Origin of the sequence: Shinella sp. S4-D37, from assembly GCF_040812195.1 — a bacterium.
GTDB lineage: Bacteria > Pseudomonadota > Alphaproteobacteria > Rhizobiales > Rhizobiaceae > Shinella.
Genome location: NZ_JBFNXL010000008.1, coordinates 1 through 40,592, shown reverse-complemented (window position 1 = coordinate 40,592; position 40,592 = coordinate 1). Strand labels below are relative to the sequence as shown.

The following is a 40,592-nucleotide window of genomic DNA, read 5'->3' as shown; positions in this document are numbered from 1 at the left end:
CGCGCGTGACGCCGGCCGGGCGCTCGGCGAGCAGGCGGTCGGTGAGGAGGGTGGCGAGCTCGCTTGCGGAAACGGTCGCCTGTTCCTTGATGCCGGGTTCGCCGTGGATGCCGAGGCCGAGTGCCATCATGCCTTCCGGTACGGTGAAGAGCGGGCCGGCGGAGCCGGGCAGCGTGCAGCCGCCGAAGGCGACGCCGAAGGAGACGGTCCGGGCATTGGCGTGCCGCGCGATGCGCTCCACCGCGTCGAGCGGGAGGCCGGCCTCGGCCGCCGCGCCGACGACCTTGAAGACGACGAGATCGCCCGCGATGCCGCGGCGTTTCGCCGGCGTGTCGGCCGGCGCGCTCGCCACGTCGTCGGTGACGGGCAGGATGCGCACGTCGATGCCCTCGGCGATGAGCCGTTCGGCCGCCACGCCGAAGTTCAGGACGTCGCCGGCATAGTTGCCGAAGCCCAGCAGGATGCCGCCGCCGCGGTTCGCCTGGCGGCAGACGCGGGCGACGGAGGCGGTCGAAGGCGAGGCGAAGACGTCGCCGGCGACTGCCGCGTCGGCCATGCCGGGACCGACATAGCCGGCAAAGGCCGGATAATGGCCGGAACCGCCGCCGACGACGACGGAGACCTTGCCCTCCGGCACCTTGGTCGCCCGCACGACGCCGCCTCGCACGAGGCGCACATGGCGGCTGTAGATATCCGCGAAACCGGCAAGCGCGGTCACGGCAAAATCCTCCGGGGCATCGAAGATCGTCGTCATCGTATTCGTCCTTGGCCTGTGTCAGTTGCGCGGCAGGATCCGCCGCAGGTAGTCGCGATTGGCGGCAGAAACGGACAGGCCGTCGCCGCCGTAGTGTTCGCAGAGGAAGGCGCTGCGGAAGCCGTGCGCGAGCGCCATGCGGATCGCCGCCCGATAGTTGACGATGCCGGATTCGAGCGGCGCCGGATGGGTGACGATGGCGCCGCTGACGGGGTCTTCGGTGCGCGTGTAGTTCTTGACGTGCCAGTATTTCGCGAAGGGCGCGACCTTCTCCATCATCGCCGGCCAGTGCTCGACGGGCCGGTGGAGGCGTAGGAGGTTGCCGATATCGGCATTGATCCCGACATTCGGCAGGCCGACCGCCTCGACGAAGCGCACGCTGTCGTCCGCCGTGCCGAGATAGGTGTCCTCGTACATTTCCAGCGAGACCTCGATGCCGAGCTCTTCCGCATGGCGGCCGAGTTCGCGAATGCGCTCGACGGCCTTGCGCCAAATCGCGGGATCATCCGGGTTCTTCGCGCCGTCGACGGTCCAGAACCACAGCGCCTTCTTCTGGCCCGCCGTCAGCGGCTCGAAGAGGCCGAAGGAGACGGCGCCGGCACCGATCGCCTTGGCGGTGTCGATGACCCGGTGACCGTAGGCGAGATAGGCGTCGCCGTGCTCGGCATCGATGACGCTGCGGCGCGAGGTCGAGATCGCCGGAATGGTGAGGCCGAGCGAGCGCACCAGCGCCATGAAGGCGTCGAGGCGGGCCGGGGAAAGGTCGGCGAGGCGCAGCCAGCTGTCGGTCGGGTCGAGTTCGGTGAAGCCGGCATCGACGACGTCATCGAGCGTTGCGGCCCATTCCTCCACCGACTGGTCCTGGACGGACCGGCCATTCGGCAGAAGGTTGGGATACTGGATCATGGCGGCAGCGATCGGCCAGGTTTCGCGGGTCCAGGTCTGTGCGGGCGCGGTCATTGCGGTTTTCCTGTTTGCGGGGTGTGGGCCGGCGGATCAGGCCGCCGGCGTGCCGTCCTGGTTCGGGGCCGGGACGCCGAGCTTGCGACGGCGCGAGATACCGAGGAGCCAGAAGACGAGCGGCGAGAAGAGCAGGGCGAGACCGACCAGCATCAGCGTCGTGACGAGGCCGTTCGACCAGAAGACCGAGAGCTTGCCGTCGGAGAGCAGCATCGACTGGCGGAAGGCGTCCTCGGCCTTGTCGCCAAGCACCATGGCGAGCACGAGCGGCGCCAGGGGATAGTCGAGCTTCTTGAACACATAGCCGAGGAGGCCGAAAAGCAGGACGAGCCACATATCGCTCACCGCATTGCCGACCTGGTAGGCGCCGGAAAAGATGACGGCGACGATGATCGGGCCGATGATGGCGAAGGGTACGCGCAGGATCGAGGCGTAGAGCGGCACGGTCGCGATCACCAGGATGACGGCGACGATATTGCCGAGATACATGGAGGCGATCAGGCCCCAGACGAAATCCGGACGATCGGTGAAGAGCGTCGGGCCGGGCGTCAGGCCCCAGATCATCAGGCCGCCCATCATCACCGCCGCCGTCGCCGAGCCCGGCACGCCGAGCGCCAGCATGGGCAGCAGGGCCGAGGTGCCGGCGGAATGGTCGGCCGTTTCCGGCGCCACGATGCCGCGCGGATCGCCCTTGCCGAACTGCGACTTGTCGCGGGCCGAGCGCCGGGCGACTCCGTAGCTCATGAAGGAGGCCGCCGTCGGGCCGGCCGGCGTGATGCCCATCCAGATGCCGATGAGGGTCGAGCGGACGATCGTGAACCAGTAGCGCGGCATCTCGATCAGCGTGCGGCCGATCTCGCCGAGCCTGACCCGGGCCTTGATGCCCTCGAAGCGCAGGCCTTCCTCTGTCGTCAGCAGCAGTTCGCCGATGCCGAAAAGCCCCATGACCGCGATGAGGAAGGAGACGCCCTTGATGAGTTCGGGAATGTCGAAGGTAAGGCGCAGGTTGCCGGAGATCGTGTCCATACCGACGGAGGCGAGCGCGAAGCCGATCATCATGGAGACGAGCGTCTTGAACGGCGACTGCGCGCCCATCGAGATGAAGCTCGCGAAGGCGAGGAAATAGACGGCGAAATATTCCGGCGAGGAGAAGCGCAGCGCGAAATTCGCCACCCAGCCGGACAGGAGCGTGATCATGACGACGCCGGCAAGCGCGCCGAGGCCGGCGGAGACGAAGGCGAGCGTCAGCGCCCGGCTCGCCTCGCCCTTCCGGGCCATCGGATAGCCGTCGAAGGTGGTGGCGACCGACGAGGGCTCGCCGGGGATGTTGAAGAGGATCGAGGTGGTCGAGCCACCGAAGAGAGCGCCCCAATACATGCAGGACAAGAGGATGATGGCCGAGATCGGATCCATCGAGAAAGTGAGCGGCAGGAGCAGCGACACGCCGTTCGGCGCGCCGAGGCCCGGCAGCACGCCGACGAGGATGCCGAGCGTCACGCCGAGCATCATGAGCAGGATATGGTTGAAGCTCAGCACATGGCCGAAGCCGTCCATCAGAAGACCGATATTTTCCACGTCTTTCCTCCGAAGACAGGAGACCCTTGGCGATCAGTAGATCCCGAAGAAAGCCTCGACGGGACCCTTAAGGAGCGGAACCTTGAAGCCGATCTCGAAAATGACAAAGAAGAAGAGGGCGACGCCGACGCCGGCCAGCACCCCGATCCACCATTTGTAACCGCCCTGGAGGCTCATCGTGGCGGCGATATAGAGCGCCGTGCCGACATAGAGGCCGAGGAAGGTGGAAACCGCCGCGAAGGCGACGAGGGGGAGCAGGAAGCCGAGCACGACCTTGAAGCGCGCCGCTTCGACAAAGATCTCGCCGGTACCGCGATGCTTAACGAAGGCAAGGACGAGGTTGCCGAGGCTGCCGAGGATGATCAGAAGCCCGATATAGAAGGGGAAATAGCCAGCATCCGGCCCCATATCGGTCCAGCCCGCGCCGGCCTCGATCGAGCCGTAGGCGACCGCCGCACCGAAGGCGCCCGTCAAAAGGGCGACGATCATTTCCGTGGCAAAGCGGGAAAGCCCGTTCGCGCTGTTCTCACTCATGGGTCATGACCTTTCCGGAAGGGATGCGGGCGCCATCACGGCGCCCGCAAGGAACCTTGGGAGGTTCAGTTCGCAAGCCAGCCTTCGCGCTTCAGCACCTCGCTGACCGCAGCTTCGTCCTTCTCGATGAAGGCAGCAAGGTCGGCGCCGTTCATATAGGTGCCGGACTGCGAGGTGTCGGCGAGATATTTCTGCCACTCGGGGGTCTCGGAGACCTTCTTCAGGACGCCGGAATAGAAATCGACCACGTCCTGCTCGACGCCGGCCGCAAGCCATACGGTGCGCGGCATGGCGTAGTTGTCGATCGGGATGCCGGACTCCTTGCAGGTCGGGACATCGGCCCAGCCTTCGCTCTTCAGCTTCTCGGACTTGAAGACGCAGACCGGCTTGACCATGCCCGCCTGCCACTGGCCGAGATTCTCGCTCGGATTGTTGACGTTTGCGGCGACGTGATCGCCGGCAAGCTGCACGGCCGCTTCGCCGCCGCTCTTGAACGGCACGTAGCCGATTTTCGTCCCCGTCACCTCGCCAATCATGGAGGTGAGGATCTGGTCGACGTCCTTCGACTGGCTGCCGGCGACCTTCAGATCACCCGGCGCCGCCTTCGCCTTGGCGATGAAGTCGGCGGCCGTCTTGACGTCGGACTTGCCGTTGACCCACAGCACGAACTCGTCGGAAGCAAGGGCTGCGACCGGCGTCAGGTCGGCGGCGGTGTAGGGCACCTTGGCGCGAACCGGCAGGAGATAGGCATTGTTCGTGCCGAAGGTCAGCTTGTAGGCGTCGCCCTTGGCGGTCGCGGCGTAGACGAAGCCTTCGGCGCCGCCGGCGCTGCCCTTGTTCACGACGACGACCGGCGCCTTCATGAGTTCGTACTTGGCGATGATCGACTGGATGGTGCGCGCGAAGATATCCGTGCCGCCGCCCGGACCCGCCGTCACGACGAATTCCACCGGGCGCTCCGGCTCGAAGGCGAGCGCGGGCAGGGCGACGCTGCCGGCAGCCGCCGCCATGCAGGCAATAATGAGAGATTTCTTCATCTTCGTTCCTCCGGTTGATGAACCGGCATGAGACCTCCTCCATGCCGGCTTGGATGTATGGCGCGAGAAATCAGGCCGCGACGGAATTCGCTGCGGCTTTCTTCGCCATGCGGGCGGCAAGAAGCAGCGCTTCGCGGCTTGCGCCGACATCCGCGATGCCCTTGCCGGCAATGTCGTAGGCCGTGCCGTGGGCCGGCGTGCAGAGCGGGAAAGGCAGCCCACCCATCATGGTGACGCCCTTGTCGAAGCCCATGAGCTTCATGGCGATCTGGCCCTGGTCGTGATACATGGTCATCACCGCCTGGAAATCTTCCTTCAGCGCCCGCAGGAAGACCGTGTCGGCGGGGAAAGGCCCTTCCACCGCGAAGCCGCGGGCCCGGGCCGCCTCGACGGCGGGCTCGATGATGTCGATCTCCTCCATGCCGAAGGAGCCGCCGTCGCCGGCATGCGGATTGAGGCCGGCAACCGCGATGCGCGGATTGTCATAGCCGGCATTCTTCAGGCAATTGCTGGTAAGCTCGATCTCGGCGAGGATCGCCTCGACGGAGAGCGCCGCCGCGACATCCTTCAGCGGGATATGCGACGTGACGCGCGCATTCCAGACCTTTTCGAGGACGTTGAATTCGCGGACCTTGCCCGTGAAGCCGATGACGTCGGCAACGAAGCGGATCTCGTCGTCATAGCCCGGATAGGCATAGCGCATCGCCTTCTTGTTGAAGGGCGTGAAGCAGACGGCCTCCACCCTCCCCTTGTCGGCAAGCTGAAGGGCAGCGCGGAAATTGGTGGTGGCGAAGGTGCCGCCGGCAAGCGTCGCCTCGCCGCGCTGCACATCGGCCGGGTCGAGGTGGCCGAGGTCGATGAAGACATGGCGCTCGCCGCCCGCCGTCTCGAAATCCTCCAGCGTCGCCGTTTCAAGGTCGAGCGTGAGGCCGGCCGCCCTTGCGCCCTCGTCGAGGATGCGCCGGTCGCCGATGACGACGAGATGCGCCGCCGCCCTGACGTCGTCAAGCGCGATGAGCCGTGCGGTGAGTTCCGGGCTGACGCCGGCAGGGTCGCCCATTGCGAGCGCGATGACGGGCCGTGTTTCGGTCATGATGGAACTCCTCCGCTGCATTCTGTATGCAGGATTGATAAAGCATTCCAATTCCTGCATCAAGTCTTTTGTATTCTGTATGCAGCATTTTTCATTGACGGAGAACCACAGCCCCGTATGCTTTCATCCAACGACAATTCCGGATGCCGCCACGGCTCTGAAGGTGAAGAAAACATGGATGATATCAGCAGCCTAGGCCAACCGGGCGACAGCGGGCCGGGACCGATCCGACGTACCGCGCTGCACGACACGCTCGTCACGCGCCTGCGCGACATGATCATCGAGGGCCGCCTGGAACCGGGAATGCGGTTGCACGAAGGACAGCTCGGCGAACAGCTCGGGGTTTCCCGCACACCGCTGCGCGAGGCGATCAAGTACCTGGCGAGCGAAGGGCTGGTGGAGCTCGTCCCCTCGCGGGGTGCCGTCGTGAAGCGGTTCAGCCCGAAGGACGTGCAGGATATGCTGACCGTGCTGCGGAGCCTGGAGGAACTGGCGGGACGGCTTGCCTGCCAGTTCGCCACCGATACGGACGTCGCGCGCATACGTGCCATGCATGACCGCATGGTCGAATGCTACCAGACCGGCGACCGGCTGGAATATTACAAGCTCAACCAGGCCATCCACACGGCGATCGTCGCCCTTTCGGGCAACACGCCGCTCGTCGAGATCCAGGCGATGCTGCAGACACGGTTGAAGCGCATCCGGTTCATCGGCCACGAAGGACCGGAGAAATGGGCAGCAGCCGTCTCCGAGCACGAAGAGATGATCGCCGCGCTGGAAGCGCGCGACCAGGACAGGCTCGCGGAAGTGCTGGGGCGCCACCTGTCGAACGCATGGGAACGCGTCCGCGGCGCCCTTTAGTCCCCGCACATACACGTCTCGCAAGCTCGCATCAGGCCAGAAGGCGCATCAGGTCGGCGAGCGCCGGGGGGTGCATCCTGTCGCGCAGGGTGATGGCGCCGTAGGGATCGAGCTGCCGGTTGACGTCGAGCGGCAGGATGGCGAGCAGGCCGTTGGCGACATAATGCAGGGCGACGGAATGCGGCACGACGGCGATCATGTCGCTGTGCTGCAGCAGCGTGGTGGCCGTCAGCACGGATGCCGTCTCGACGACATTGACCGGCGTCTCCATGCCGGCATCGCGGAAGGTGCCCTCCACCACCTGGCGCAGCGGGCTGGTGCGGGGCTGCAGGATCCAGCTCGCGTCGGACAGCTCCGGCAAGCGCATTTCGCTTCGCTCGGCCAGGGGGTTGTGCGCGCCGACGACGATCGACAGCCGCTCCTCGGCGATTTCCGTGAAGGCGATGTCGAAGGTTTGCTCGGCCTGCACCGCACGACCGATCACCACGTCGAGCCGGCCCTGCTCGAGCATCGGCAGCAGGACGTCGCTCGTCTCCACGGTGATGCTGATATCGAGCCGGGGACGCCGTTCCTTGAGCCGGGCGATGGCGATCGCGAGCGGTCCTGCCGCCGCCGCGGTGATCGTGCCGATCGCAAGCCGGCCGGACGCGCCGCTGGCAAGGCCGGCCAGATCCTCCCGCAGCCGGTCGATATCCGACAGGATCAGATGCGCATGGCGCACCAGCGTCTCGCCATAGACCGTCAGCGTCATGCCGCGACGCCCGCGCTCGAACAGCACCAGCCCGAGCGCAAGCTCCAGCTCCACCAGCATTTTCGTCGCGGCAGGCTGGCTGACGCCGATCCGGTCTGCCGCCTTGCGCAGACTGCCGAGTTCCTCGATGGCGACGACGAGCGCCAGTTGGCGCAATCGCAAGCGCCCCAGAATGGCGCGCAGTGACGGAGCGGTACCGGAATTTTCTATAGCCATAGGTTATCATAACATAGCAGAAATCGAATTGACAGCTATCACTTGTTGACGTCTTTCTGCTGCCCTCATCATGGGAGGATGGAATGGAACGAACAGGCATGTTCGCCTTGAAGGCGATGCGTCATTTCATCGTCATGGCGCTATCGGCCATGGTCGTTCTGGTTTTCGCCAATGTCGTGCTGCGCTACGGCTTCAATTCCGGCATCAGCATCTCCGAGGAACTGTCGCGAACGCTGTTCGTCTGGCTGACCTTCACGGGCGCCGTCGTGGCGATGTACGATCACGGGCATCTCGGGGTCGATACGCTGGTCCGGCGCCTGCCGCACCGCGGACAGGTCGGCTGCGCCATCGCATGCGACGTGCTGATGCTCGTCTGCTCGGCGCTCCTGATGGTCGGAAGCTGGCAACAGGTGCTGATCAACTGGAACAATGCGGCGCCGGTTTCCGGCATGCCGATCGGCATCACCCATCTCGCCGCCTTCGTCTCCAGCATCGGCCTGATCGCCGTCGTCGCCAGCCATCTCTGGCGGGTGCTGGCCGGCAGGGCCCGCGCCGACGACCTCGTCCAGGTGGTGGAAAGCGAGGACCGGGTCCCCGAACTTCCCAATGCCGAATTGCCGCGGGAGAACGCACGATGACCGCCGTCATTTTCCTCGGTTCCCTGCTCGGCTCCATGGCCATCGGCGTGCCGATCGCCTTCGCCCTCATCGTCTGCGGCGTCGCGCTGATGCTCTATCTCGGCATGTTCGATGCCCAGATCGTGTCGCAGAACCTCGTCAGCGGCGCCGACAGCTTCCAGTTGCTCGCCGTGCCCTTCTTCCTGCTCGCCGGAGAGTTCATGACGGCGGGCGGCCTTTCGCGCCGGATCGTCGATCTTGCGACGGCGCTGGTCGGGCATTTCCGCGGCGGCCTCGGCTATGTCGCCGTGCTGGCGGCGATCGTCATGGCCTCCATGTCGGGCTCGGCCGTCGCCGATACCGCCGCCGTCGGCGCCATGCTGATCCCCATGATGCGCAAGGCCGGGTACGACGTGAACCGGTCATCCGGACTGATCGCCGCCGGCGGCATTATCGCCCCGGTCATCCCGCCTTCCATTCCCTTCATCATCTTCGGCGTCGCCGCCGGCATCTCGGTGAAGAAGCTGTTCCTGGCCGGTATCGTGCCCGGCCTGATGATGGCGCTGTTCCTGATCGTCACCTGGTGGCTCGTCTCGCGCCGCGACAACGTGCCGGTCGCCCCGCGCCAGCCGCTGAAGCTCGTCGGCAAGCGCTTCGTCGACGGCATCTGGGCGCTGTTCATTCCGGTGCTGATCATCGGCGGCATCAAGGAAGGCGTGTTCACCCCCACGGAGGCCGGCGTCGTCGCCGCCGTCTATTCGCTGCTCGTCGGGATGTTCGTCTACCGCGAACTGAAAGTGCCGCAGTTGTACGGGCTCATCCTCGCCGCCGGCCGGACCACCGCCGTCGTGATGTTCCTGGTCGCCGCCGCCGCGGTCTCCGCATGGCTGATCACCATCGCCGACCTGCCGCAGACCATCATCGGCCTCCTCGAACCCCTGATCAACCATCCGACGCTGCTGATGATCGTCATCATGCTGATAGTCGTCGTCGTCGGCACGGCGCTCGACCTCGTGCCGACCATCCTGATCCTGACGCCCGTGCTGATGCCGCTCGTCAAGCAGGCCGGCATCGACCCGGTCTATTTCGGCGTGCTGTTCATCATGAACAACGCCATCGGTCTCATCACCCCGCCCGTCGGCACCGTGCTCAACGTCATCTGCGGCGTGAGCCGCATCACCATGGACGACGTGATGAAGGGCGTCTGGCCCTTCCTGCTCGCCCATCTGCTGCTGCTGATACTCCTGACGCTCTTCCCTTCGCTGGTGCTCGTGCCCATGCGCTGGTTCATGTGAGGGAAAGACGATGAGCGAAACCCGCATCCCGCCGGATTTCGAGGTGTTCGACGCGCACCAGCATTTCTGGGATCCGCAGACGAACTACCATCCCTGGCTTTCCGACGAGCCGATGATCCCGTTCCGCTATGGCGACTACGGGCCCATCCGCCGGCGCTTCCTGCCCCCGGACTATTTCGCCGAAGCAAAAGACGTGAACATCGTCGGCACGGTCTATGTCGAGACCGAATGGAACCCCGCCGATCCGCTGGGCGAGACGCGTTATATCCAGGGCATCGCGGCCCGCTACGGCTATCCCAACGCCCTGGTGGCGCAGGCCTGGCTCGACCGCGAGGACGCGGCCGAACTCATCGCCGCGCAAGCCGCCTTTCCCCTGGTGCGCAGCGTCCGGCACAAGCCGGCCGCCGCCGCATCGCCGGCAGAGGCGCGGCGCGGGCGGCCGGGCGGCATGGACGATCCGCGCTGGCGCGAGGGCTTTGCGGCGCTCGGGGGCCATGACCTGTTGTTCGACCTGCAGGCGCCCTGGTGGGAACTGGAGGCGGCAGCAGCGCTCGCGGCCGATTTTCCGGCGACGACCATCGTGCTCAACCATGCCGGCCTGCCTGCCGACCGCAGCCCGGAAGGGCTTGCCGAATGGCGCGCGGCCCTGGGGCGCCTTGCCCGCCAACCGAACGTCGTCTTGAAGATCTCCGGCATCGGGCTGCCCGGCAGGCCGTGGACGGTGGCAGACAATGGCCCGATCATCCGCGATGCGATCGCCATCTTCGGCTGGCAGCGCTGCATGTTCGCCAGCAATTTCCCGGTCGACAGCCTGGTCGGCCGCTTCTCGACGATCTTCGACGGTTTCTACGCAGCGACGGAAGGGCACTCCGATGCGGCCCGCCGCGCGCTGTTTCGCGACACGGCGGTAAGGATATACCGCCCGCAATCGCACATCGCCAACGCATGGGAACAATCTGCAACGGGAGGAACCGTATCATGAGAAAAACGACAGTCGCCGCCACACTTCTCGCCGCCGTCGGCGCCATGGCCATAACCGCGCCCGCCTGGGCGGAGATGCGCGAGCAGGTGCTGCGCATCGGCACGCCGCTGCCGGACGCCCATCCGATCTCGCAGGCCGCCAAGAAATTCGCCGAACTGGTGGGCGAGAAGTCCGGCGGCAAGATGGAGGTCAAGGTCTATACCGGCTCCGTTCTCGGCAACGAGTTGCAGATGCAGTCGGCGCTGCAGGGAGGCACGCAGGATTTCTCGATCGGGACGACCACGACGCTGGCCGGCATGGTCAGGGAGTTCTCGGCCATCGACATGCCCTACCAGTTCCACACGGCCGCCGAGGCGGATGCGATCCTCGACGGCCCCATCGGCAGCGAACTGTTCAAGAAACTGGAGCCGCAGGGCCTGATCGGCCTGGCCTATATGGAACAGGGCTTCCGCCACACGACCAACAGCGTGCACCCCATCACGAAGTGGGAGGATTTCGAGGGACTGAAGATCCGCGTGCAGCCGTCCGCCCTCTATATCGACATGTTCAACGGGCTCGGCGCCAATGCCGTGCCGATGACGATCAACGAGGTCTACACCGCGATGGAGACCCATGCCATCGACGGCCACGAGAACAGCCTGACGGCGATCGACGCCAACAAGTTCCAGGAGGTGCAGACATATCTGAGCCTCACCGGCCATTCCTACAACGCCGTCGTGTTGCTGATGGGCAAGCCCACCTTCGACAAGCTCAACGAAGACGAGCGCAAGGTGGTGGCGGAGGCGGCCGTGGAAGCACGCGACTATCAACGCAAGCTGACCCGCGAACAGACCGCGGGCCTGCTCGTGAAGCTTGCCGATGAGGGCATGGAAGTCAACGACGTGACACCCGAGGAAAAGCTTCGCCTGGCCGAACACCTGAAGCCTGTGGTCGAGAAGAACAGCCAGGCCATCGGCGCCGAATGGATGGCGACGTTCTCGGACGCGCTCGCCAAGCTGCGCTGAAGCCTATCCGGGCGATGAAACGCCATGCCGGGCACCCGAAAAGGCCCGGCATGGCCGCATGGCGTTCTTGCCCAAATCCATCGTCGCGCCGCATGTCACGGTGAGCATCGGCATCGCCCTGAAACGACAATGATCCGGTCAGAGCGTGCACGGATGAAGGATTTCGCGCTCCCTGCCGGTTTGGCGTTGGTGAATTCGGCCGGAATGAATATGTTCGCCGGGTTTTCGCCTTATGCGCAGACGCGCATGACGTATCGGGAGTTCAGCGTGAGGAATACGTCGATGGCGGGCAATGTGTCGGCCGCCCGCGCTGCCGGGCTTGAGGCCATGACGGCTGCGATCGAAACGCCAGGGGCGGAGGAAGGGCTGGTCAGGCGCGCGCTCGACGCGCAGGCCGCCTATATGCCGGATGTCCGCGCGGATATTGGCCCGGCCGGCGAAGGATGGACGACGAGCGAAGTGTTCTTTTCGGACGAGGCGGCCCTCGGCGAGTTTCTCGCCTTCGAACAATCCTTGAACGAAGGCACCGATCTCAGGGCCGCCGGCGCGCTGCTGATGACCGACTACGGCTATATACTGGCGGCCGCCGCCGTGCCGCTCTTCACCGGCTTCGGCCTCGTTCCCGACCTTGCGCCGGCCTCCGTCGCGCTTTCCTTCCATACCATCGAGGAGTTTCGTGACGGGAAGACATGCCGGACGCGGCGCGCCCATGTCCGCTTCCTTAACGCAGCATTCCGGCAGGGCCGGTTGGAGGACGCCGGGGACGGGGAACGGTTCCGGGCCGGCATCGAGCAGCATTTCCGCCCCGTCATCGAGGCGATCCATGCACGAACGCGCCTTTCCCGTGCGGCTCTATGGCGCCTCGCATCCGATTCGATCGCCGGCCGCTTTCTCGAATCGGGCTACCGGTTCGATAGGGTCGAGGCGGCCAAGGCAACGGCGATGCGCATCCTCAAAGTGCCGGGCTCGCCCCTTGCCAACCGGCAGCTTCACTTTTTCGACCTGACGGTATTCGATAGGAACCGGCAGGACTTTTCCTACACCTTCCGCCAGCGCGGCGGCTGCTGCCGGTTCTATCTGGTCGAGGGGGGTGAATATTGCCCGACATGCGTCCTGAAGGCGCCTGCCGAACGGGACGAGGAACTGCGCCTCGCCATGCGCCGGCATCTCGGCGTCGCCTGACCGGGAAACGCAAGAAATTTTGGCAAGACCGAGTCCCAAATCCCGAAAACCGATCGTCTACCCCAAGAGTGGAACGTGTAGCCGTTCCCGTTGGTGGACTGCGGCGCCTTGAACGCCGCACGATTGGGGGTTTCGATGACGAAGACTAAATCCGCCTCGCGCGGGGCACGGGCGGGCCTCAAGGCGGCATTTCTGGCCGGGACGGCACTCGCAATGCTGACGTCCCCTCTGCCGGCGACGGTGCGAGAGGCACGGGCACAGGCAGCCACACAGTCGATCTCCGTACCGGCCGGCCCGCTGACGCCGGCGCTGAACAGCCTTGCCGCCCAGACCGGTCTCCAGATCCTGTTCGACGCATCGCTTGCCGCGGGGAAGACAACCCGGGGCGTGAGCGGAGCCCTGTCGCCCGAGCAGGCGCTGGCTACGCTGCTCGCGGGCACTGGCGTCTCCGCCCGCTTTGCCGGCAGCAACCAGGTGACGCTGCAGGACGGCGCGTCCGCTTCCGGCATGGCGACGGAGGGAGCAACGGAACTCGAGGCGATCACCATCTACGGCGCGCGCAACGCGACGACCCTGGGCGGCACGACGAGCAGCGTCGCCATCGTGAATGCGAAGACCCTGGCGGACAGCCAGATCCGCACCACGCAGGACACCTTCCGCCGCATGGCAAACGTGCTGGACAGCGCCACGGTCAATGCCGGCTTCGTCATCCGCGGCATGAGCTCGGAAGGGCTCGTGCCCTCCGGCGGACCGGCCGGCTCGGTCTATGTCGACGGCATTCTCCAGACGCGCTACAACGCCCGCTTCGGCGCGCGCAACCTCTGGGACGTCGAACAGGTCGAGGTCTATCGCGGACCGCAATCGACGCTTTCCGGGCGTGCGGCCATGACCGGCGCCATCTACATCAAGTCGAAGGACCCGACCTTCGACAAGGAGGCCGAATTCTCCGCGACCGTCGGCAGCAACGACCTGGCGGGCACCGCCTTCATGGTCAACACGCCGCTCGTCGAGGACCAAATCGCGCTACGCATCTCGGGCGCCTTCGAGCGTTCGCATGCTGAGCCCAGCTATTCCGACTTCAAGATCTTCGACAATTTCGACGAGCTGACGACGGATATCAGCGGCATATTGCGCGCCAAGCTGCTGATCACGCCGTCGGAAATGCCCGATACCCGGGCGTTGCTCACTTATTCCTATTCGAAGGACCGGCCGAACGACGCCCTCGTCGGCCTTCATACGGGACGCGGCGACTTCAACAATTCGCCGGTCAGCTACACGGAATATCGCTGGACCGAAACGCACAATCTCGGTCTCGAAATCACGCATGACTTCTCGGACACGCTTCGGTTCACCTCGCAGACCGGCTACCAGTACGGCGTCAACAACCGGCGCTCGATCGACTACGGTACCGAGGGTGTGATCAACGGCATCACGGGCGAGGACGACAACTCCATCTTCACCCAGGAATTTCGCCTGAACTATGAAGGCGACCGCTGGAAATGGGTTGCCGGCGTCTACGGCAGCCGCGAGGTCTGGGATGGTGCAACGGATATCGTCGCCTTCGATCTCTACCAGCAGAGCGACACGCAGCGCCGCAGGACGTCGAACCTCGCGGTCTTCGGCGAAGCGACCTACGAATTTGCGCCGACCTGGTTTGCGACGGTCGGTGGGCGCCTCGACTATCTGAAGGACAAGGACCACCAGAAGAACTACTTCGGAACCATCGACCCGTTGCCGGTGCTGACGGGCGATCCGTCGTCGCTTTCCGAAACGAACTTCGTGCCGAAGATCGGCCTTGCCAAGGAATTCGGCGACAACCAGATGGTCGGCCTCACCTACACGCAGGGCTTCCGCTCGGGCGGCTCCTATTTCAACCGGGTGACGGGCGAACTCGGGACGTATGATCCGGAATACTCCCAGAATATCGAACTGTCCTATAAGGGCACGCTCCTCGACGACCGGCTGACGTTGAACGCCAATCTCTTCTATACGAAATACGATGACCAGCAGGTCGAAATCCGCCCGGATCCGTCGATCCCCGGCTACCGCATCACGTCGAATGCCGCGACGTCGCGGGCATGGGGCTTCGAGATCGAACCCACCTTCGAGGTCACCGACCAGTTCACCGCTTTCGCGTCGATCGGCTACCTGAACACCAGGTTCCTCGATTTCAATCACGCGGCCCTCACCGAACCCCAGGACGGCAAGTCCTTCCCGGAAGCGCCGGAATGGAGCTGGGGCTTTGGCGGCCGGTACGAGTTCGAGAACGGCGCCTTCGTCGGAGCCGATGCCAAGTACACGACCAGCTACAATTCGCGTTTCGGCACGAAGGGCATGTACAAGATCGACCCGCGCTTCCTCGTGAACGCGCAGGCAGGTTTCCGGAAGGACAACTGGGAGGTTACCGCCTTCGCGGAAAACCTGACGGACGAGAAGTACTTCACGATCGTCGATCCCGACTATTCGCTGCCCTTCGGCCAGGCCGGCAAGCGCCGCTCCTTCGGCCTGAACATCCGCACGAAGTTCTGATCGCCACGACTGCGGGGTTTCGGCTCCGCAGTCTTTTCTTCCCAAGCATCGAAATGGTGCCCGCCTTGCGTTTCTGTCTCGCCCTTCTCGCCTTCCTCCTTCCCGCCGTGTCTTCACATGCCGCCTGCGAGGGGAAGGCCATCACCGAGGGGGTCTACAATCCGCCCTTCTGCATTCCGGCGGAGGCGAAGCGGATCGTGACGCTCGACCCGCTGATCACGCTCGGGCTCCTGATCGAGCTCGACGCGCCCGTTGTCGCCACCCCCTATATGGCGATCACCGAGGCCGAGGTCCTCGACGTGGTGAAAGCCAGGAAAATGGTCGATCTCGGCAATCCCAGGGAACCGAGCCTCGAGCGCGTCGCGGCGCTGGAGCCGGATCTCATCATCGGTTCGGCGGAAGCCCATTCGGCGATCTACGAACAGGCGGCGAAGATCGCACCGACGGTTTTCTTCAAGCATATGGACTGGAAGAAATATCTCGCGCGCCTCGCCGAGGTGACCGGCAGGCAAGACGCCGCGAGCGCCGCGCTCCAGGCCTACAATACCCGCGTGGCCGCGATCCGCGAACGGATGGAGGACGAGGACCTGACCGTCTCGGCCGTCCGTTTCGCGCCGGATCGTTTCGTCGTCTTCGTCGACGGGCCCGACGCCTACGCTCCCTTCGCGGTGCTGCATGAGGCGGGCGTAAAGCGCACCGCCTACGAGACCGTCGCCGACGGCACGATCGTCAAGCGGCCGGACTGGGAAGAACTCGCCAATCTTGACGGCGACGTGCTTCTCTACGTTTCGGCCAGCGGCTTCGAGAGCGGCCCCGACGACGCGCTGGAGAAACAGGTGACCGAAAACCCGCTCTGGCAATTGCTGCCCGCCGTGCAGGCCGGCCGCGCGCACCGCGTCGATCGCGGCCCCTGGCAGAGTTTTCACGGCATCGGATCGGCGAACCGGATTCTCGACGATGTCGAGCGCTATATCCTGGGGGATCGATGACAGGCCGAAAGGCCCGCCTTGCTGCGACCGGCAGCGGCCGGGCGCTCGCCCTCGCCGTCCTTCTCGGCCTGCTCGTGCTTGTGGCGATGAGCGCCGTCGCGCTCGGCACGGTGGCGATGCCGTTTTCCACCATCACGGCTGCGATCTTCCGGTTCGACGGTTCGCGTGACCATCTCCTCGTAACCGCCATCCGCCTGCCCCGCGTCCTCGCCGCGCTCCTCGCCGGCAGCGCGCTTGCCGTCTCGGGCGCCATCATGCAGGCCGTGACGAACAATCCGCTCGCCTCCCCCGGCCTGCTCGGCATCAATGCCGGCGCGGCCTTCACGGTCGTCTGCGTGATGACCCTTTTCGGCGCCGGCATCGGCGACGTCTATGTCTGGTTCGCCTTCCTCGGGGCCGGCCTTGCGGCGATCGTCGTCTATGCCCTGGGCTCGCTCGGGGCGGTCGGACATTCCCCGCTCGGGCTGGTGCTGGCGGGCGCCATCGTCGCGACCTTCCTCACCTCCCTGACGACCGCCATCCTGGTCTTCGACCAGAGCACGCTCGATGCAGTCCGCTTCTGGACCGCCGGCTCGGTGACGGGGCGAACCATGGCGCAGGTGGCAACCGTCGCGCCCTATATCCTCACGGGCCTCGTCGCGGCCCTCCTCCTCGGCCGGCAGCTCACGACGCTCAGCCTCGGGACGGATCGTGCGCGTGCACTCGGACAGAACCCGGCCATGTGGCGCGGCGCGGCGGTCGCCATCGTCATCCTGCTTGCGGGCGGCGCCGTGGCGCTCGCCGGGCCGATCGGCTTCGTCGGCCTCGTCGTGCCGCACATCGTGCGACTATGCATCGGCGTCGATTATCGTTGGATCATTCCCTTCTCGGCGCTCGGCGGCGCGCTGCTGGTGGTCGTCGCCGACACGGCCGGGCGGCTCGTCTTCGCAAGCCAGAGCTTTCCGGTGGGCGTGACGATCGCGCTCGTCGGTGCCCCGTTCTTTCTCTATCTCGCCCGAACGCGGCTGAGGGGCGAGGCATGATCCGGCTTCTCGTCGCACTCACCCTTCTGCTCACTCTCCTGATGGCGGCAAGCCTCGCCTTCGGCGACGTTCCGCTGACCTTTCGACAACTCTATTCCGCCACCACCGGGACGGGTGACCCCGATCCGCAAAGCGTCATGATCGTCCTCGATCTGCGTCTGCCGCGCGTGCTTCTCGCACTCCTCGTCGGGGCGGCCCTTGCGACCGCCGGCGCGATCACGCTCGCGATCATGCGCAATCCGTTGGCCGAGCCGGGTGTGCTCGGCATCAACAGCGGCGCGGCCGCCGCGGCCATGGCCGTCATCGTCCTCGTGCAGGATCCGCCCGTCGCGCTCCTGCAGGCGGCCGGGTTTTTCGGCGCGGCGGCCATGGCGCTTGCGGTCTATGCATTTGCCTGGCGCAGCGGCACCTCGTCCCTGCGCATCATTCTCGTCGGTATCGGCCTCTCCTCGCTCGCAACCGCCGGCACGACCTTTCTCTCCGCCTTCGGCGATATCGGCGATGTACAGCGCGCGATGGTCTGGCTTGCCGGAAGCGTCTACGATGCCAGCATGGTCAGGGTCCGGTTGCTCGCCCTCTGGCTCATCGTGCCGTTGACGCTGGCCTTTCTTGCCGCGCGCGAGCTCGATCTCATCCGCTTCGGCGACAGTTCCGCAAAGAGCCTCGGCCAGCCGGTCGATCGCGTGCGCGGGCTCATGATCGTGCTCGTCACGGTGCTGTCCGGCGCCGCCGTCGCCGTCTCCGGCCTCATCGGCTTCGTCGGCCTCGTGGCGCCGCATATCGCGCGCCGGCTGGTCGGGGCCTCCCATGTCCGGATCCTCCCGGTCGCCGCCCTCGTCGGGGCCTGCCTCGTCGTCTCCGCCGACCTCGTCGGCCGCGTCATCCTCCCGCCGGCGCAGCTTCCGGCCGGCATCGTCACCGGCCTCGTCGGAGCGCCCTTCTTCGCCTACCTCCTCTGGGGACGCAGCCGTGGCCATGGATAAGCAACCCTCTGCAAAGATCGCCGGAAAGGGCGTCGATATCGCCTATGGCCAGCGCCGCATCGTCGCGGATCTCGACCTTGCGATCCCGGAACGCCGCTTCACGGCGCTGATCGGCCCCAACGGCAGCGGCAAGTCCACGATCCTGCGCACCTTCGCAGCCCTGATGAAGCCCTGCGGCGGCTGCATCCTTCTCGACGGCCGTGACATCACGGCTCTCTCGACGCGAGACGTCGCCCGGAAGGTGGGCGTCCTCCTGCAGGGCCCGGTCGCGCCGGAGGGACTGACGGTCGGGGACCTGGTCCGGCAGGGGCGCTATCCGCACCGCTCACTTTTCAGCCGCTGGTCGCCGGACGATCAGACGGCCTGCGAAGAGGCGCTCATGCTGACCGGCACGACGGATTTCGCGGACCGGGCGATCGACAGCCTCTCCGGCGGCCAGCGCCAGCGCGCCTGGATCGCCATGACGCTGGCGCAACAGGGCGAGGTGCTCCTGCTCGACGAGCCCACGACCTATCTCGATCTCGAACATCAGATCGAGCTGATGAACCTCATCACGCTGCTCGTCGCCAGGCACGGAAAGACCGTCGTCGCCGTGCTGCACGACATCAACCAGGCGGCGCGCTATGCCGAACATGTCGTTGTGTTGAAGGACGGGAAGGTCATCGCGGCCGGAAATCCCGATGCCGTGATCTCGGCCGAAACGATCGCCGATGTGTTCAAGGTGAAGACGGTGGTGATCCGCGACCCGGTTGCCGGAACTCCGCTCTGCATCCCGCTGTGACCAGGCGAAGGGGCCGGCCAGCCGTTACCCAAATATCACACCGCCACCCCATTCGAACATCCCGCCGAAGCCCGTGCCACCCGCGGCCAAAACGTCGAAAGCCAAATCGGGTAACGAAATCAGACATAAAGATGAGTATTACAGTCCTGATTTATCCCGACCGCGTTCCACGCGCTCAGAATTGTTCTATCCTATTGCACTTGCAAGGATTTTCCAGATTGGTTAGCCATTTGCCCAGCAAGGTTCGGTCTTCCCCGTCCTGAACCTGACCGGTGGTTTGGAAACTGTGCCGATGTCGAACTCCTCCTCGCCCCTCGTCTGGGACAGTGTTGACAGCAACGACCTGCTGAACCGGGCCATGGAAGCCCACTATGTCGACATCACCAACGCCGTTCGCCGCCGCGGCCATCCCCGCTCCACGGCCCGCGACGTGGTGCACGATCTCTATGTGAAGCTCGCCGCCAAGCCCGACGTGCTGCAGAACAAGCGCTCGATAAAGGCCTTCCTCTGCCGCGCCGCGATCAATCTCGGCCTCGACCGGCAGCGCCGGGAGGCGAAGGAAGCGCGCCTCTTTTCCGGCTCGGAACGCGAAGCGCTTTCGGTGGCGAGTGCCGGCCCCGCTCCGGACTTCGCGCTGGACGTCGAGGCGCGGGTCGCGATTCTGCGCGCGGCGATCGCCGAACTGCCGGAGCGCCGCCGCGTCGTCTTCATCCTGCATCGGCTGCATCACCTGACGCCCGACCAGATCTGCGTGAAGCTCAACATTTCCAGAAACATGGTGGACCGGCACCTGCGCCGCGCCTTCGCCCATTGCCTCGACTGCCTCCTGCAAGTCCAGTAAGGGTCCCAAATCGACGACCTCAAACGTCTAGAGGGAGAGGACACGCTTGGAGACGCCGATGCCGACCAACGCTCAGAAAAGGCGCAACCGCGAAGCCGCCGACTGGCTGTTGCGCAACGGCGACCCGAACCAGTCGCCGGCGGACAAGGCTCGCTTCAAGCGCTGGCTCGATGACGACCCGGAAAACTGTCGCACCTACAGTGCCGCCGAACGCCTGATGGGGGACGCCCGCCAGGCGATCCAGTCCGACCCGGCCCTCGCCAACATCAAGGTGAAGCCGCAGCGGACGGTGAAGCCGATCGCCACGTCACTGGCCGTCGCCGCTCTCGTGACCGGCGCCTTTTTCGCCTTCGACGGACCGATGCGGCTGGAGGCGGACATGATCGCCGGGACGGGCGAGATGCCCGTTCTCACGCTGGACGACGGCTCCAAGGTGCAGCTCAATGCCTCCTCCGCCGTCGCGGTGGACTTTACCGACACGCGCCGCACCATCCGCCTTCTCCGCGGCCAGGCCTTCTTCCAGGTCGCTCATGCGCCGGAGCGCCCCTTCACGGTCGTGGCGGGGACAGCGAACGTGACGGCGCTCGGCACCGCCTTCGATGTCCGCTATGGCGAGGACGACACCGAGGTGACCGTCACGGAAAATGCCGTCCAGGTCGAACTCGACGGGGACAGGACCGGCTCGATCCGGGTGAACCAGGGCGAACAGGCGACCTATGATCATGTCCGGAAGGAGACGGTCATCGCGCCGATCGATGGGCTCGTGGCCCTCGCCTGGAAGCGGGGGCAGATCGCCGTGGACAATGCGCCGCTTTCCTACGTCGTCGAGGAGATGAACCGGCATTTCCGCGGCCGGATCGTCGTCGCCGGTTCGGCGCTGGCCGACCGCCGCGTCAGCGGCACGATCAAGGTCGCCGACACCGACGAGGCGCTTGCCTTCGTCACGAAGGCCCTCGGCCTGCAAGCGACCCGCCTCGGCCCCCTGATCGTCATTCGCAACTAGGCGCTATCGCGGGCGTCCGCCGAATGTCCAATCGCCGTGAAGATCGTCGGTTTGTCCATCGCGCCCGGGCAAGCCTGTGCTATCAGCGGGCTCAACGATTCTAGATCTGTAGACGCCATGAGCCCCAAGACCCGCGGTTATCTCTTCGCCTTCCTGGCCGTCTGCATTTTTGCCGGCCAGGATGCGATCACCAAATACCTTGGCGATCGCTATCCGGCGCTGTTCATAACCATGATCCGGTTCTGGGCGTTTGCGCTTTTCGTCTGCGCCTTCGCCGCCTCGTCGCAGGGCGGCATCCGCCAGGCGGTCCGCACACGCCGCCCCGGGCTGCAGATCGCCAGGGGGCTTCTGCTCGTCGCGGAAATCGTCCTCATCGTCTTTTCCTACGTGCATGCCGGCCTTGCCATGAGCCAGTCGATTTTTCAGGCGACGCCGCTGATCATCACGGTCCTGTCCATCCCCCTGCTCGGAGAGGCCGTCGGCTGGCGGCGCGGGACCGCGGTACTGGTCGGCCTCCTCGGCGTGCTGGTGATCATCAACCCCGTCGACGTCCATTTCGACCTGTCGCTGCTTCTGCCCCTCGGCGCGTCGCTGCTCTTCGCGCTCTACAGCATAGCGACGCGCGCGGTCAGCCGTGAGGATTCGGCCGTGACCAGCCTTTTCTATGCCGGCATCGCCGGCGCCGTGGCGATCTCGCTGATCGGCCCGTTCCACTGGACCGAAGTCAAGCCCTCCGACTGGTATGCACTCGCGGCCCTCTGCGTCTGCGGCACCCTCAGCCATTATTTCCTGATCCGCGCCTATGGACTGCTGCCGGCCGCGGAGGTTCAGCCGGTCACCTATTTCCAGCTCGTGCTCAACGTCATCCTCGCCGTCTGGCTTTTCGGCGAGATCGTCACGCTCAACATGATCGCCGGCGCGCTCATCGTGGTGGGCGCCGGCCTCTTCACGATCTGGCGGGAACACCAGCTGGCAAGGCGCGCCCCGCGACAAGATCCCATCCCGTGAAGCCGGTCCCCGGGGCGGAAACCGGGAACACGCCGGAGGCGCAACCCTCCTGGGACAGCTGCAAATCGCCTATCATCTCCTGGGAGGATAGCGAGCAGGGGCGGAAAGCGACACAAAGGGCCGACAACAGCCTTCAGCAAAGGGTGCCGCCCATGACTGCCTATCCGATCGACCTGATCCGCGCCTCCTTCCCTGCCTTGGAGAATTCCCGCACCGCCTATCTCGACAATCCGGCAGGAACGCTGGTTCCAGGGACGGTCGTCGCGGCGGTGGCAGATGCCATGGCGACGGCTTCGTCCAATCTCGGCGGGCGCTTTGCGGCTTCGCAGCGGGCGGATGCCACCTGGCGCTTGGCGCATGAGGCCGCGGCCGAATTCGTCAACGCCGCCTCCTGGCAGGAAATGATCATCGGCCCGAACATGACGACGCTGGCCTTCCAGATGGGGCGGGTTATCGGCAAGACCTTTTCGGCGGGCGACGAGATCATCGTCACGCGCATGGATCATGAAGGCAATGTCTCGCCCTGGCTTGCCATGGCCGAAGAGCACGGCCTCGTGGTGAAATGGCTGCCCTTCGACACGGAAACCTGGCGCATCGAACCGGAAAGCCTCGCGGCCCTCCTGACGCCGCGCACGAAATTCCTGGCGCTCAACTACGCCTCGAACATGACCGGCAGCATCAATGACGTCGCCGCACTGACGGCGCTTGCCAAGGCGGCCGGCGCGCTCGTCTGGATCGATGCCGTGCAGCTTGCCCCGCACCGCTTGCCGGATGTGCGGGCGATCGGCTGCGATTTCCTCGTCTGCTCGTCCTACAAATTCTTCGGGCCGCATCTCGGCGTGCTCTGGGGGCGTCAGGACCTGCTGCGGGCGCTGCCGCCGCACCGCGTGCGCTGCCAAAGCGACGACATCCCGGACCGCTTCTGCACCGGCACGCCGCAGACGGAGCTTCTGGCCGGCCTCACCGCGACCATCGACTACCTTGCCGCAACGGGTGAGGCGACGGGGAGCGCCGGGACGCGGCGGGAAAGGATGGCCGGCGCCTACCAGGCCTTCGACGCCTATGAAGCCGGCCTGACCCGGCGGCTGATCGGCGGCCTGACCGCGCTGCCCGGCGTCCGGCTGGTCGGCATCGCCAATCCCAACCTCTTCGCCCACCGCGTACCGACGATCTCGTTCACGCATGAGACCATCTCGACCCACCGCTTCGCCGACGCGCTGGCGGCCGAGGACATCAATGTCTGGTCCGGCCACAATTATGCGCTGGAGCCGGCCCGCCATCTCGGCCTTTCCGAAGAGGAAGGGGTGGTCCGGATCGGGATAGCCCATTACAATTCCGCCGACGAAATCGAGCGCACGCTGGCGGCGATCGACAAGCTCATTGCGTGAGGCGGGCTATCGAGGAGGGGTTGCACGCCGCCGTTTTCCTTCAGGAATCTTGCAGATGAACCCATGACAGACACCGCCCGCTGGATAGACCCCTTCGCACACGCACTCGATCGTTTCGACCAGCCGGACAGCGTTTCGGCGCTGCTGGCGGCCATCGGTTCGGTGGCGCGCTTCCATCTGGCGCTGTCGGTGGTGCATCGCAAGAATGGCGGGCCGACCTACGTTTTCGACACGTTCTCCGGCCCCAAGGCCAAGCGGGCGGTACAGCTCTTCATCGCCGGCACCTATCTGCTCAATCCCTTCTACAATGCCTATCTCGCCGGCCTGCCGGCGGGCATCTACCTCATGCGCGACCTGGCGCCCGACGAATATCTCGGCTCCGATCTCCACCGCGGCCTCGACATCCGCCGCCATGAAGACGAGGAACTGGGCTATCGCACCCATGGCTGGCCCGAGGGTATGGAGGAGTTGCTGATCGCCATCGAGCTGCCGAACGGGGAAATGGCCGAGATCAGCCTGTCGCGCATCCGCAGCGAAGGCGGGTTCGACGCGGCGTCCATCGCGCGGCTGCGCGAGGCGCATCCGATGATCGCGGCGATCTTCCGGCGGCTCTGGACGCATCTCCTGCGCAGCGACAACACTCCGCAGGCCCGCCCGATCGATCACCTCTTCAGCGATTTCGGCCGGGGCCTCCTCAGCCCGCGGGAGCGGGAGGTGGCCCTGCTGATCCTCAAGGGGCATTCCAGCGAATCGATCGGCTATCACCTCGGTATTTCGATCGCGACGGTGAAGACGCACAGGCAGAAGCTCTATGCCAAGCTCAATCTCTCCACGCAGCAGGAATTGTTTTCCACCTTCCTGCGCAGCCTCAATCCGTGAGGCGAAGGGGGCGAACAGGTCGCCCCGATATCGTTCAGCCCTTGAGATTCTCGCGGATGGCGGCGGAGACGGCGGCGAGGCCCTTGCTCAGTTCGTCCTCGGTCGGCCAGGCATAGCCGATGCGGAAATGCCGGTCGTCCTGTTCGAACCAGCGGCCGCGGCCGACATAGGCCTGGTGGCGGCTGTAGAGGCTTTCATGGAAACCGGCGAGATCGACATTCGCCGAAGGCACGATGCGCGGGAAACAGACGCAGCCGCCCGACGGCTCGATCCATTCGACGAGCGGTTCGGAGGCGATCCAGTCCTTGACGATGGCGAAACCGCTGGCGATACGGGCATTGTTGAAGGCGAGCCACTGGTCACGCTGGCTGAGCGCGACATAGGCGATGTATTCGTCCACCGTGCTGCCGGAAATGCCGATCTGCTCGCGGGCGGCCAGGAACGTTTCCATCAGCTCGGCATCGCGGGTGATCAGCCAGCCGATACGGATACCGGGGATCCCGTAGGTCTTGGAGAGCGAGGAGACGCTGATCACCCGATCCGACAGGCCGGCGGCGACCGGCAGCATCGCGCCCGCGGTCATTTCGCGATAGGTCTCGTCGAAGAGCAGGCGCGTGCCCTTGCGCTCGACCAGCGCCACCAGCGCCTTCATCTCGTCCTCGGAGATCATCACGCCCGTCGGATTGTGCGGATAGGTAACGGAGACATACTTCGTCTCCGGCCGGATCGTCGCCTCGATCGCCTCGAGATCGAGGCGGTAGCCGATTTCAAAGGTCAGGTCGACGATGCTCATCTGCGCGCCGATGGTGCGCGGCGTTTCGAGGTTCGTCGCATAGTTCGGCCGCACCACGACGATGTGGTCGTCGACCTGCAGCATCGAGGTCGCGACGATGAAGAGCGCACCCGCCGCACCCGCGGTGACGAGCACGTCGTCGGCCGCAAGGCCTTCCCCGGTGCCGGCGATCAGGCTGCGCAGGTCCGGTGCGCCGCGATGGTCGCCGTAGCACAGCAGGATATCGTCCAGCCTGAGGTTCAGTTCGCCGAGGCGACGGTCGGCAACCGAGCTTTCCGAGAGATTGTAGCGGATCGTGGCGTAGCCGAGCTGCTCGGGCGATTCCAGCTCGATGGGCATCCGGATATATTTCATGGGGCTCTCCTCTGGCCTGCATGACAAAGGGCTAGATCAACCGCCCGTCACATTCCATCCACCCCGAGGGTGATGGCGACCATCATCTCCTGGGTGGATTTCCTCCCCCTTCCTTGCGGCGCATCGTTCCCCCCTCGGCGGAGTGAGGACCGTCGCAAGCCGCCTATATGACGGAGACCTTCCGCGGCGCCTGTCTCGGCGTCGACCGCGGACAGGTCGAGGCGGCGCGAGCCCTCAGCCTCAAGCGCCACCAGATCTTCCGCTATGTGCGCCTGCCGCAGATGTGGCGGCTCGCGCTGCCGAACTTCGGCAACCACATGCTGTCCATCATGAAGGATACCGCGCTCGTCTCGATCATCGGCCTTGAGGAAATCCTCTTCGTCGCCAAGATGGCCAATTCGCTCATCCACCGTCCCCTCCTGCTCTACATGACCATCGCCCTGATCTACCTGGCGATGACCACGGTGATCACCCTGGCCGTCGGCTGGCTGGAGCAGCGCGCGAACCGCCATCTCAGAGGTGCCCGATGAGCTTCGATTTCTCGCTGATCGCCTCCAGCCTGCCGAAGATCCTGCAGAGCCTCGGCCTGACCCTCAACCTGCTCGCGGTCTCCACCCTGTTCAGCCTGGCTCTCTTGGCCCGCCAAGGCCTATATCTACTTCTTCCGCGGCACGCCGCTGCTCGTGCAGCTCTTCGTCATCTATCACGGCCTGCCGCAATTCGGCTTCATCCGCCAGAGCGTCCTCTGGCCGATCCTGCGCGAGCCCTACTGGTGCTCGACGTCATGACCGACCTTGCCCGTGAGGGCATGACGATGGTCTGTGTGACACACGAGATGGGCTTCGCCCGCTCCGTCGCCGACCGCATCGTCTTCATGGACCGCGGCGAGATCGTCGAGGTCTCCACCCCCGCCGAATTCTTCGCAGCCCCCAAATCCGAGCGTGCTCGAACCTTCCTCGGACAGATCCTCGCGCATTGAGAAGAGCCATGACCGACAGGACCGAAACCTTCCTCGCCTTCGCCCGCTCGATCGCGACTGGAAAGGCTGCGTCGTCGCGGCCGGCGATGCGGCGCTTCACGCAAGCGCCCTTCGTCTGCTCGAAGGAGGCTGATCAAGGGCGGTAGCGGACGATCGGACCGCGACACGCCTCAGGGCAGGAGCAGGCCGCCGTCGACATGCAGGGTCTGGCCCGTCATGTGGCCGGCGGCAGGGGAAAGCAGGAAGGCGACGACGGCTGCCACGTCCACCGGTTCGCCGAGGCGGCCGTTCGGCGTCACGGCGCGGGCGCTTTCCATCGCGGACGAGGATGTCGCGGCGTGGCCGCCGCCGTCCTTGCGCGTGAAGCCGGGCGCGACGCAATTGACGGTCACGCCATCGGGCGCCAGTTGCACCGCCAGCGATTTCGCCAGCGCCTCCAGCGCCGCCTTGGCCGCGCCGGAGGCGGGAAAATGCATGCCATTCGTGCCGAAGCCATGGGCGACGAAGGAGCTCATGGCGACGACCCGACCCACCGGCGAGGCCTTGAGGTCGGCAAGCGCCGCGTCGACCAGCCGGAAGAAGGCGAGCGGCATCGCCGCAAAGGCGCTCTCGATATCCGCCTCCGTCAGGTCGCCGAAGGCGACGCGCTGGGCGCGGCCCGCATTGGAGACGATCTGGTCGAGCCGGCCGAATTCCGCCCGCGCCCTGGCGACGAGCCGGCGCGCCGTCTCCTTCTCGGCAAGGTCGCCAAGCTCGGTCGCGACGACGGCGCCCTTGCCCCGCGCCTCGGCGGCGATCGCCTCCAGGCCCTGCGCGTTGCGGCCCGTATGCAGCAGCATCCGTGCTCCCGGTGTCGCGACGGCCCGGGCGATGGCCGCGCCGATGCCGCTGCCGGCACCGGTGATGAGGATGGAGGGCGAAAGCGTCATGAGAACAATCCCTGTGGCAAGGCGCGGGCGAGCAGGACGAGGGCCGAGGCCGTGGAGACGACGAGCACCACCGTCTTGACCTGTCCGCGGTCGACCAGCCGCCGCCCCCAGCCCGACAGCAGGAAGCCGGCAAAGGCGAAGGGCAGCATGGTGGCGGCAAGCGCGAGGTCGGCAAGGCCATAGGACCCCGTGGCGACCAGCGCCACGATGGAGATGATGCTGCCGGCGACGAAGAATGCGTTGAGCGTCGCACGCATGCGCGCCCCGCCGGCATTCTGGTAGACCATGGCCATGGGCGGCGCGCCGATCGAGGTCAGCGTGCCCATGAAGCCGGAAATCGCGCCGGCGATGAAGAGCGTGGCGCGCGTCGTCTCGATGCGCATGCCGACGAGGCTGAGGCCGACGGCGAAGAGCACGGCAAAGCCGAACACCGCCGAGAAGGCGGCGGGCGTGAGCAGGCCGAGGCAGAAGGCCGCCGCCCCAGCGGCAAGGAGCCGCCCGGTGAGCGCGAAGGTGAGGTCGCTGCGATTGACCTCGTTCCACTCGCGCAGCATGCCGCCCGCGCTCACCACCATCGCCATGGTCAGCATGGCGCCGGGCACGAAGGCGGGCTCGATGACGGCGAGCAGCGGCGCGGCGAGCATGTTGAAGCCGAAGCCGGTGGAGCCCTGTACGGCGCCGGCGACGATGAGGACGATGACCGCGGCAAGGCCGGGCAGGCTGAAGAGAAGATCGGTCATGGGGCACTGTTCCAGCACGCGGCAAGATGGTCCCCGGCCTTGAGGGCCAGCGGCGGCTCCTCCTGCCGGCAGCGGTCGGTCGCCAGCGGGCAGCGCGGATGGAAACGGCAGCCGGACGGCGGGTGGACCATGTCGACCGATTCCCCCGGATGGACAATGCGCCGCCGCTCGCGCTGGAGTTTTGGGTTGGCGACCGGGACGGCGGAGAGCAGGGCCTGCGTATAGGGGTGGATCGGCCGCTCGTAGATCGCCTCGCGCTTCGCCATCTCGACGATGCGGCCGGCATACATGATCGCCACCCGGTGCGAGATGTGCCGGACGACGGCAAGATCATGGGCGATGAAGAGATAGGAAAGGCCGAGGTCGCGCTGCAGGTCCTGCATCAGGTTGACGACCTGCGCGCGCACCGACACGTCGAGGGCGGAGACCGGCTCGTCGGCGACGATCAGCGCAGGTTTCAGCGCCAGGGCCCGGGCGATGCCGATACGCTGGCGCTGCCCGCCGGAAAAGGAGTGCGGATAGCGCTCCGCCGCATCGCGCGGCAGGCCGACGCGCTCCAGGAGATCGGCGACGACGGCGCGCGCCTGCCCGGCCGAGGCGGCGAGCCCGTGCACGATGAGCGGTTCGGCGACGATGTCGGCCACCTTCATGCGCGGATTGAGCGAGGTATAGGGATCCTGCAACACGATCTGCATGCGCGCACGCAACCGCCGCAGCGCCTCGCCCGCAAGGTGGGTAATATCCGTGCCGTCGAAGACGATGCTGCCGCCGGCGGCCGGAATGCGGCGCAGGACCGCCCGGCCGACGGTCGTCTTGCCCGAACCGGATTCGCCGACGAGGCCCAGCGTCTCGCCCGGCGCGATGTCGAAGCTGACCTTGTCGACGGCGTTGACGACGAGGCGGTTGCGCAAGAGGCTCCCGGCCGAGAGTTCGTAGTCGATGGAAAGGCCGGATACGGAAAGGATGGGGCGAGCCGTCATCACGCGTCCCCCCAGGCCTGTTCGCCGGCCTTGCGGCAGGCGACCGTTCCCGCCCCGAAGGGCCGCAGACCCTGCGGCGCGCGGCACCCCTCGTCGCCGATCGGACAGCGCGGCAGGAAGGCGCAGCCGGACGGCGGATGCAAAAGGCCGGGCGGCATGCCCTCGATGGAGACGAGCCTTTCCTCGACCGCCTCCAGGCCCGGCGTCGAGCGGATAAGGCCCTGCGTATAGGGATGGGACGGGGTCTCGAAAATATCGTCCACCGGCCCCGTCTCGACGATTTGGCCGGCATACATAACCGCCACCCGGTGGCACAGGCCGGCCACGATGCCGAGATCGTGGGTGATCAGCACGATGGCGAGCCCCATCTTCTCCTGAAGCTCCGCGAGCAGTTCGAGGATCTGCGCCTGGATCGTCACGTCGAGCGCCGTCGTCGGCTCGTCGGCGATCAGCAGCCGGGGTTCGCAGGCGATCCCCATCGCGATCATCACGCGCTGGCGCATGCCGCCGGAAAATTCGTGCGGATACTGGCCGAGCCGGCGCGCGGCCCCGGCGATGCCGACGGCGGCGAGCAGCTCGGCCGCCCGCGCCAGTGCGGCCTTGCGGGAAAGGCCGAGATGGATCTCCACCATCTCGGCGATCTGGTCGCCGATCGTCATCAGCGGGTTGAGCGAGGTCATCGGGTTCTGGAACACCATGGTGATGTCCTTGCCCCAGATATCGCGCGCGCCCTTTGCCACGCGCTGGCCGACGAGGCTTTCGCCGCGCCAGCGCACCTCGCCGCCGGCAATGCGGCCCGGCACGTCGATAAGGCCCATCACGGCCTGCGCGGTCACGCTCTTGCCGGAGCCGGATTCCCCGACGATGCCGAGCGTCTCGCCGGGCGCGACGCAGAGCGAGACGCCGCGCAGCGCCTTGACCGTGCCGGCGCGCGTGTCGAAATCCACATGAAGGTCATCGATTTCGAGAAGAGGCCCGCTCATGCGCCGGCTCCCTTCCGTCCGCGTCGCCGGCGAGCGGCCTCGGCCCGCGCAAAACGCTTCTCGCGCTCCTCCGGATCGGTGGTCACGCGCAGCCAGTTGGCGAAGAGGTTGATCGACAGCACCGTCGCGACGATGGCAAGGCCCGGAAAGGTGACGAGCCACCAGGCGACGAAGAGATAGTCGCGCCCCGAGGCGACATCGAGGCCCCAGGAGGTGGCCGGCGGCTGCACGCCGAAGCCGAGGAAGGACACCGCCGCCTCCGCCAGCACGATATTGGTGAATTCGAGGATGGCGAGCGTCAGGAGCGGCGAGACGAGATTGGGCAGGATATGCCGGAAGATCACCCGACCCGGCCGACAGCCGATCACCTCGGCGGCCTCCACATAGGGGGTCTGGCGCGTCGAGGAGACGATGCCGCGCACCAGCCGCGCATAGACCATCCAGTTCGTGACCGACAGGACCGCGATCAGCGTCCAGACGCCCGGCCCCAGCACGGCCACGACGAGCAGGATGAGGAGGATGCCGGGAAAGCTCACCTGGATGTCGACGAGCCGCATCAGCACCGAGTCCGTGCGCCCGCCGAGGAAACCGGCAAAGAGACCGACGACCGTGCCGATGGTGCCTGCCAGGAGACAGGTGACGGCGCCGATGAGAAGCGTCGCGCGGGCGCCCCAGAGAATGCGCGAGAACACGTCACGGCCGAGATTGTCCGTGCCGAGGATGTGTTCCCAGCTGCCCTTGGCCATCCAGACCGGCGGCTTGAGGCGCGCGGTCAGCGATTGCGCGGCCGGCTCGTAGGGCGCGATCAGCGGCGCGAAGAGGGCCGCGAAGACGATGAGCACGATGAAGACGAGGCCGATCGCCGCCGCCTTGTCGTGCCACAGTTCCGAAAGCGTGCCGCGTGGGACGGCGAAGGACTGGGGGGCGCTGGACGCGGGAGCGGTCATCAGTTCAGTTCTATTCTCGGATCGACCGCCTTCGACAGGATGTCGAGCACGATGCCGATCAGCACGATCAGGAAGGCGATGACGAAGACGATCGCCTGCATCAGGAAGAGATCGCCGCGCTGGATGGCCTGCACGGCCGTGAGCCCCAGCCCCGGCCAGGCAAAGACCGCCTCCACCACCACCGTATAGCCCGACAGGGTCGAGATCAGCTCCCAGCCCGAAATGGACAGGAACGGCACGAGGATGTTGCGCAGCGTATGGACGCGCAGGATGCGGGCGAGGCCCAGCCCCTTGGCGCGCGCCGTCTTCACATAGGGCTTGTTCAGTTCGTCGATCATCGCAGCCCGCACCATCATGGTGAAGCGGGCGAGCGGGGTGAGCATCAGCGTGAAGGCCGGCAGCACCAGATGGGCGGCGCTGCCCATGCCCGAGGTCGGCAGCCAGCGCAGCGTGACGGCGAAGACCATGATGGCGACGAGGCCGAGCCAGAACTGCGGCATGGCGAGACCGAGCAGCCCGACCGACATGGTCAGCCGGTCGACGAGGCCGCCCGGCCGCAGCGCCGCGATCGCGCCGAGCGGAACGGACAGGAGCACCGCCCCGCCGAGGCCGGCGCCGATCAGCATCAGCGTGTTCGGCAGGCGCTCGAACACCACCGCGATCGCCGGGCGGCGCTGCCAGAGGCTGTCGCCGAAATCCAGCGTCGCGATGTCGCCGACGAAGCGGAGGAACTGCGTGAGGATCGGCTGGTCGAGGCCGATCTCGCGGGCGAAGGCCGCGCGCTGGGCATCCGTCGCGCTGAGCGGCAGCATGAGCGCGACCGGATCGCCCGCCAGCCGCGTGACGACGAAGACCGTCGCCGTCACGCCGAAGACGACGAGGAAGCCCTGGAACAGCCGGCGCAGGATGAATTCGAGCATTACCGTCCTTCTCTCTGGCTTGCCGCAAGCGCCGGAGCCGCCCCGGGCGGCCGGACCGGGGCCATGCGGCCCGGGCCCGGCCGAACCATCATTCCACCACCTTCATCTCGCTGACCATCAGCTTGGCATCGACGCGCGGCTTCCAGTCCATGCGTTCAGACATGCCGTAAATATCCTGAAGGTTGAAGAGGGGCACGGTGTAATTCAGGTCGTGGCCCTTCTGTTGCACCTCTTCGTAGAGTGCCTTGCGCTTGGCGACGTCGGTCTCCACGCGCGCCGCGTCGATCTTGCCGGCCATCTCCGCATCCGAGTTGGAGGCGGCGGCGCCGTCCTTGTGGTAGATGAAGGACATTTCACGGTCGGCGTCGAGAAGCTCGTTCGAATTGGCGATGAAGATCGCATCCGGCCGCGGCCCGGTGCCCATCAGGCTGTCGAGATAGCGGGAGAATTCCTGGATGTCGGTCGTCACGTTGAGGCCCGTCTGCGCCCAGTAGGCGGCCACCGCCTCGATCTGCTCGCGGTCCTTCAGCCAGCGGCCGGATTCGCCGATGACGACCAGCGGCTTGCCTTCCGCCCCCGCTTCCTTGATCAGCGCGCGGGCCTTCTCGATGTCATAGGCATAGTTGTCGAGCTTCTCGTTGAAGCCGAAGGCGGCCGGGTTGATATGCGCGCCCTTGGCGACCGTCGCATAGCCCATGAACAGGCTCTCGACCATCGCCTGGCGGTCGATGGCGAGATTGAGCGCCTCGCGCACCTTCGGGTCCTTCGTCACCTCGTTGTCGGTCCCCAGCACGAAGACCGAGGTCTCGAGCCCCGGCACGGCCGCGAATTTCGGCACCTGCTCTGTGAATTCCGGCAGGAGGTTGGTGATGACGTCGAACTCGCCGGCCATCAGGCCGGACAGGCGGGTGCCCGGCTCGGTCACGAAGCGATAGGTGACGTCGTCGATCTGCGGTTCGCCGCCCCAGTAGTCGGCATTGGCGACGAGCTTCAGATCCGTGCCGCGGTTCCAGCTGTCGAACTTGTAGGGGCCTGTGCCGACCGGCGCACCGGCGAGATCGCCGTCCTTGGCATAGCCCGGCGGGATCATCTTCATCCAGTACATGCGCGAGGGCAGGATCGGGTCCGGCCCCTTGGTGATGATGTTGACGGTCAGGTCGTCGACCTTCTCGGCCCGGTCGATCGTGCCGAAATAGGCCATCTGCTCGGACTTGTTGGCAGGGTCGATGACGCGCGCCACCGAGGCGACCACGGCATCCGCATTGAAGGGCTCGCCGTTGTGGAACGCCACGTTCCCGCGCAGCTTGAACTGCCAGGCCGTCGCATCCACCTGACTTGGCGCTTCGGCGGCAAGGCCGGGCGCAAGCTCCCCGGTCGGCGTGCGGGCCATCAGCGTCTCGTAGATATTGTCGTTGACCTGCCGCTCGCCGCCGTCGTCGCGCAGTTGCGGGTCGAGCGTCGAGGGTTCGGAGCCGATGGCGATGGCGATGGACTGCGCCCAGCCCGCAGCCGGCAGGACGGTGGAGGCGAAGAGGGCGAAAAGCCCCGCGGTCAGGCGCTTCGTGGTTCGGTTCATTGTTCTGTTCCCCTTTTTATGCAGCAGGTCGAATGGTTCGTATCAGGCTTAACCCGGCGGCGGCTGCGCGGCAAACCGGTCGGGATCGGCGCGCTCGAAGCTTTCCGCGATATCGAGCAGCCGGTGCTCCGTCCCGGGAGCCCCCAGGATCTGGACGCCGACCGGCATGCCGTTCGCGGCGATGCCGGCGGGAAAGGCAAGGGCCGGCAGGCCCGTGTAGTTCGCCACGATGTTCGGGATCGGGTCCTTCATGAAATAGAAGGGATCGACATCCGCCAGCGGGCCGGCCGGCGAAAGCGCGCCGGGCACGAGAAGCGCATCCACCTCTGCCAGCGCCGCGACGAGGCGGGCGGTCAGGACGGTGCGCAGGCGCTCCGCCATACGGTAGTCGTCGTGCGAAATGCCGTCGCCGACCAGGGCGCGGACCCGGAAGATCGCTCCGAACCGGTCCCACCCGGCACGTACCGCCGCGCCGTGTTCGCGCGCCACCTCCGCCATCATGATGATCGTTCCGGGCGCATGGAAGGCATCGAGCGGCGGCAGGTCGAGCGTGACGATCTCGGCACCCTCCAAGCGGGCCGTCGCAAGGGCGGCCTCCACGCCGGCCTGCACGTCGGCATGGATGAGCGCGCGCACGCCCCAGTCGTCGGGCGGAATGCCGATGCGCCGGCCCCTGAGGCTGCCGGCGAAGGCGGGGGACGGCGCGCGGCCGGCCATCACATCGAAGAGGATGCGCGCATCGTCGGCCGTGCGGGCGACGGGGCCGGCATGGTCCATGGAGGGGGCGAGCGCGGCGATGCCGTCGAGCGGCACCACGCCCCTGCCCGGCTTGAGGCCCACCACACCGCACAGCGTCGCCGGCAGGCGGATGGAGCCGGCCGTATCTGTGGCGAGCGAGCCGAGGCAGAGCCCCGCCGCGACCGTCACCCCCGCCCCGCTGGACGAGCCGCCGGGAAAGCACCGGGGGTTCCAGGGGTTGCGGGCAGGCGGAAAGGGAAGATCGAAGGACGGGCCGCCGAAGGCAAGCTCGTGGCAATTGGCCTTGCCGAGCAGGATGCCATCGGCCGCGCGCAGCCGCGCCACGGCCGGCGCATCCTGCTGCGCCCGGCGCCCGGCACGCGAGGCCGATGCACCGGCCGAGACGAGCCCCGCGACATCGGCGACATCCTTGACCGACAGCGGGACACCGGCGAGCGGGCCTGCGACTTCGCCCGCCGCAAGGCGCGCGTCGAGGGCGGCGGCCGCCGTCCGCGCCGCCTCTGGCGTCGGCAGGTTGAAGCCCGCCAGCGCCCCGTCGAGAGCGGCCATGCGGGCAAGGAAATGCTCGGTGACCGCGGCGGCGGAGAGCGCACGATCGGCGACCAGCGCGGCGAGCCGGCGGATGGGAAGCGTCTCCAGCCCGCTCATCGCTCCTCCTCCGCAACGCCCGTTTCGACGGCAAGACGCCGGGCGCGCAGCACCACGTCATCCAGGATGGCAAGGCCGCGAACGAAGTCCGCGACCTCCTTTCCGGATGCCCGGGCGGGCAGCTCGACCGGCGCGATCGCCTTCAGGGCAGGCTTGGCCCCCGTTTCATTCATTGACCTTCATTTCCTTGACGATCAGCTTGGCATCGACGCGCGGCTGCCAGTCCATGCGCGCCGACAGGCCGTATATGTCGCGGTGGTTGAGCAGCGGCACGTCATAGGCCTCCTCGTTGATCTTGCGGGTGATCTCCTTGTAGGCCGCCTTGCGCTTCTCGACATCGACCTGCGAGCGGGCCGCGACGATCGCCTCGCCCAGCGCCTTGTCGCTGTTGGCCGCGCCGCCCTGGCCGGGCTCGTAGGCGAAGGCCATTTCCCGGTCGGCATCGAACAGCTCGTTGGAATTGAGCACGAAATAGCTGTCGGGCCGCTTGCCCATGTCGAAGATGCGGTCGAGATAGACCGAGAATTCGAGGATCTCGACGTTCACCTTGATGCCGATCTCCGTCCAGTAGGCGGCGATCGCCTCGATCATCTCGCGGTCCTTCAGCCAGCGGCCGGATTCACCGACGAGGTTGATGACCGTGCCCGTGGCGCCCGCCTCCTCGATCAGCGCCTTGGCGCCGGCCGGATCATAGGGCCAGCCCGTGAGGTCCTCGTTGTAGCCGAAGGCGCCGGGCAGGATCAGCTGCCCCTTCGTCACGCCCGCATGGCCGGCAAAGAGGCTGTCGGCCAGCGTCTGGCGGTCGATAGCCATGTTGAGCGCCCGGCGCACCCGCACGTCCTTCACCGCCGGATTGTCGATGCCGAGGATAATGACGGACGTGTCGAGGCCGCTGACGGTCTTGGCCTGCGGAACGCTGTCGGCGAATTCCGGCAGGAGATTGACGATCACGTCGAATTCGCCGGCCATCAGGCCGGAGAGCCGCGTGCCGGATTCCGTGACGAAACGGAACATCACGTCGTCGATCTCGGGCGCGCCGCCCCAATAGTCGGCATTGGCGGAAAGGGCGATGCTGGTGCCGCGGTCCCAGCCGACGAATTTGTAGGGGCCGGTGCCGACCGGCTTCTCGCCGATCGCCGGATCCTTCGAATAGGCGGCCGGCACCATCTTCAGCCAGTACATGCGCGCTGGCAGGATCGGATCCGGCGCCGAGGTCACGATGCGCACTGTCAGGTCGTCCACCTTCTCGGCGCCGGCGAGCGGGCCGAGATAGGCCATCTGCTCGGACTTGTTGGCGGGATCGATGACGCGCAGCACGGAGGCGACGACGGCATCGGCATTGAAGGACTCGCCATTGTGGAACGTGATGCCGGGGCGCAGCTTGAATTCCCAGGTTTTCTCGTCGATCCGCGCGGGTGCGGCCTCCGCGAGGCCCGGCACCAGCTCGCCGGCCGTCGTGCGCGCCATCAGCGCCTCGTAGATATTGTCGTTGACCTGGCGCTCCCCGCCGTCGTCCCGCAGCTGGGCATCGAGGGTGGAGGGCTCCGAGCCGATGGCGATGGTGACGGACTGCGCCAGCGCCAGCGGCACGGCGACGACGGAGGCCAGCAGGAAGGCAAGGCCTGACGAAAGCGTTCGCATCGTTCTGTTCATGTGCATTCCCCTTTTATCGTGTGCATGCGTTGAACGAGATCTTTCAGGACGGCGGCGTCTGGGCATTGCCCGGAACGGCATCCGCAAGGGCGGAAAGGCAGACCGGGCGCAGCGGCCAGCGGCGCCCGCCCACCGCCGATGCATCCGGCGGCTGCGCGGCCGGGCGAAGCGCCTCCACGACGGCGAGCGCATGGTCCATGCAGAAACGCCCCTGGCAGGCGCCCATGCCGAAGCGGCCGTTGAGGCGCAATTCACGGGGCGAAAGGGCATCCGGGCCGGACAGGAGGCCCTTCAGGTCGCCGACCGTGCGGTTCTCGCAGCGACAGAGCACGGTCTCCGCCGGCAGGTCGGCAAGCGCGATGCCGCCGGCGGCGGGGGCAAAGAGGCGGGCAAGGGACGCCTGGAACCGTCGCGCCCGGGCCACGGCGGGCGGTTCACCCGGCACAGGGCGGCCGGTGAGCCGAGCGGCGATCCGACGGCCGACGCCGGTTCCATCCGCCTCAGCCGCATGCGCGCCGAGAATCTCGCGCACGTCGCCGGCGCGCTCGATGAGGAGACCGCCACCGTCACGGCCCATGGCGGGCAGGGCGAAATCGTTGGGCCGCAGGCCGTCATGCAGGGCGATGCGGTCGACCACCAGCCGCTCCTCGCGGCCGTCGGCGCAGCGCAGGCAGGCGACCAGCGCCGCGCCGGAGGGCAGGATCGCGGTCAGCTCCGTCCCTCGCCGCCAAGCAAAGCGGCGGCGCAGCACCGGCATTATCAGCGATGCGGTATCGGCGAGAAGGTGGGGCCGGGCGAGAAGGCCGAGGGCGGCGACAGGACGCGCGAGGGGATTACCGGCCTCCACGACGGCAACGGGCGGACAGCCTGCCTCGGTCATCTGCGCCGCCAGCGCCAGCAGCAGCGGCCCGCTGCCCGCCAGCAGCACGCGGCCCTCCGGCGCGCGGCCTTCCTTGAGCATGACCTGGAGCCCGCCGGCCGTGGCGACGCCCGGCAGATGCCAGCCGGGCCGCGGGCGGACGCGCTCGACGGCACCGCCGGCAAGCACGACGGCGCGCGGACGAAACACTTGCACCCTGCCCGCTGCCCGGTCGTCGACAAGGACGGCATCCGTGCTGTCGATGCCGAGAAAGGCATGCCGGGTCAGGACACGCACCCGGCTTGCGGCAAGCCTCGCCGCAAGGTCCGCCCAGCGGCCGGCCAGCGAGGGAGCGGCGGGAACGGGCGGCACGCCCTCCGCCGGCTGGCGATGAATGGCGCCGCCAAGCGCGCTGCGCTGCTCGCACAGGAGGACGGAAAGGCCTGCCGCGGCGGCAGCGAGGGCCGCCGAAATGCCGGCGGGACCGCCGCCGACGACGAGAAGGTCCGGCTCATGCATCGCCGTCCTCCAGGGCCGCGACACGGATATTCTCCTCGGCGGGCTCGAGACAGGCTTCCTTCGCCAGGCCGTCGACCCGCACGAGACAGCACTGGCAGGCGCCGATGCCGCAAAAATAGCGGGTGGCGGCGCCCGAGGGATCGCTGCCGAAGGCATGCACGCCGATGCCGGCCAGCGCCGCCGCGATGCTCTCGCCGCGCCGGAAGGGCACGGGCCTGCCGCGCCAGAAGAATGCCCCGCCCGCCGTCATGCTGCGATCCTCTCGCCGGAAAAGCGCGCCGGGTCGAAGGCGGAAAGGTCGATACCGGGCTCGCGGCCCTGCACCAGGTTCGCCACGACCCGGCCGGTGAGCGGGCCGAGACAGATGCCGTCACCCTCGAAGCCGGCCGCCACGAAGAGATTGTCGGCCGTGGGCATGCGGCCGATCATCGGCAGGCCGTCGCACATGGCAGTGCGGATGCCGGCAAAGCAGCGGATGACGCGCAGGCGCGCAAGCTCCGGCACCATCTCGCGCGCCGAGGCGGCCAGGCGGGCGACCGCCTCGATGTCGTTCTCCCGGCCCGTCGCGCCCTCTTCGCGGGTGGAGCCGATCAGGAACTGGCCGGTGCGCAGCGGATCGATCACCACGCCGTAGCCGCGCGGATCGCCCGCATGCTCAGCCTTCTTGCTGAGGAGATAGCTGCAAGAAAGGAGCGAACCCGGCAGCGCGCCGTTGAGGCCCGGGGCACGCTCGGTCACGAGCTGCTGGCCGCGCCGGGGACGCGAGACGTCGGGCAGGCCGACGAGCCGGCCAGCGCCGCCGCCTGCCGCGACCACCACCGCCGAGGCCGGGATCACCCGTTCGCCGGTGCGCACGCCGCTGACCCGGCCGTCCGCCCGGTCGAACTCCAGCCCGCTCACCGGCGTGTTGCGCTCGACCGTCAGCCCCGCCGCCGCGATCAGCCGGGCGACGATGTCGTAGCCGACGGCATGGCCTTCATCCTCGACCTCGAGCGCGGCGACGGCCGCGGTGGAGATGCGCGGCAACCTGCGGCCGATATCGGCGCGCGCGAGCCAGCGCACGGCGGCGCCCGCCTCCGTCAGCGAACCGGCATGGGCGGAGAGGACCTCGGCCTCCGTGTCGTTCATGGCGATGAGGAAGGTGGGGCGGGAATGGAAGAGGCCGGCGAACAGGCCCTCGTCGGCAAGCGTGCGGTAGAGCGCCGCACCGGCGCGCGCAATGGTCATCATCGGCCCCGGCCGCTTGCTGGCGACCGAGACCGCGCCGTCCGCCGCGCCCGTCGCCTCGGCGGCGGGAACCGCCGCTTCGAGCAGGCGCACCGGCACGCCCGACAGCGACAGGAAGGCAGCGGTGGCCGCGCCGACGATGCCGGCGCCCACAATCACGACCGGAGGAGACGAGAGTTCCTTGCGCACGCTTTTCCGTAAATCCCGCGATGACCGGATGGATCGTAGCGCGGGGCCGGAAAGGGCGTCGATAAAAGAACTGGCGGAGAAGTTCTAAAAAAATTTACAACTTGACGCGTCGCATGCCTTGTGGCGGCGTGGCGAAAGCCTATCCTTCCCGCACCGACCCCTCCCACCGACGGACATGTCTTCTTGCCCGCGATCAGTCTTCCCCTCGTCCAGACATTCTACCAGCTCGGCCGTACCGGCTCCTATTCCGCCGCCGCGCGCGAACTCAATCTCAGCCATCCCTCCGTGGCAAACCACATCCGCCGCCTCGAACACCTTCTGGGCGAGCGCCTGGTCGTGGCCGAGCGCGGCGCGCGGCGCGTCGTGCTGACGCCGCGGGGCCTTGCGCTGTACGAGCTGATCCGGCCCGAATTCGACATGATGCTGAGCCGGCTGACGCGGCTGGTGGAACGCCAGCGGCCCATACTGCGCATCGGCATGCCGCAGGGCATCTTCCACGACCTGTTCCCGCGCGTCTTGCGCACGTTTCACGAGACCAGGCCGGAGGTGGAGCTGGTCGTCTACGAGCGCGACACGGCGCTGGCCGATCTCGTGCGGCAGGGCAGCCTCGACATCTTCATCGCCGAGCGGCATTTCGGCGACCCTATCGTCATGCAGCAATTGCTCGGGCGCTACGGGTTGTCGCTGGTCTTTCCACGGGCCTGGGGGCCGCCGCCGACGTCGAGCGCCGTGCCCGAATGGGCGCGCGGCCGGCCCTTCGTCTCCCACGAACCCGGGCAGACGGTACGCGATATCGCGATCGATTTCCTCAGCCGCACCGGCGCGACCGTCGATCCGCTGATCTCGGTTTCCTCCAGCGTCAGCATCAAGCGCTGCATCGCCGAGGGGCTCGGCTTTTCGATCCTGCCGTCCTGGTCGGTCGAACCCGGCAATGACGCGATGGACGCAGTCGCCCTGCCGGAGCTGACGCCGGTATCGGTCTATTTCGGCTCGGCACGCTTCCTGAAAGACAGCGAACTCGTGCGCGACTTCCTCGATCACTGCCGCAGCGAGTTGTTCGGAACCTCGTTGGCATGAGGACCCGCGCAAGCCGTCAAGGAATGCCGGTCAATCCTGAAGCAATTGCAAGCTGCCCCATCGTTCACCCGGGCTTGAGAACACCTGCCCGGGACAGATCTAGACGACGCTATATCCCCCTGTCGCCTTGATCTCCAGAAAATCGGCAAGACCAAACTCGCCGTGTTCGCGGCCGA

41 protein-coding genes and 1 pseudogene are annotated in these 40,592 nt (G+C 66.7%); 21 read left to right on the top strand and 21 right to left on the bottom strand.

Annotated features, from left to right (window positions below; all coding sequences use genetic code 11):
- The 6 genes from AB3G45_RS28850 to AB3G45_RS28825 all read right to left on the bottom strand — a co-directional run.
- Window positions 1-754: dihydroxyacetone kinase subunit DhaK (locus AB3G45_RS28850; protein ID WP_367833961.1), on the bottom strand; the 754-nt coding region annotated here is incomplete at its 3' end.
- 21 nt (window positions 755-775) lie between these two features.
- Complete coding sequence (locus AB3G45_RS28845; RefSeq protein WP_367833960.1) at window positions 776-1,714, bottom strand: sugar phosphate isomerase/epimerase family protein; 939 nt, start codon at window positions 1,712-1,714, stop codon at window positions 776-778.
- 36 nt (window positions 1,715-1,750) lie between these two features.
- On the bottom strand, window positions 1,751-3,289 hold the full coding sequence (locus tag AB3G45_RS28840; RefSeq protein ID WP_367833959.1) for a tripartite tricarboxylate transporter permease: 1,539 nt from the start codon (window positions 3,287-3,289) through the stop codon (window positions 1,751-1,753).
- Window positions 3,290-3,322: 33 nt separating this feature from the next.
- Complete coding sequence (locus tag AB3G45_RS28835) at window positions 3,323-3,823, bottom strand: tripartite tricarboxylate transporter TctB family protein (RefSeq protein WP_367833958.1); 501 nt, start codon at window positions 3,821-3,823, stop codon at window positions 3,323-3,325.
- Between the two features lie 65 nt (window positions 3,824-3,888).
- Window positions 3,889-4,860 carry a Bug family tripartite tricarboxylate transporter substrate binding protein gene (locus AB3G45_RS28830; RefSeq protein WP_367833957.1) on the bottom strand — a complete coding sequence of 324 codons (972 nt, stop codon included), beginning with the start codon at window positions 4,858-4,860 and terminating at the stop codon, window positions 3,889-3,891.
- A 70-nt stretch (window positions 4,861-4,930) separates the two neighbouring features.
- On the bottom strand, window positions 4,931-5,953 hold the full coding sequence (locus tag AB3G45_RS28825; protein WP_367833956.1) for a 4-hydroxythreonine-4-phosphate dehydrogenase PdxA: 1,023 nt from the start codon (window positions 5,951-5,953) through the stop codon (window positions 4,931-4,933).
- A gap of 174 nt (window positions 5,954-6,127) precedes the next feature.
- Here AB3G45_RS28825 and AB3G45_RS28820 point away from each other — a divergent pair, with 174 nt between their 5' ends.
- Entirely contained in the window at window positions 6,128-6,814 is a 687-nt protein-coding gene (locus AB3G45_RS28820) for a GntR family transcriptional regulator (RefSeq protein ID WP_367833955.1), read from the top strand.
- A gap of 31 nt (window positions 6,815-6,845) precedes the next feature.
- Here AB3G45_RS28820 and AB3G45_RS28815 read toward each other — a convergent pair whose 3' ends face one another.
- Window positions 6,846-7,781 (bottom strand): LysR family transcriptional regulator, encoded by a 936-nt coding sequence (locus AB3G45_RS28815; RefSeq protein WP_367833954.1) that lies wholly within the window; start codon window positions 7,779-7,781, stop codon window positions 6,846-6,848.
- Window positions 7,782-7,864: 83 nt separating this feature from the next.
- Here AB3G45_RS28815 and AB3G45_RS28810 point away from each other — a divergent pair, with 83 nt between their 5' ends.
- The 15 genes from AB3G45_RS28810 to AB3G45_RS28740 all read left to right on the top strand — a co-directional run bounded on the left by AB3G45_RS28810 (window position 7,865) and on the right by AB3G45_RS28740 (window position 24,284).
- Window positions 7,865-8,419 (top strand): TRAP transporter small permease, encoded by a 555-nt coding sequence (locus AB3G45_RS28810; RefSeq protein ID WP_367833953.1) that lies wholly within the window; start codon window positions 7,865-7,867, stop codon window positions 8,417-8,419.
- On the top strand, window positions 8,416-9,693 hold the full coding sequence (locus AB3G45_RS28805) for a TRAP transporter large permease subunit (RefSeq protein WP_367833952.1): 1,278 nt from the start codon (window positions 8,416-8,418) through the stop codon (window positions 9,691-9,693). The genes AB3G45_RS28810 and AB3G45_RS28805 overlap by 4 nt, the downstream gene beginning before the upstream one ends.
- 10 nt (window positions 9,694-9,703) lie before the next feature.
- The gene (locus AB3G45_RS28800) at window positions 9,704-10,675 is read left to right on the top strand and encodes an amidohydrolase (protein ID WP_367833951.1); all 972 of its coding nucleotides are present in this window, start codon (window positions 9,704-9,706) and stop codon (window positions 10,673-10,675) included.
- On the top strand, window positions 10,672-11,679 hold the full coding sequence (locus AB3G45_RS28795) for a TRAP transporter substrate-binding protein (protein ID WP_367833950.1): 1,008 nt from the start codon (window positions 10,672-10,674) through the stop codon (window positions 11,677-11,679). Before AB3G45_RS28800 ends, AB3G45_RS28795 begins: the two co-directional genes overlap by 4 nt.
- 282 nt (window positions 11,680-11,961) lie before the next feature.
- Window positions 11,962-12,861 (top strand): (2Fe-2S)-binding protein, encoded by a 900-nt coding sequence (locus AB3G45_RS28790; protein WP_367833949.1) that lies wholly within the window; start codon window positions 11,962-11,964, stop codon window positions 12,859-12,861.
- Between the two features lie 135 nt (window positions 12,862-12,996).
- The gene (locus tag AB3G45_RS28785; protein WP_367833948.1) at window positions 12,997-15,390 is read left to right on the top strand and encodes a TonB-dependent receptor; all 2,394 of its coding nucleotides are present in this window, start codon (window positions 12,997-12,999) and stop codon (window positions 15,388-15,390) included.
- A 56-nt stretch (window positions 15,391-15,446) separates the two neighbouring features.
- Window positions 15,447-16,379 carry an iron-siderophore ABC transporter substrate-binding protein gene (locus AB3G45_RS28780; RefSeq protein WP_367833964.1) on the top strand — a complete coding sequence of 311 codons (933 nt, stop codon included), beginning with the start codon at window positions 15,447-15,449 and terminating at the stop codon, window positions 16,377-16,379.
- Window positions 16,376-17,401, top strand: a complete 1,026-nt coding sequence (locus tag AB3G45_RS28775; RefSeq protein WP_367833947.1) for a FecCD family ABC transporter permease — start codon at window positions 16,376-16,378, stop codon at window positions 17,399-17,401. Before AB3G45_RS28780 ends, AB3G45_RS28775 begins: the two co-directional genes overlap by 4 nt.
- Complete coding sequence (locus AB3G45_RS28770) at window positions 17,398-18,384, top strand: FecCD family ABC transporter permease (RefSeq protein WP_367833946.1); 987 nt, start codon at window positions 17,398-17,400, stop codon at window positions 18,382-18,384. The genes AB3G45_RS28775 and AB3G45_RS28770 overlap by 4 nt, the downstream gene beginning before the upstream one ends.
- Window positions 18,377-19,165: an ABC transporter ATP-binding protein gene (locus tag AB3G45_RS28765; protein WP_367833945.1), complete on the top strand. Its 789-nt coding sequence runs from the start codon at window positions 18,377-18,379 to the stop codon at window positions 19,163-19,165. The genes AB3G45_RS28770 and AB3G45_RS28765 overlap by 8 nt, the downstream gene beginning before the upstream one ends.
- Before the next feature lie 292 nt (window positions 19,166-19,457).
- Window positions 19,458-20,006, top strand: a complete 549-nt coding sequence (locus tag AB3G45_RS28760; protein ID WP_367833944.1) for an RNA polymerase sigma factor — start codon at window positions 19,458-19,460, stop codon at window positions 20,004-20,006.
- Window positions 20,007-20,064: 58 nt separating this feature from the next.
- Window positions 20,065-21,009 carry a FecR domain-containing protein gene (locus AB3G45_RS28755; RefSeq protein WP_367833943.1) on the top strand — a complete coding sequence of 315 codons (945 nt, stop codon included), beginning with the start codon at window positions 20,065-20,067 and terminating at the stop codon, window positions 21,007-21,009.
- A 117-nt stretch (window positions 21,010-21,126) separates the two neighbouring features.
- Window positions 21,127-22,017, top strand: coding sequence for a DMT family transporter (locus AB3G45_RS28750; protein WP_367833942.1), 891 nt, complete (start codon window positions 21,127-21,129; stop codon window positions 22,015-22,017).
- A 152-nt stretch (window positions 22,018-22,169) separates the two neighbouring features.
- Window positions 22,170-23,405, top strand: coding sequence for a cysteine desulfurase-like protein (locus AB3G45_RS28745; protein ID WP_367833941.1), 1,236 nt, complete (start codon window positions 22,170-22,172; stop codon window positions 23,403-23,405).
- A gap of 63 nt (window positions 23,406-23,468) precedes the next feature.
- A complete protein-coding gene (locus tag AB3G45_RS28740; protein WP_367833940.1) occupies window positions 23,469-24,284 on the top strand; it encodes a response regulator transcription factor in 816 nt (271 codons plus the stop codon).
- Window positions 24,285-24,318: 34 nt separating this feature from the next.
- On the opposite strand, the gene AB3G45_RS28735 is transcribed toward AB3G45_RS28740, so the two are convergent.
- Entirely contained in the window at window positions 24,319-25,431 is a 1,113-nt protein-coding gene (locus AB3G45_RS28735; RefSeq protein ID WP_367833939.1) for an aminotransferase class I/II-fold pyridoxal phosphate-dependent enzyme, read from the bottom strand.
- Between the two features lie 167 nt (window positions 25,432-25,598).
- Between AB3G45_RS28735 and AB3G45_RS28730 the strand changes: the two genes are divergently transcribed.
- From AB3G45_RS28730 to AB3G45_RS28715, 4 genes and pseudogenes are all read left to right on the top strand, one after another.
- On the top strand, window positions 25,599-25,961 hold the full coding sequence (locus tag AB3G45_RS28730) for an ABC transporter permease subunit (RefSeq protein ID WP_367833938.1): 363 nt from the start codon (window positions 25,599-25,601) through the stop codon (window positions 25,959-25,961).
- Window positions 25,962-26,084: 123 nt separating this feature from the next.
- Window positions 26,085-26,219, top strand: coding sequence for a hypothetical protein (locus tag AB3G45_RS28725; RefSeq protein ID WP_367833963.1), 135 nt, complete (start codon window positions 26,085-26,087; stop codon window positions 26,217-26,219).
- A pseudogene (glnQ, locus tag AB3G45_RS28720) lies at window positions 26,204-26,410 on the top strand (glutamine ABC transporter ATP-binding protein GlnQ); the annotation flags it as partial. The gene AB3G45_RS28725 and the pseudogene glnQ, both read left to right, overlap by 16 nt.
- Window positions 26,411-26,418: 8 nt before the next feature.
- Window positions 26,419-26,556, top strand: a complete 138-nt coding sequence (locus AB3G45_RS28715; protein WP_367833937.1) for a hypothetical protein — start codon at window positions 26,419-26,421, stop codon at window positions 26,554-26,556.
- 24 nt (window positions 26,557-26,580) lie between these two features.
- Here the strand turns inward: AB3G45_RS28715 and AB3G45_RS28710 are convergent, their stop codons facing one another.
- From AB3G45_RS28710 to AB3G45_RS28650, 13 genes are all read right to left on the bottom strand, one after another.
- Window positions 26,581-27,339 (bottom strand): SDR family NAD(P)-dependent oxidoreductase, encoded by a 759-nt coding sequence (locus AB3G45_RS28710; protein WP_367833936.1) that lies wholly within the window; start codon window positions 27,337-27,339, stop codon window positions 26,581-26,583.
- Window positions 27,336-28,079: a sulfite exporter TauE/SafE family protein gene (locus AB3G45_RS28705; protein WP_367833935.1), complete on the bottom strand. Its 744-nt coding sequence runs from the start codon at window positions 28,077-28,079 to the stop codon at window positions 27,336-27,338. The genes AB3G45_RS28710 and AB3G45_RS28705 overlap by 4 nt, the downstream gene beginning before the upstream one ends.
- Window positions 28,076-29,059 (bottom strand): ABC transporter ATP-binding protein, encoded by a 984-nt coding sequence (locus tag AB3G45_RS28700; RefSeq protein WP_367833934.1) that lies wholly within the window; start codon window positions 29,057-29,059, stop codon window positions 28,076-28,078. The genes AB3G45_RS28705 and AB3G45_RS28700 overlap by 4 nt, the downstream gene beginning before the upstream one ends.
- Window positions 29,059-30,042, bottom strand: a complete 984-nt coding sequence (locus tag AB3G45_RS28695) for an ABC transporter ATP-binding protein (protein WP_367833933.1) — start codon at window positions 30,040-30,042, stop codon at window positions 29,059-29,061. Before AB3G45_RS28695 ends, AB3G45_RS28700 begins: the two co-directional genes overlap by 1 nt.
- Window positions 30,039-30,989: an ABC transporter permease gene (locus AB3G45_RS28690; RefSeq protein WP_367833932.1), complete on the bottom strand. Its 951-nt coding sequence runs from the start codon at window positions 30,987-30,989 to the stop codon at window positions 30,039-30,041. Before AB3G45_RS28690 ends, AB3G45_RS28695 begins: the two co-directional genes overlap by 4 nt.
- Entirely contained in the window at window positions 30,989-31,909 is a 921-nt protein-coding gene (locus tag AB3G45_RS28685) for an ABC transporter permease (protein ID WP_367833931.1), read from the bottom strand. The genes AB3G45_RS28690 and AB3G45_RS28685 overlap by 1 nt, the downstream gene beginning before the upstream one ends.
- Before the next feature lie 88 nt (window positions 31,910-31,997).
- Window positions 31,998-33,485 (bottom strand): ABC transporter substrate-binding protein, encoded by a 1,488-nt coding sequence (locus AB3G45_RS28680; RefSeq protein ID WP_367833930.1) that lies wholly within the window; start codon window positions 33,483-33,485, stop codon window positions 31,998-32,000.
- 48 nt (window positions 33,486-33,533) lie between these two features.
- Window positions 33,534-34,892: an amidase gene (locus AB3G45_RS28675; RefSeq protein ID WP_367833929.1), complete on the bottom strand. Its 1,359-nt coding sequence runs from the start codon at window positions 34,890-34,892 to the stop codon at window positions 33,534-33,536.
- On the bottom strand, window positions 34,889-35,065 hold the full coding sequence (locus AB3G45_RS28670) for a hypothetical protein (RefSeq protein WP_367833928.1): 177 nt from the start codon (window positions 35,063-35,065) through the stop codon (window positions 34,889-34,891). Before AB3G45_RS28670 ends, AB3G45_RS28675 begins: the two co-directional genes overlap by 4 nt.
- Window positions 35,058-36,545 (bottom strand): ABC transporter substrate-binding protein, encoded by a 1,488-nt coding sequence (locus AB3G45_RS28665; protein WP_367833927.1) that lies wholly within the window; start codon window positions 36,543-36,545, stop codon window positions 35,058-35,060. The genes AB3G45_RS28670 and AB3G45_RS28665 overlap by 8 nt, the downstream gene beginning before the upstream one ends.
- Before the next feature lie 43 nt (window positions 36,546-36,588).
- A complete protein-coding gene (locus AB3G45_RS28660; protein WP_367833962.1) occupies window positions 36,589-37,923 on the bottom strand; it encodes an FAD-dependent oxidoreductase in 1,335 nt (444 codons plus the stop codon).
- Window positions 37,916-38,173 carry a 2Fe-2S iron-sulfur cluster-binding protein gene (locus AB3G45_RS28655; RefSeq protein WP_367833926.1) on the bottom strand — a complete coding sequence of 86 codons (258 nt, stop codon included), beginning with the start codon at window positions 38,171-38,173 and terminating at the stop codon, window positions 37,916-37,918. The genes AB3G45_RS28660 and AB3G45_RS28655 overlap by 8 nt, the downstream gene beginning before the upstream one ends.
- Complete coding sequence (locus tag AB3G45_RS28650) at window positions 38,170-39,339, bottom strand: NAD(P)/FAD-dependent oxidoreductase (RefSeq protein ID WP_367833925.1); 1,170 nt, start codon at window positions 39,337-39,339, stop codon at window positions 38,170-38,172. Before AB3G45_RS28650 ends, AB3G45_RS28655 begins: the two co-directional genes overlap by 4 nt.
- Window positions 39,340-39,522: 183 nt before the next feature.
- Here AB3G45_RS28650 and AB3G45_RS28645 point away from each other — a divergent pair, with 183 nt between their 5' ends.
- Entirely contained in the window at window positions 39,523-40,416 is an 894-nt protein-coding gene (locus AB3G45_RS28645; protein WP_367833924.1) for a LysR family transcriptional regulator, read from the top strand.
- The last annotated feature ends 176 nt before the right edge of the window (window positions 40,417-40,592 follow it).

Coding starts and splice junctions, on each gene's coding strand:
- AB3G45_RS28845 (WP_367833960.1), bottom strand. CDS start 1,714: ATGACCGCGCCCGCACAGACCTGGACCCGCGAAACCTGGCCGATCGCT.
- AB3G45_RS28835 (WP_367833958.1), bottom strand. CDS start 3,823: ATGAGTGAGAACAGCGCGAACGGGCTTTCCCGCTTTGCCACGGAAATG.
- AB3G45_RS28830 (WP_367833957.1), bottom strand. CDS start 4,860: ATGAAGAAATCTCTCATTATTGCCTGCATGGCGGCGGCTGCCGGCAGC.
- AB3G45_RS28825 (WP_367833956.1), bottom strand. CDS start 5,953: ATGACCGAAACACGGCCCGTCATCGCGCTCGCAATGGGCGACCCTGCC.
- AB3G45_RS28820 (WP_367833955.1), top strand. CDS start 6,128: ATGGATGATATCAGCAGCCTAGGCCAACCGGGCGACAGCGGGCCGGGA.
- AB3G45_RS28815 (WP_367833954.1), bottom strand. CDS start 7,781: ATGGCTATAGAAAATTCCGGTACCGCTCCGTCACTGCGCGCCATTCTG.
- AB3G45_RS28810 (WP_367833953.1), top strand. CDS start 7,865: ATGGAACGAACAGGCATGTTCGCCTTGAAGGCGATGCGTCATTTCATC.
- AB3G45_RS28805 (WP_367833952.1), top strand. CDS start 8,416: ATGACCGCCGTCATTTTCCTCGGTTCCCTGCTCGGCTCCATGGCCATC.
- AB3G45_RS28800 (WP_367833951.1), top strand. CDS start 9,704: ATGAGCGAAACCCGCATCCCGCCGGATTTCGAGGTGTTCGACGCGCAC.
- AB3G45_RS28795 (WP_367833950.1), top strand. CDS start 10,672: ATGAGAAAAACGACAGTCGCCGCCACACTTCTCGCCGCCGTCGGCGCC.
- AB3G45_RS28790 (WP_367833949.1), top strand. CDS start 11,962: ATGGCGGGCAATGTGTCGGCCGCCCGCGCTGCCGGGCTTGAGGCCATG.
- AB3G45_RS28785 (WP_367833948.1), top strand. CDS start 12,997: ATGACGAAGACTAAATCCGCCTCGCGCGGGGCACGGGCGGGCCTCAAG.
- AB3G45_RS28775 (WP_367833947.1), top strand. CDS start 16,376: ATGACAGGCCGAAAGGCCCGCCTTGCTGCGACCGGCAGCGGCCGGGCG.
- AB3G45_RS28770 (WP_367833946.1), top strand. CDS start 17,398: ATGATCCGGCTTCTCGTCGCACTCACCCTTCTGCTCACTCTCCTGATG.
- AB3G45_RS28765 (WP_367833945.1), top strand. CDS start 18,377: ATGGATAAGCAACCCTCTGCAAAGATCGCCGGAAAGGGCGTCGATATC.
- AB3G45_RS28760 (WP_367833944.1), top strand. CDS start 19,458: ATGTCGAACTCCTCCTCGCCCCTCGTCTGGGACAGTGTTGACAGCAAC.
- AB3G45_RS28755 (WP_367833943.1), top strand. CDS start 20,065: ATGCCGACCAACGCTCAGAAAAGGCGCAACCGCGAAGCCGCCGACTGG.
- AB3G45_RS28750 (WP_367833942.1), top strand. CDS start 21,127: ATGAGCCCCAAGACCCGCGGTTATCTCTTCGCCTTCCTGGCCGTCTGC.
- AB3G45_RS28745 (WP_367833941.1), top strand. CDS start 22,170: ATGACTGCCTATCCGATCGACCTGATCCGCGCCTCCTTCCCTGCCTTG.
- AB3G45_RS28740 (WP_367833940.1), top strand. CDS start 23,469: ATGACAGACACCGCCCGCTGGATAGACCCCTTCGCACACGCACTCGAT.
- AB3G45_RS28735 (WP_367833939.1), bottom strand. CDS start 25,431: ATGAAATATATCCGGATGCCCATCGAGCTGGAATCGCCCGAGCAGCTC.
- AB3G45_RS28730 (WP_367833938.1), top strand. CDS start 25,599: ATGACGGAGACCTTCCGCGGCGCCTGTCTCGGCGTCGACCGCGGACAG.
- AB3G45_RS28715 (WP_367833937.1), top strand. CDS start 26,419: ATGACCGACAGGACCGAAACCTTCCTCGCCTTCGCCCGCTCGATCGCG.
- AB3G45_RS28710 (WP_367833936.1), bottom strand. CDS start 27,339: ATGACGCTTTCGCCCTCCATCCTCATCACCGGTGCCGGCAGCGGCATC.
- AB3G45_RS28705 (WP_367833935.1), bottom strand. CDS start 28,079: ATGACCGATCTTCTCTTCAGCCTGCCCGGCCTTGCCGCGGTCATCGTC.
- AB3G45_RS28700 (WP_367833934.1), bottom strand. CDS start 29,059: ATGACGGCTCGCCCCATCCTTTCCGTATCCGGCCTTTCCATCGACTAC.
- AB3G45_RS28695 (WP_367833933.1), bottom strand. CDS start 30,042: ATGAGCGGGCCTCTTCTCGAAATCGATGACCTTCATGTGGATTTCGAC.
- AB3G45_RS28690 (WP_367833932.1), bottom strand. CDS start 30,989: ATGACCGCTCCCGCGTCCAGCGCCCCCCAGTCCTTCGCCGTCCCACGC.
- AB3G45_RS28685 (WP_367833931.1), bottom strand. CDS start 31,909: ATGCTCGAATTCATCCTGCGCCGGCTGTTCCAGGGCTTCCTCGTCGTC.
- AB3G45_RS28680 (WP_367833930.1), bottom strand. CDS start 33,485: ATGAACCGAACCACGAAGCGCCTGACCGCGGGGCTTTTCGCCCTCTTC.
- AB3G45_RS28675 (WP_367833929.1), bottom strand. CDS start 34,892: ATGAGCGGGCTGGAGACGCTTCCCATCCGCCGGCTCGCCGCGCTGGTC.
- AB3G45_RS28670 (WP_367833928.1), bottom strand. CDS start 35,065: ATGAATGAAACGGGGGCCAAGCCTGCCCTGAAGGCGATCGCGCCGGTC.
- AB3G45_RS28665 (WP_367833927.1), bottom strand. CDS start 36,545: ATGAACAGAACGATGCGAACGCTTTCGTCAGGCCTTGCCTTCCTGCTG.
- AB3G45_RS28660 (WP_367833962.1), bottom strand. CDS start 37,923: ATGCATGAGCCGGACCTTCTCGTCGTCGGCGGCGGTCCCGCCGGCATT.
- AB3G45_RS28655 (WP_367833926.1), bottom strand. CDS start 38,173: ATGACGGCGGGCGGGGCATTCTTCTGGCGCGGCAGGCCCGTGCCCTTC.